This is a genomic window from Flavobacteriales bacterium, from assembly GCA_030584065.1.
GTDB lineage: Bacteria > Bacteroidota > Bacteroidia > Flavobacteriales_F > PHOS-HE28 > PHOS-HE28.
Genome location: CP129489.1, coordinates 3618741 through 3675984 on the forward strand (window position 1 = coordinate 3618741; position 57244 = coordinate 3675984).

Annotated in this window: 47 protein-coding genes, 1 tRNA gene and 1 riboswitch (2 of these 49 only partly in view); of the genes, 22 read left to right on the plus strand and 26 right to left on the minus strand. The window is 65.5% G+C overall.

Annotated features, from left to right (window positions below; translation table 11 throughout):
• The 3 genes in view from QY325_15065 to QY325_15075 are tightly spaced (at most 38 nt apart) and all read right to left on the minus strand, a layout consistent with a single transcriptional unit that may run on beyond the window.
• A protein-coding gene (locus QY325_15065) for an SDR family oxidoreductase (GenBank protein WKZ66076.1) crosses the window boundary here: on the minus strand, positions 1-313 show its 5' end (the start). The gene continues 686 nt to the left of window position 1, outside the view; 313 of the gene's 999 nt are visible here — the first part of the coding sequence; it begins with the start codon at positions 311-313; its stop codon lies off the left edge, out of view.
• A 13-nt stretch (positions 314-326) separates the two neighbouring features.
• Complete coding sequence (locus QY325_15070) at positions 327-1658, minus strand: UDP-glucose/GDP-mannose dehydrogenase family protein (GenBank protein WKZ66077.1); 1332 nt, start codon at positions 1656-1658, stop codon at positions 327-329.
• Positions 1659-1696: 38 nt separating this feature from the next.
• A complete protein-coding gene (locus QY325_15075; protein WKZ66078.1) occupies positions 1697-2812 on the minus strand; it encodes a DegT/DnrJ/EryC1/StrS family aminotransferase in 1116 nt (371 codons plus the stop codon).
• A 142-nt stretch (positions 2813-2954) separates the two neighbouring features.
• On the opposite strand from QY325_15075, the gene QY325_15080 reads away from it, so the two are divergent.
• Together QY325_15080 and QY325_15085 are read left to right on the plus strand one after the other, a co-directional pair.
• Positions 2955-3704 carry a hypothetical protein gene (locus QY325_15080; GenBank protein WKZ66079.1) on the plus strand — a complete coding sequence of 250 codons (750 nt, stop codon included), beginning with the start codon at positions 2955-2957 and terminating at the stop codon, positions 3702-3704.
• Position 3705: 1 nt separating this feature from the next.
• On the plus strand, positions 3706-4995 hold the full coding sequence (locus tag QY325_15085; GenBank protein ID WKZ66080.1) for a glycosyltransferase N-terminal domain-containing protein: 1290 nt from the start codon (positions 3706-3708) through the stop codon (positions 4993-4995).
• Position 4996: 1 nt separating this feature from the next.
• Here QY325_15085 and QY325_15090 read toward each other — a convergent pair whose 3' ends face one another.
• Both QY325_15090 and QY325_15095 read right to left on the minus strand, forming a co-directional pair.
• Positions 4997-6670, minus strand: a complete 1674-nt coding sequence (locus QY325_15090) for a hypothetical protein (protein ID WKZ66081.1) — start codon at positions 6668-6670, stop codon at positions 4997-4999.
• 74 nt (positions 6671-6744) lie between these two features.
• A complete protein-coding gene (locus tag QY325_15095) occupies positions 6745-7107 on the minus strand; it encodes a nucleotide pyrophosphohydrolase (GenBank protein ID WKZ66082.1) in 363 nt (120 codons plus the stop codon).
• 63 nt (positions 7108-7170) lie between these two features.
• On the opposite strand from QY325_15095, the gene QY325_15100 reads away from it, so the two are divergent.
• Together QY325_15100 and QY325_15105 are read left to right on the plus strand one after the other, a co-directional pair.
• Positions 7171-7512: a hypothetical protein gene (locus tag QY325_15100; protein ID WKZ66083.1), complete on the plus strand. Its 342-nt coding sequence runs from the start codon at positions 7171-7173 to the stop codon at positions 7510-7512.
• Positions 7509-9773: a hypothetical protein gene (locus QY325_15105; protein WKZ66084.1), complete on the plus strand. Its 2265-nt coding sequence runs from the start codon at positions 7509-7511 to the stop codon at positions 9771-9773. The genes QY325_15100 and QY325_15105 overlap by 4 nt, the downstream gene beginning before the upstream one ends.
• 3 nt (positions 9774-9776) lie before the next feature.
• Here QY325_15105 and dtd read toward each other — a convergent pair whose 3' ends face one another.
• The 3 genes from dtd to rsgA are packed head-to-tail and all read right to left on the minus strand — an operon-like array spanning position 9777 to position 12042.
• Positions 9777-10229 carry a D-aminoacyl-tRNA deacylase gene (gene dtd / locus QY325_15110; protein WKZ66085.1) on the minus strand — a complete coding sequence of 151 codons (453 nt, stop codon included), beginning with the start codon at positions 10227-10229 and terminating at the stop codon, positions 9777-9779.
• A 1-nt stretch (position 10230) separates the two neighbouring features.
• Complete coding sequence (locus tag QY325_15115; GenBank protein WKZ66086.1) at positions 10231-11076, minus strand: HAD family acid phosphatase; 846 nt, start codon at positions 11074-11076, stop codon at positions 10231-10233.
• A gap of 6 nt (positions 11077-11082) precedes the next feature.
• Positions 11083-12042, minus strand: a complete 960-nt coding sequence (gene rsgA, locus QY325_15120) for a ribosome small subunit-dependent GTPase A (protein WKZ66087.1) — start codon at positions 12040-12042, stop codon at positions 11083-11085.
• A gap of 150 nt (positions 12043-12192) precedes the next feature.
• Positions 12193-12291: riboswitch (TPP riboswitch) on the plus strand.
• A gap of 33 nt (positions 12292-12324) precedes the next feature.
• Here rsgA and QY325_15125 point away from each other — a divergent pair.
• The 3 genes from QY325_15125 (at position 12325) to QY325_15135 (ending at position 16649) form a co-directional block, all read left to right on the plus strand.
• Positions 12325-14706: a TonB-dependent receptor gene (locus QY325_15125; GenBank protein ID WKZ66088.1), complete on the plus strand. Its 2382-nt coding sequence runs from the start codon at positions 12325-12327 to the stop codon at positions 14704-14706.
• A 557-nt stretch (positions 14707-15263) separates the two neighbouring features.
• Positions 15264-15599, plus strand: a complete 336-nt coding sequence (locus QY325_15130; protein ID WKZ66089.1) for a T9SS type A sorting domain-containing protein — start codon at positions 15264-15266, stop codon at positions 15597-15599.
• A 78-nt stretch (positions 15600-15677) separates the two neighbouring features.
• Complete coding sequence (locus tag QY325_15135; GenBank protein WKZ66090.1) at positions 15678-16649, plus strand: T9SS type A sorting domain-containing protein; 972 nt, start codon at positions 15678-15680, stop codon at positions 16647-16649.
• Positions 16650-16651: 2 nt separating this feature from the next.
• On the opposite strand, the gene QY325_15140 is transcribed toward QY325_15135, so the two are convergent.
• Positions 16652-18607, minus strand: a complete 1956-nt coding sequence (locus tag QY325_15140) for an adenylate/guanylate cyclase domain-containing protein (GenBank protein WKZ66091.1) — start codon at positions 18605-18607, stop codon at positions 16652-16654.
• 26 nt (positions 18608-18633) lie between these two features.
• Complete coding sequence (locus tag QY325_15145; protein ID WKZ66092.1) at positions 18634-19374, minus strand: geranylgeranylglyceryl/heptaprenylglyceryl phosphate synthase; 741 nt, start codon at positions 19372-19374, stop codon at positions 18634-18636.
• A gap of 70 nt (positions 19375-19444) precedes the next feature.
• On the opposite strand from QY325_15145, the gene ahcY reads away from it, so the two are divergent.
• Positions 19445-20758 carry an adenosylhomocysteinase gene (gene ahcY / locus QY325_15150; GenBank protein WKZ67994.1) on the plus strand — a complete coding sequence of 438 codons (1314 nt, stop codon included), beginning with the start codon at positions 19445-19447 and terminating at the stop codon, positions 20756-20758.
• A gap of 148 nt (positions 20759-20906) precedes the next feature.
• Here the strand turns inward: ahcY and QY325_15155 are convergent, their stop codons facing one another.
• Complete coding sequence (locus tag QY325_15155; GenBank protein WKZ66093.1) at positions 20907-21344, minus strand: hypothetical protein; 438 nt, start codon at positions 21342-21344, stop codon at positions 20907-20909.
• 74 nt (positions 21345-21418) lie between these two features.
• On the opposite strand from QY325_15155, the gene QY325_15160 reads away from it, so the two are divergent.
• From QY325_15160 to QY325_15185, 6 genes are all read left to right on the plus strand, one after another.
• A complete protein-coding gene (locus tag QY325_15160) occupies positions 21419-21718 on the plus strand; it encodes a hypothetical protein (protein WKZ66094.1) in 300 nt (99 codons plus the stop codon).
• A 250-nt stretch (positions 21719-21968) separates the two neighbouring features.
• Positions 21969-25727, plus strand: a complete 3759-nt coding sequence (locus tag QY325_15165) for a carboxypeptidase-like regulatory domain-containing protein (protein ID WKZ66095.1) — start codon at positions 21969-21971, stop codon at positions 25725-25727.
• 65 nt (positions 25728-25792) lie between these two features.
• Positions 25793-29818, plus strand: a complete 4026-nt coding sequence (locus QY325_15170; GenBank protein ID WKZ66096.1) for a T9SS C-terminal target domain-containing protein — start codon at positions 25793-25795, stop codon at positions 29816-29818.
• A 28-nt stretch (positions 29819-29846) separates the two neighbouring features.
• A complete protein-coding gene (locus tag QY325_15175; GenBank protein WKZ66097.1) occupies positions 29847-30896 on the plus strand; it encodes a PorV/PorQ family protein in 1050 nt (349 codons plus the stop codon).
• A 73-nt stretch (positions 30897-30969) separates the two neighbouring features.
• Positions 30970-31443 (plus strand): transcription elongation factor GreA, encoded by a 474-nt coding sequence (gene greA, locus QY325_15180; protein ID WKZ66098.1) that lies wholly within the window; start codon positions 30970-30972, stop codon positions 31441-31443.
• A gap of 2 nt (positions 31444-31445) precedes the next feature.
• Positions 31446-31835, plus strand: coding sequence for an HIT family protein (locus tag QY325_15185; GenBank protein WKZ66099.1), 390 nt, complete (start codon positions 31446-31448; stop codon positions 31833-31835).
• A gap of 3 nt (positions 31836-31838) precedes the next feature.
• Here QY325_15185 and ruvC read toward each other — a convergent pair whose 3' ends face one another.
• Entirely contained in the window at positions 31839-32435 is a 597-nt protein-coding gene (ruvC, locus tag QY325_15190) for a crossover junction endodeoxyribonuclease RuvC (GenBank protein WKZ66100.1), read from the minus strand.
• Between the two features lie 24 nt (positions 32436-32459).
• Here ruvC and QY325_15195 point away from each other — a divergent pair, with 24 nt between their 5' ends.
• Both QY325_15195 and QY325_15200 read left to right on the plus strand, forming a co-directional pair.
• Complete coding sequence (locus QY325_15195) at positions 32460-33419, plus strand: lysylphosphatidylglycerol synthase domain-containing protein (GenBank protein WKZ66101.1); 960 nt, start codon at positions 32460-32462, stop codon at positions 33417-33419.
• Positions 33416-34549 (plus strand): glycosyltransferase, encoded by a 1134-nt coding sequence (locus tag QY325_15200; GenBank protein ID WKZ66102.1) that lies wholly within the window; start codon positions 33416-33418, stop codon positions 34547-34549. Before QY325_15195 ends, QY325_15200 begins: the two co-directional genes overlap by 4 nt.
• Before the next feature lie 6 nt (positions 34550-34555).
• Here QY325_15200 and QY325_15205 read toward each other — a convergent pair whose 3' ends face one another.
• Positions 34556-34954, minus strand: a complete 399-nt coding sequence (locus tag QY325_15205) for a DUF3127 domain-containing protein (protein ID WKZ66103.1) — start codon at positions 34952-34954, stop codon at positions 34556-34558.
• Between the two features lie 4 nt (positions 34955-34958).
• Complete coding sequence (locus QY325_15210; protein ID WKZ67995.1) at positions 34959-35855, minus strand: flavin reductase family protein; 897 nt, start codon at positions 35853-35855, stop codon at positions 34959-34961.
• A 90-nt stretch (positions 35856-35945) separates the two neighbouring features.
• On the opposite strand from QY325_15210, the gene QY325_15215 reads away from it, so the two are divergent.
• From QY325_15215 to QY325_15235, 5 genes are all read left to right on the plus strand, one after another.
• Positions 35946-36027 (plus strand) — tRNA-Leu (locus QY325_15215).
• Between the two features lie 34 nt (positions 36028-36061).
• Positions 36062-37414: a trigger factor gene (tig, locus tag QY325_15220; GenBank protein ID WKZ66104.1), complete on the plus strand. Its 1353-nt coding sequence runs from the start codon at positions 36062-36064 to the stop codon at positions 37412-37414.
• A 46-nt stretch (positions 37415-37460) separates the two neighbouring features.
• Positions 37461-38126 carry an ATP-dependent Clp endopeptidase proteolytic subunit ClpP gene (clpP, locus tag QY325_15225; GenBank protein WKZ66105.1) on the plus strand — a complete coding sequence of 222 codons (666 nt, stop codon included), beginning with the start codon at positions 37461-37463 and terminating at the stop codon, positions 38124-38126.
• A gap of 155 nt (positions 38127-38281) precedes the next feature.
• Positions 38282-39520, plus strand: a complete 1239-nt coding sequence (clpX, locus tag QY325_15230; GenBank protein ID WKZ66106.1) for an ATP-dependent Clp protease ATP-binding subunit ClpX — start codon at positions 38282-38284, stop codon at positions 39518-39520.
• A 72-nt stretch (positions 39521-39592) separates the two neighbouring features.
• The gene (locus QY325_15235) at positions 39593-40471 is read left to right on the plus strand and encodes a DUF2911 domain-containing protein (GenBank protein ID WKZ66107.1); all 879 of its coding nucleotides are present in this window, start codon (positions 39593-39595) and stop codon (positions 40469-40471) included.
• A 52-nt stretch (positions 40472-40523) separates the two neighbouring features.
• On the opposite strand, the gene QY325_15240 is transcribed toward QY325_15235, so the two are convergent.
• From QY325_15240 to QY325_15295, 12 genes are all read right to left on the minus strand, one after another.
• Positions 40524-41249, minus strand: a complete 726-nt coding sequence (locus QY325_15240; protein ID WKZ66108.1) for an SDR family oxidoreductase — start codon at positions 41247-41249, stop codon at positions 40524-40526.
• A complete protein-coding gene (locus tag QY325_15245) occupies positions 41246-43009 on the minus strand; it encodes a sodium:solute symporter (protein ID WKZ66109.1) in 1764 nt (587 codons plus the stop codon). The genes QY325_15240 and QY325_15245 overlap by 4 nt, the downstream gene beginning before the upstream one ends.
• Before the next feature lie 82 nt (positions 43010-43091).
• Positions 43092-45659: a PIG-L family deacetylase gene (locus tag QY325_15250; protein WKZ66110.1), complete on the minus strand. Its 2568-nt coding sequence runs from the start codon at positions 45657-45659 to the stop codon at positions 43092-43094.
• A 16-nt stretch (positions 45660-45675) separates the two neighbouring features.
• The gene (locus QY325_15255; protein WKZ66111.1) at positions 45676-47292 is read right to left on the minus strand and encodes a hypothetical protein; all 1617 of its coding nucleotides are present in this window, start codon (positions 47290-47292) and stop codon (positions 45676-45678) included.
• Positions 47293-47347: 55 nt separating this feature from the next.
• On the minus strand, positions 47348-48124 hold the full coding sequence (locus tag QY325_15260) for a LytTR family DNA-binding domain-containing protein (protein ID WKZ66112.1): 777 nt from the start codon (positions 48122-48124) through the stop codon (positions 47348-47350).
• An 11-nt stretch (positions 48125-48135) separates the two neighbouring features.
• The gene (locus QY325_15265) at positions 48136-49260 is read right to left on the minus strand and encodes a histidine kinase (GenBank protein WKZ66113.1); all 1125 of its coding nucleotides are present in this window, start codon (positions 49258-49260) and stop codon (positions 48136-48138) included.
• A 158-nt stretch (positions 49261-49418) separates the two neighbouring features.
• Positions 49419-50213, minus strand: coding sequence for a hypothetical protein (locus tag QY325_15270; protein ID WKZ66114.1), 795 nt, complete (start codon positions 50211-50213; stop codon positions 49419-49421).
• 84 nt (positions 50214-50297) lie between these two features.
• Positions 50298-50804, minus strand: coding sequence for a dihydrofolate reductase (locus QY325_15275; protein WKZ66115.1), 507 nt, complete (start codon positions 50802-50804; stop codon positions 50298-50300).
• Entirely contained in the window at positions 50801-51595 is a 795-nt protein-coding gene (locus QY325_15280; GenBank protein ID WKZ66116.1) for a thymidylate synthase, read from the minus strand. Before QY325_15280 ends, QY325_15275 begins: the two co-directional genes overlap by 4 nt.
• Before the next feature lie 399 nt (positions 51596-51994).
• A complete protein-coding gene (locus QY325_15285; GenBank protein WKZ66117.1) occupies positions 51995-52522 on the minus strand; it encodes a hypothetical protein in 528 nt (175 codons plus the stop codon).
• Positions 52523-52777: 255 nt separating this feature from the next.
• On the minus strand, positions 52778-54247 hold the full coding sequence (locus QY325_15290) for a chloride channel protein (GenBank protein WKZ66118.1): 1470 nt from the start codon (positions 54245-54247) through the stop codon (positions 52778-52780).
• Positions 54248-54388: 141 nt separating this feature from the next.
• A complete protein-coding gene (locus QY325_15295; protein WKZ66119.1) occupies positions 54389-56026 on the minus strand; it encodes a hypothetical protein in 1638 nt (545 codons plus the stop codon).
• Between the two features lie 148 nt (positions 56027-56174).
• Between QY325_15295 and QY325_15300 the strand changes: the two genes are divergently transcribed.
• A protein-coding gene (locus tag QY325_15300) for an MBOAT family O-acyltransferase (protein WKZ66120.1) crosses the window boundary here: on the plus strand, positions 56175-57244 show its 5' portion. The gene runs 400 nt beyond the window's last position; only the first 1070 of its 1470 coding nucleotides appear in the window; it begins with the start codon at positions 56175-56177; its stop codon lies off the right edge, out of view.

Below are 57244 nucleotides of genomic sequence, written 5' to 3' on the forward strand. Positions count from 1 at the left end.
GGTTGTGCGTGCCCAGGCTGCCCACCTTCAAGGTCTGGATGGGGATCTTCAGGTAATCGATCGGCGAGGCCGGGCTGGCGAAGTGCAGGATGTACTTGATCGGCCCCGGCACATGCACGAACTTGGTGACATCGTGGTTGTAGAACTCGAACTGCTCCAGCTTGAAGAGGTGCTCGATGTTCTTTAGCCGGCCGGTGATGAGGTTGTCCATGCCGATGACATGGTAGCCCTCCTTGATGAAGCGGTCGCAGAGGTGCGAGCCCAGGAATCCGGCGGCACCGGTGATGAGGACGCGTTCGCGCTTTACGGACATGGGGCGTTGGGGCTTAGGCGTTCACCGGCTTCTTGGCGCCCACGGTCTGCCGGCCCACGCTCTCATAGGTGAATCCGAGCTTGGCCATCTCCTCCAGCTCGTACAGGTTGCGGCCATCGAAGATGGTCTTCTCCTTGAGCAGCTCCCCCACGCGCTTGAAGTCGGGGGTGCGGAAGAGCGCCCATTCCGTGGCGATGATGAGCGCATCGGCTCCCTTGAGCGCCTCATACTCGTCCTTTGCGAAGGCGACCTTGTCCCCGACGAGCTTCTTCACGTTGGCCATGGCTTCGGGGTCGAAGGCGGTGACGCTGGCGCCGGCCTTCAGCAGCTCGTCGATCACATAGAGGGCCGGTGCTTCGCGGATGTCGTCCGTGTCGGGCTTGAAAGCGAGGCCCCAAAGCGCGAAGTGCCTGCCCTTCAGTTCGCCGAAATGCCGCTTGATCTTGGGGATGATGGAGGTCTTCTGCCCCTCGTTCACCTCCATCACGGCATTGATGATCTGGAACTCGTAGCCGGCCTCTTTGCCGCTCTTGGCCAGGGCCTGCACATCCTTGGGGAAGCAGCTGCCGCCGTAGCCGATTCCGGGGAAGAGGAAGCGCTTGCCGATGCGGCTGTCCGTGCCGATGCCGATGCGCACCTTGTCCACATCGGCGCCCACGCGCTCGCAGAAGTTCGCGATCTCGTTCATGAACGTGATCTTGGTGGCCAGGAAGGCGTTGGCGGCGTATTTGGTGAGCTCCGCGCTGCGCTCGTCCATGAAGATGATGGGGTTGCCCTGGCGCACGAAGGGCTTGTAGAGGTCCTCCATCACCTTGCGGGCGCGCTCGCTGCTGGTGCCCACCACCACGCGGTCGGGCTTCAGGAAATCGTCCACCGCGAAGCCCTCGCGCAGGAACTCGGGGTTGCTCACCACATCGAAGAGCTCCTCCTTGGCGTGCTTCGCCAGTGCGGCATGCACCTTCTCCGACGTGCCTACGGGCACGGTGCTCTTGTCCACGATCACCTTGTAGTCGGTGATGATGCGGCCCAGCTCATCGGCGACGCCCAGCACGTACTTCAGGTCGGCGCTGCCGTCCTCGCCCGGGGGCGTGGGCAGGGCCAGGAAGATGATCTGGGCATCCTTGATGGCGCTGGCCAGGTCGGTGGTGAAGTGCAGGCGGCCCTGGCGGATGTTGCGCTCGAAGAGCACATCGAGGTGCGGCTCGTAGATGGGCACCTTGCCATCCTTCATCATCTGCACCTTGTTGGCGTCGATGTCGACGCAGATCACATGGTTGCCGGTCTCGGCGAAGCAGGTGCCGGTCACCAGCCCTACGTACCCTGTTCCTACTACTGCGATGTTCATGGGAAGGTGGGGGCCGGAGCTTCCCGGCCCTTGCTTGTTTACTGGTTGAAGAAGCGCTTCACCGCGCCGGTGATGTGGCTGAGTTGGTCGTTGTCGAGCTCGGTGCTCATGGGCAGGGAGAGCACCTCGTGGGTGATGGATTCGGTCACGGGCAATGATCCTTCGCCGAAGCGGGCCGTCTTGTACGCATTCTGCAGGTGGCAGGGTACAGGGTAGTAGATCATGGCGGGAACGCCCCGGTCCTCCAGGTGCTTCTTGAGGGCGTCGCGCCTTCCGCCCGCCACCTTCAGGGTGTACTGGTGGAAGACATGGGTGCTGCTGGCGCTGCGCTCCGGCAGGGTCAGCCCCGGAATCCCTGCGAAAGCCTCGTCGTAGGCGGAGGCGGCGCGGTTGCGCGCTGCGGCGTAATCATCCAGGTGCCGCAGCTTGATCCGCAGGATGGCGGCCTGAAGGCTGTCCAGCCGGCTGTTCACGCCCACCACCTCGTGGTAGTAGCGCACATCGCTGCCGTGGTTGCACACCCGGCGGAGCTTCTTCGCCAGGTCGTCGTCATTGGTGAACAGGGCGCCGCCGTCGCCGTAGCAGCCCAGGTTCTTGCTGGGGAAGAAGCTGGTGGTGCCGATGTGGCCGATGGTCCCGGCCTTCTTCTTCGAACCGTCGCTGAAGGCGTAGTCGCTGCCCACGGCTTGGCAGTTGTCCTCGATCACGAAGAGGCCGTGTTCCTTGGCGATGGCCATGACCTGCTCCATGTCGGCGCTTTGGCCGAAAAGGTGGACGGGTACGATGGCCCGTGTCTTCGGCGTGACCTTCCGCTTGACGTCGGCGGGGTCGATGTTGAAGGTGCCGGGCAGCACATCCGCGAACACCGGCGTGAGGCCCAGCAAGCCGATCACCTCCACGGTGGCCACGAAGGTGAAGCTGGGGGTGATCACCTCATCGCCTGGCTTCAGCCCCAGCGCCATCATGGCGATCTGCAGGGCGTCGGTGCCATTGGCGCAGCCGATCGCATGCTTCACGCCGAGGTAGGCAGCCAGCTCCTGCTCGAAGCTCTTCACCTCCGGGCCATTGATGAAGGCGGCGCTCTCCAGCACCCGGATCACCGCGGCATCCACTTCGTCCTTGATCCTGTGGTATTGGCCGACGAGGTCGACCATTTGGATGGGCTTCGTAGGCGCGGTGGATTCCATCGATCGGCGGATGAAGGGGTTCGGAGAGCGGCGCCGAAGATAGCCACGCCCCTTGCCGGGTGGCGGCTGCCGGCATTCCGCCGACGGACGCACACGGTACCTTCGCCGCATGCGCGCCCTCATCGCCCTCCTCGCGTTCCTTCCCTGCGCCGCCCAGGCCCAGCGGACGGGCAGCATCCGGGACAGCACCATCGCCTTGGTGGCCGTGCAGCCTAGCTATGCGCACCAATGGCCGGGCGGCGACCTCGAGACCCGATTCGGCCATAACAGCAACATCGGCATCTCGGCCTACCGCAAATTCCGGAGCAATTGGCTGGTAGGCGGGGAGGGGAGCTTCCTCTTCGGCAATCAGGTGCGCGAGCCGGGCATCCTGCGGAACGTGGTGAACAGCGCGGGGCAGATCGTGGACAAGGACGGACTCATGGCCGATGTCTTCCTCTACCAGCGGGGCTGGACGGCCTTCGGGTTCGCCGGGCGCCTGTTCCCGGTCATCGGACCCAATCCCAACAGCGGGCTGGTGGTGAAGGTGGGCGCCGGCTACATGCGTCACAAGGTCAGGGTGCAGACCCAGCGCAACGTGGTGCCGCAGCTCGAGGGCGACTACCTGCAGGGCTATGACCGCCTCACTGCGGGCCCGGCGGTGCTCGGCTACGTGGGCTACCACCATTTCGGCAATCGCCGGCTCATGAACTTCCACATGGGCGCAGAGGTGATGGCGGGCTTCACGGAGCCGCTGCGGGCCTACAACTTCGATACGGAACAGTACAATACCGGCGGTCGTACGGACCTGCTCATGGGGCTCCGGGCGGGCATCACCCTGCCCATCTACCGCCGGGCGGACGATCGCTACCGGTACTGAGATGCCGCTGCTCTACGACTTGGGCCTGGGGCTCTACCATGCAGGCATCCGGCTGGCCGCGCCGTTCCACCCGAAGGCCCGGCGATGGGTGGCCGGCAGGCACGGGCTCTGGGAGCGGCTGCAGGCCAGGCGGAGCGAGCTGAACGGCTGCCTGTGGATGCACTGCGCCAGCGTGGGGGAGTTCGAGCAGGGCCTGCCGGTGCTGGAGGCGCTCAAGGCGGACCGCCCTGACCTGCCGGTACTCGTCACCTTCTTCAGCCCCAGCGGGTATGAGGCGCGCCGGCACCATCCCATCGCCACGCATGTGGAGTACCTGCCGGCCGATGGCGCCGCCAGGGCCCGCCGGATGATCGGCTTGGTGCAGCCGAAGGCCGTGCTGTGGGTGAAGTACGAGTTCTGGTACCACTGGCTGAGCGCATTCCGCCGTGCGCGCGTGCCGGTCTTCCTGGTATCCGGCATTTTCAGGCCGGAGCAGCCGTTCTTCCGGTGGTGGGGGCGCACGCACCGGCGGATGCTCGCCTGCTTCGAGCGGCTATTCGTGCAGGACGAGGCCTCGCGCGACCTCCTCGCTACGATCGGGGTCGGCCAGGTGACCGTGAGCGGCGACACCCGCTACGATCGCGTGGATGCCATCGCCCGCACCGCGGGCGTAGTGCCCATCGGCAAGGCCTTCCAGCGCGCCATGGAAGGCCCCGTGCTCATCGCCGGCAGCACATGGCCCCAGGATGAGCAGGTCATCGCAACGGCTTTGGGCCGCATGAGTCGGCCGCCCCGCCTGCTGCTTGTGCCCCATGAGCTGGATGAGGCCGGGCTGCAGCGCGCCGAGCGCATGATGCCGAAGCCCGTGGTGCGTTGGAGCCATTTGGAGGAGCTGCTCGCGGCTCCCTCCGCTCCGGCCGGGGATGGCCCTCCGGACGAGGATCCCTTGTTCGCGCGCACCCTGCTGGTGGACCGCATGGGGCTGCTGGCCCGCCTTTACCAGCACGGGAGCATCGCCTATGTGGGAGGGGGGTTCGGTGATGGCATTCACAGCACCTTGGAGGCCGCGGCCTGGGGCCTGCCGATCCTCTTCGGCCCCGAGCACCGCAAGTTCGCCGAGGCCAAGGCCCTGCTCGAGGCCGGCGGCGCCCGTGAGGTGCGCGATGCCGAAGGCCTTCAGCACGCGCTGACGGGCCTCATCCAGGACGCGGGAATCCGTGAGGCAGCCGCAGTCGCTTCGCTCGGCGTGGTACGCGAGGGCGTTGGGGCCACGCGTCGCATCGCCGCGGCAGTGGCGCCGTTCCTCGGCTGAATCAGCGCGCCGTTTCCTTGATCAGATCGATCCGCACCGGCTGGTAAGTGCTGCCGTTCAGCGTGCCGGTGCCGAGCAGGTAGTGCTCGTCCTTCCCCGCGGTGAGGATCCGCGCGCCGCAGATCAGGTCCTGCGCTCCGCCGCTGGAGAGGATGGACTTGGTGATGAAGGCGCCCTTGTCATCGAAGGCGGCATAGACCGAGTACGGCACCCCCACGTCCTTGGTCGTCACCGGCTGCTTGGCCTTGCGCAGGGCGGCCATGTTCTCGCTGTCGAGCAGGAAAAGGAAGAGCCGGTCGCCGTGCAGCACGCCGTGCGGTGCGCCCACGATCGGGCTCAGGGAGTCCACCCAGCGCTGGAACACGGTGCTCCATTGCTCGTTGCCATCCTTGTCGAAGCTGCGCGCCTGCACCGGGCCATGGTAGTGGATGAGGAACTCGCGACGGGCACCCTGTTCGCGGCGAACGATGGTGAAGCGCACGGCATTGATGATGAAGAATCCGCCATCGCTGCGATGCAGCACCGCCGCCACATCCGTGCCCCAATCCAGGCGCTCCTCGAACTTCTTGCCGCTCTTGAGCAGGGCCTTCACCTCTTCATCCTCCTCCGCATCGGAGGATTCCGTCACCGAGCGGCCGCCGCCATCGCCGAGCCCTTCGCCCGAGAAGGGCGCCAGCCAGGGCGCACCCCATTCCGAGGAGCCCTTCGGGAGCAGGCACGTGAAATTCCCGGCGGCGCTGCCCCGGGAGTCCGTTGCATATAGCCCGTGGTAGGCGAGGGCGCCGTCGCGGGTTCCCATCAGCAGGCCGCCCGTGGGTCGCTTGCCCTCCTCCAGCGGCAGCTGGGCGGGTGCGATATCCGCCGCATCGAGCCGATAGAGCACAACCTCCGAGGTGCTGCCGTTGAAGGCGTTCTCCTTGGACCGATTGCGCAGGATCACATAGGCCGAGCCGTCCGTGTGGGGCATGGCCGAGACAAGGTCGACGCCCTCGGCACGCGGATCGAGCCGAAGCAGGTGCTGCCACTTCACCGTCATGGTGCGGTCCACCAGCGCGAAGAGGTAGAAGCGCTGCTCATCCTTGTCGCGCAGCTCGGCGCTGTGGAGGAGCATGTGTGAGCTGTCACCGGCCACGATGGCACGGAAGGGCTGCCGGGTGGGGGTGCCGGGCTTGGGCTGGCCGGGCTCCTTGGGCTGCGGCTTGGGTTCATCGAGCTGCACGGGGAAGGTGCAGATCCGGTCGAATGCGGGTGGCTGCCGCGTCAGGTTGGGGTCCACATGCTGCCAGAAGAGGGCCACCTCCTCATCGCGCTGGTTGCGGGCGATGAGCATGGGCTTCCCCCGGAAGACCACCAGGTCCTCCAGCAGCAGCTTCTCGTTCGATGGACCCTTGATTGCCGGCTCCAGGTTGCGCAGGAACACGAGCTTGTCCCGGTCGTAGAGCTCCAGCCGCGCCTCCTGCTTGGTGGTGGGGCGCCGGTCGAACTCGGGATTGCGGAGCAGCATCACGGCGTTGGCATTGCTGGCAATCAGGCTGGTGGGCATGATGCTCGCGTCGCCCATGGGGAATTCGCCCATCCGGGCCTTTACCTTCACCTTCACCTCGGTCTTGGGCTGGGCATGCGTGAGGCCGGGGATGAGGGCGATGAGCAGGAGCATTGTTCGGATGGCGGTCATGAGCGGTCGGTATTGCGGGGCGTGAATGTAGCGGGACGGGCCTTGCCAGCACCGTGCCAAGCCGGTCGTGAGGCTCACCGGAGCTTGGGGTTGCTGCGGTGCCGGTCGGCATCGCGCGCTGTCTTGGCCGCCATGCGGCGGTGCCATGCGGCCTGCAGGTCCGTGCCGGTCTGGTTGGCCAGGCAGATGACCACGAAGAGCACATCGGCGAGTTCCTCGCCGAGGTCCTTGGCCTTGTCGCTCTCCTTCTCGCTCTGCTCGCCATAGCGCCTTGCCATGATCCGCGCCACTTCGCCGACCTCTTCGGTGAGCATGGCCATGTTCGTCAGCGGGTCGAAGTACCGCACGCCGGTTGATCCGATCCAGGAATCCACTTCGGTGCTCAAAAGTTCCAGCGGGGCTGGCGCATTAATCCCGAATTCCTTAGTTTCGATCATCTTTCAGGCTGAGTTATGCACAAAGGTCTGTGTCCTTCGGGGAGAAGCAACTGGGCGCTGGCCTTGCTGACCCTTGTGCTGCTGTGCCTGGCGCCGCGCAAGGCCGTCGGCCAGGATTTGGTGCAGGCGGCCGTTGATGGCCTTTCGGACCCGCAGCAGGCCCGCACGGCGAGTGAAGCGGTGCTCGCGCTGCCGGGGGTGCTGATGGCCCGGTTCGACGTGCCCACGCGCAACATGATGCTGCACGCCACGGAGCAAGCGGTGCTGGACAAGGCCACGCTCAACGCTGCGCTGGCCGGCACCGGGGTGCAGGTGCGGTGCGTCAGTCGCCGGCCGGTGCGGCTCGGGCCCTTCCGGCATGTGGATTCCGGTCGCTGTCCGGAGCAACCCTTCATCGATCGATGACCGCAGCGGCGCAACGGATGAAGGCCACCCGGGTGCCGCAATCGCTGCGGTTGCTGGCGCTCCTGGCGGCCGCTCTCGTCATGGAAGCCGCGGTGGCGTGCATCAACGCCACGCCGTTCGGCACGGCGACAGCGCCGACCAACAACACGCCGCTGACCATCAGCACCTGTACCTTCCAGAGCGAGTACAATACGGTCAACGGCATCGTGGCGGGCGCCACTTACCAGGTGACGAGTTCCTGCGGCGGCTACGTCACGGTGCGCCGCGGCACACCGGGGGGCGTCATCGTGGCACAGGGTAATTCGCCGGTATCCTTCACGGCGCCGGTCGCCGGCACCTACTACCTGCACCTCAATACCAATGCAGCGTGCGGAACGGCATCGGTGTGCTGCACCACCACCATCACCTGCACATCGTGCACCGGGACTACGGGGTGCGTGAATACGGTCGCGTTCGGGACGGTCACCGCGCCGGTGAACCTTACGCCGCTCACCATCAGCACCTGCACCTACCAGAGCGAGTACAATACCATCAATGCCGTGGTGGCGGGCGCGACCTATACGGTCGCAAATTCCTGTGGCGGATACATCACGGTGCGCCAGACCACCTTCAACGGACCGGTGGTGGCCCAGGGCAACGCGCCGCTCACCTTCACGGCACCCGCCAACGGCACCTACTTCGTGCACTACAACACCAGCGCGGCCTGCGGTACGGCCAGCACCTGCTGCACCACCACCATCACCTGCACGTCGTGCACGGTGACCCCGCCTGCTGGAGCTTGCACTGCGGTGAACATCCCCAGCCTACCCGTCACCAATCAAGCGGTGGCGTGCCACGCATCCAACCTCCTGTCCCTGGCCAACATCGCCAACATCTGCGGTTCGGCCAGCACGCTCTACCTCGGCGGCAACGAAGCCCTTTACACGGTCACGCCCACCGTCACGGGCAACTATGCCATCAATTACACCGGGCAGACCTACAGTTCCATCTGGGTCTTCAGCGGCGCCTGCCCCGGTGCCGGAGGATTATGCCAAGGGTCGGTGAGCGGCACGGGAGCCGTACAGAATCTGACGGTGACCATGACGGCCGGTGTGCAGTACTGGATCCTCTTCGACACCTGGCCTTCGCCCCCCAGCCCCTGCCCGGGGACGTTCAGCATCACCACCTCCTCGGTACCGCCGCCGGTGGTGGCCAGCGACTGCAACCAGGCTGTGAACGTTTGCACCAACATCAATTTCCAGATTGACCCCAATGGGTTCGGCACGGTGAACGAGGTGCCGCCGTTGGGGTCGCTGGGCAACCCGGATTATCTAACCGACGGGCTGCCGAGCCCTTGGGGCACGGACAATTGGGGATGCCTCCGGGCCGGAGAGCTCAACAGCACATGGATGATCGTGAACGTCCTCACGGGCGGCAGCCTCGAGTTCACTTTCGGCGGGCTGGGCACGCAGGGCGGCTTCTACGATTGGATCATGTACCCCTACAATGCATCGGCCTGCTCGCAGGTGGCCGGGAACACGTTGGCCCCGGTCCGTTGCAACTGGAACGGCGTTTCGTTCGGAGGCACAGGATTGGCCGCCACGCTCCCGGCTGGCGGCGACGCGACCAACTTCGAGCCGCCGCTCATGGTGGGCAGCTATACGCAATGGCTCATCTGCTTCAGCAACTGGAGTTCGGTGACCACGGCGGTTCCGCTCCAGTTCGGCGGTACCGCCGTGGTGAGCTGTTCGCCATTGCCGGTGGAGCTCCTTTCCTTCGAGGCGGAGCGGCGTACCGGCGGGGTCCAGCTGGAGTGGGTCACAGCGGCGGAGCGGAATGCCTCCCGCTTCGTGGTGGAGCGCTCCTCGGATGCTGAAGCGTGGATGGAAGTGGCAACGGTTGCGGCCCAAGGGGAGTCCCATGTCACGCTCGTGTACAGGACGGAGGACCGTCACGCGCCATACGGTCAGCTTTACTACCGCCTTCGCATGGTCGATTCGGATGGCTCATTCGTGCATTCACCGGTGCGCACCGTTGGAATGGCCGGTGGCCACACGGTGGTGCCGAATCCGGCGACGGAGGGATTCACTGTATGGGATGTGCCGGAAGGTGCGCACGTGGAGCTGCTGGATGCGTTGGGCCGAGAGGTCCCTGTGCACTGGGAGCGCCATGCGGATGGCTCCGTGCATGCATCGTCATTCGATGCGGTTCCGGGCCTCTATTCCGTCCGGGTGGCCGGTTCAGGGGCCGTGGCGGTCACACGCCTGCTGCTGCAGCGCTGAGGCTCACTCGCGCGTGCGGCTGTCGATGATGATGGTCACAGGGCCGTCGTTGACCAGGGAGACCTTCATGTCGGCGCCGAATTCCCCCGTTTTCACCGGCCTTCCCACCAGCTCGGCCAGGCGCTGCTTGGCGCGCAGGTAGAGCGGCATGGCTTCCTCGGGCCTCGCGGCCCGCAGGTAGCTCGGGCGATTCCCCTTCACGGTGCTCGCATGCAGGGTGAATTGGCTCACGAGCAGCACTTCGCCATGCGCCTGCGTTACGTCCCTGTTCATCACGCCGGCCTCGTCCGGGAAGATGCGCAGCCGGGCGATCTTGCCGCAGAGCCACTCCAGGTCGTCCACCGTATCGCCGGCCTGCACACCCAGCAGCACCAGCAATCCAGGCCGTATGCGCCCATGCTCCACGCCGCCGATGGTGACGGCCGCCTCGCTCACTCGTTGCACCACTGCGCGCATGTCAGTAGCCGTTCCGTTCGAACCAGGCCCTCATCCGAGCCAGCTTCTCCGCATCGGTGCCTTTGCCATGTATGGCATCGCGCCAGGTGCCGTACATGGGGTTTGGGAGCAGGATGAAGTATTGGGATAAGCTGTCGGCCAAGGCTGTGAGGTGGCCCTTGCCATCGTCCCTAGACCGGTCCTTGAAGCGCTCATCGAAATCGCGCAACTGATCGCCCACCAGAAGCAGCACCCGGTGGGTGGAGTAAACGCGTGCCCGGCGCTCTGTCTTGTCACTCGTTCCATCCATGAGCAGCAGATGCTTCTCGTCCGCGAAGGGGAAGCCGAGGTCGCCCAGGTTCTTCAGCGTGCTGGCCTTCTCACGGATGTCGCGGTTGGTGATGTAGAACACCTCGCAATCCATGGAGGCCGCGTGGTGCAGGAACCCGAGCGCGCCGGGGGAGGCCTTGGCCGCGGCCCTGTCGGTCCATGCCTTCCAGTCGCTCTGGTCGAAGGTGCGGCCCTCGCGGATGGCATTCACCTGATATGGGCTGTTGTCCAGCACGGTCTCATCGATGTCCACGATCACGGCCAGGGGACGGCGGTCCCACTGCGCGCTGTCGAGCATCTGGCGATCGGCCTCGGCGGCCTGCCAGTTGGCCTCAAGCTTCCGATGGGCATGGTCGTAGGCCTGTTCGTACAGCCAGGCCGCTTCGGCTGAGGCATGCTGCCACAGTACGGCATCGGCGCCCTGCCAGGCCAGGCGTTGCATGGCTTCGGGTTGCCCCTCCTGGGGCAGGCGCGCAGCCCGGCAGCCCAGCAGCAGCAGGATGCCGGTAACGGTTATCAGGATGGGGTGCTTGGCCATGGGGCTTCAATCCAATCGGTAAGGGCTTTCCTCGTCGATGCCGGCGAGCATGTCCAGATAGCTGCGGTACCGGCTTTCGGCGATGCGGCCGTCCTCAACCGCCTCCCGCACGGCGCAGCCCGGCTCGTCCTTGTGCAGGCAATCGTTGAAGCGGCAGCTGCCCTTCAGCTTGAACATCTCGGGGAACTGGTCGCCGATATCCTCGGGGCGCAGGTCCACCAGGCCGAAGCCTTTCACGCCGGGCGTGTCGATGATGAAGGTGTGGCTCCCTATGCCGGCCCCCTGGAGCTCGAACATCTCCGCGAAGGTGGTGGTATGCTGCCCCTTCTCGCTCGCATCGCTGATCTCGGCCGTGTGCAGGTCGAGCGAAGGGTCGATGGCATTGATGAGCGTGCTCTTGCCCACGCCGCTGTGCCCCGCGATGAGGGTCACCTTGCCTGAGAGCAGCTCCGCTACCTGCTGCACGCCGAGCCCCTGCCTGGCCGAGGTGATGAGGGTGGGGTAGCCGGCCCCTTCATAGGTGTCCTGGTACTCGGCCAACAGGTCCAGTTCGCGCTCAGCGGTCAGGTCATCCACCTTGTTGAGGATGATGACCACAGGTACCCGGTAGGCTTCCGCGGTGACCAGGAACCGGTCGATGAATCCGCAGGAGGTGCGCGGCCGAGCCACCGTCACCAGGAGGATCGCCTGGTCGAGGTTGGCGGCGATCACGTGCTTGTAGTGGCTGAGGTTCACGCTGCGCCGCACCAGGTAGTTGCGCCGGTCGTGCAGGTCGGTGATGACCCCCGGATGCTCGGCGTCGGCTTGGGGCTCGAAGGAGACGCGGTCGCCCACGGCCACGGGATTGGTGCTCTTCCAGCCCTTGATGCGCAGGTTGCCGCGCGCCACGCATTCATGCCGCATGCCGTCGTCGCCGCGCACGAGGTAGCGGCTGCCGGTGCTGCGCATCACGAGTCCGGTGGGCATGATGGCAAAGGAATGCGGTTGACGGCGGAATAGGGAATTCCGCCGGGCTGGGCGCCGTCGGGCCGTTGTCCCCCGTCGTGCGCGCGTGCTTTCGGTGCTTGGGACAGGCGCACAGTCCATTCGCATCAACCGCACCACCTACCTTTGCCCCGTCTTGCAACGGGGTGCTCCGCCCAAGGGCGGAAGCTGAGATCATACCCGAAGAACCTGGGCAGGTAATGCTGCCAAGGGAACGGCTTCCATCTGGAGGCGCCTCCGTGCAAGTCTTCAACACGGAGGAACATGCGACCGATCCTTGCACTCTTCGCCGCGGCCCTGCTCAGTATGGGCGCCGCCGCCCAATCACGCCTCACCGGCACCATCACCGGCGGCGATGGCGTCCCGCTCGAGGGCGTGAGCATCGTGGTGGGCCCGGATGCCCGTTTCGGTGCGGCCACCGACCGGCTCGGCCGGTACGCCATCGGGGGACTGCGCGAGGGCCCGTTGCGCGTGCGCCTGTCGCGCATCGGCCATGCGCCGGTGGACACCACCGTGTCGATCGCGGCCGGTGAGAACACCTTCGACCTGCGCCTGCCCGCTGCTCCCGTCCTGCTGTCGGCCGCCGAAGTGACCGCATTGCGGGCGGGCGATCGCGCGCCCTTCGCGAAGACCGTGCTTCAGCGTGAAGACATCGACCGCATCAACACCGGCGTGGACCTGCCCTTCCTGCTGGAGCAGCAGCCCGGCGTGGTGGCCACCAGCGATGGCGGCACCGGCATCGGCTACACCTACATGCGCATACGCGGCACCGATGCCGCGCGCACCAACATCACCCTCAATGGAGTGCCCTTCAACGATGCGGAGAGCCAGGGCGCCTTCCTCGTGAACCTGCCGGACCTGGCCACCAGCGCCGAGGACATCGAGGTGCAGCGCGGCGTGGGCACCAGCACCAATGGCCCGGCCGCCTTTGGTGCCAGCTTGAACGTACGCACCACAGCGGTGAGGCGTGAGCCCTGGGCGCTCGCCAGCGTGAGCGGCGGGTCCTTCAACACGCAGCGCTACAGCGTGAGCGCCGGCACGGGATTGATCGATGGCCGCTTCAGCCTCGATGCGCGCCTCTCGTCCATCACCACCGACGGCTACATCGACCGCGCGACCGCCGACCTGAAGAGCTACTTCCTCCAAGGTGCATGGCTCGGCCGGCAGCGCGCCCTGCGGTTCATAACCTTCCGGGGGAAGGAGGTCACCTACCAGGCCTGGGGAGGCGTGCCGCGCGAGGCCATCGACACCAATCGCACCTTCAATCCCTACACCTACGAGAACGAGGTGGACAACTATGACCAGACGCACTACCAGCTGCTCCTCGACCAGCGGCTGGGTGGGAGTGTGGCGCTGAACCTCACGGTCTTCCGGGTGCTCGGTGCGGGCTATTTCGAGCAGTTCCGCGAAGACGATGACCTGGGCCGCTACGGCATCGCACCGGCCGTCATCAATGGCGACACGGTGATCAGCACCGACCTCATCCGGCGTCGCTGGCTGGACAATGCGCTCACCGGCGCGAATGCCAGCGCCGAGATCAAGCTGGGCGGGCACCGGCTCGTGGTCGGCGGCAGCTACAGCGAATACCGCGGCACGCACTTCGGAGAGGTGGTCTGGGCGCGATGGGCCGGTACGCTCGATATCCGCGACCGCTACTACGACAATGACGCACGGAAGACCGACGCGAACGCCTACGCCAAGCTCACCTATGCCCTGGGCGACCGGCTCGATGCATTCGGTGATGCGCAGGTTCGCATGGTGGAACACCGCCTGGAGATGCTCAACAGCGATTTCGCGCCGCAGCAGCAGTCCATCGCCTTCAGCTTCTTCAACCCAAAGGCGGGGCTCCTCTGGCGCGTGCACGATGGCGGCAAGGCATATGCATCGGTGGCCGTGGCGCACCGTGAGCCCAACCGCGAGGACCTGCAGGAGAGTACGCCCGATCGCCGCCCCCGCGCCGAGCGGCTGGTCGACTACGAACTGGGCTATGAGCGGGGTGCCAGCCGCACGAACGCGGGCATCAACCTCTACTTCATGGACTATGCGGATCAGCTCGTGCTCACCGGCGAGCTCAATGACGTGGGCGCAGCGCTCCGCACCAATGTGGCAAAGAGCTACCGTGCGGGCATCGAGCTGACGGGAGCGGTGCGCATCGGGCAGCGCATAACCTGGCGTGCCAACGCCGCGTTCAGCCGCAACCGCGTGCGCGACTTCACGGAATTCGTGGACGATTGGGACACCGGCGGGCAGGCCGCATTCGCCTATGCCGAGCGTGAGCTCCCGTTCTCGCCGGGTCTCGTGGCGGGCAGCGAACTGGGCTATCGCGCATGGAGCAGCGAGCGCGGCACGGCCGACATCACGTTCGTCACGAAGTACGTGGGCACGCAATACCTCGACCTCAGTACCAGCCCCGACCGCAGGCTCGACCCCTTCCTGGTGAACGACCTGCGGCTGAATGCCACATGGTTGGCCAAGGGCACCAGGGGCATCGACTTCAATCTCACGGTCCGCAACCTCTTCAGCGAGCTCTACGAGAGCAACGGCTGGGCCTACAGCTTCATCAGCGATGGCAGGCGCCAGCAGCTTGTGGGGCTGTTCCCGCAGGCGCCGCTGCATGTGCTGGCGGGCGTGAGCGTGAAGCTCTAGCGGCTACTTTTGGGTTATGGCGCCCCGATGCCTCTTCAGCGCATCGCTCTGTTGTTGGGCCATATGCGCAACAGCGCAGTTCCACGCGCTGCCGCAGGGCTATGCCGTGTGGGTGGGTGCGGGATGGGTAGGCCCCGGCTATGAGCACTACGGCTGGTCATTCACCTATGACCCTTCTGCACCGGACACGGTCATCGGTGGAGTGGCCTACATGAACTGGAATGGCATGCCGGTGCGCGAGAGCGGTACCGGTCAGGTGTATTACCGCCGCCCATGGATGGAGGAAGACCTGCTCTGGTACGACTACGATGTTGCGGTCGGGGATACCGTGCGTTTCGGGGAGGTGATGGGATTCCCTTCGGTCGATGCCGTCCGCGTGGTGAGTGTCGATACGGTTTTTCTTGGTGGGTACGCCGCGCAAACGGATCGGAGTGGCATCCTTGATCGATCCGGGAGATTGGCCCTGCGCCCATTGGATACAAGGCGTGGGAAGCACGCTCGGGCCGTTCAATATGTGCGCGGGTCCGTCGGTCTCAGGCAGCCAGTGGCTCGTGTGCATGAGCGTCGATGGAATCGTGCACTACGGGTTGTGGGAAGGTGAGCCCAATGATTGCATGGTCCACTTGGGTGTGCCGGCAAGGAACGGCCTGCAGCCGGCCTTGCGCCTGCGCCCGAACCCCGGTTCAGGGGAATTGAGCATCGGCCTTGGCAACGCCGTCGGCCTGGTTAGCATTCGCGTGTTCAACATGTCCGGGCAGATGGTGCATTCGTCTTCCGGATGGGCGGGAAGCGCGTTGGACACAACGGGCTGGCCGGCAGGCATCTACCTCGTGGAGGCCCGGGATGATGGCGGTACGGTGCGGCAAGGGCGCTGGGTGAAGCTGGCGGATTGACCTCGGCTGGGCACTAACCAAAGTTCTATTGCGGAGCGCAGGCCGGGCGTCTAGTTTGGCGCCATCAAAGCTCCTCCCATGCTTCGCTCAGTCATCTCGTCATGCGCACTCGCTTCAGTGCTCCTCGCTGCTGCACAGGCGACCTACGACGCACGGATCCTGGACTATACGGGCCTGCGCTTCGCCTGTGAGGGGAGCGCTTCGCCTGTGCTGCGGATCCAGAATGCGGGCTCGGCCACCATGGGCAGCTGCGTGGTGGAGACCTGGAGCAATGGGCTGATGGTGAACACCTTCAATTGGACCCTGGCGGTCCCAGCGCTCCAGGGCGATGTGCGCCAGCCGGTGCTGCCCGTGGTGCCGGACCTCGAGCCGGGCGATGTGCTGGAGTTCCGCATCATCAGCGTGAACGGGATCGCCGATGAGGACCCGAACGGCAATATCATGTCCGTGCCGCTCGATGTTCCAGTGGTGGCCGCCGGCAGCTATGTGATGGGCCTGGTCCTGAGCATGGCTGCCGCCCCTGATTCGCTCACGTGGGCGATCACCAATGGTGCAGCGCAGGTGGTGGCGCAGGGCGGGCCATACACCACCGGCGATGAGGTGGAGCAATGGGTGCAGCTGATGCCCGAGGAATGCTACATGTTGCGGCTGGCGGAGGTGGGCGGTGATCCGGTCGGGGGGGCGCAACTGAGCGTCTTCGTCGACGGCACTCCCGTGACGGTGCTGGATGCGGGCACCGCGGCGGCGCCCGCGCGCTCGGGAATCATCACCGGCCTCGCGATGGCTCAACCGGATCGCGGGCCGAGCGCGCTGCAGGTGTACCCGAACCCCGCTGCGGATGTTCTGCATTTGCGCCTGCCCAACGCCAAGGGCGAGCTGCGGTACCGGCTTATCGATGCCACAGGCCGCGTAGTGCTTGAGCGCGCGGCGGTCCAGGTGGCGGAAGGGCTGAGCATCGACCTGGGCCGGGTGCCGGCCGGCCACTATGCGCTGGAAGCGCAGGCGGGGCAGTCGGCGGCTCAGCGCACGCGCGTGGTGGTGCAGCGCTGAGCTCAGCCCTGCCGGCGCTCGGCGAACCACATCTCCAGCTCTCCCTTGCCCTTGGCGCTCACCCGGCCGCGCGGGAAGAAGGCGAGGTCAGGGGCATGCACGGCCAGGGCGTGGGTGGCGCCGCTGATGTTCACCCGGCCGGCCTCGCCGGACGATTCCATGCGAGCCGCGGTGTTCACGGCATCGCCCCAGATGTCGTACTGGAACTTGCGGGAGCCGACGATGCCGGCCACCACGGCACCGGTGTGCACCCCGGCGCGCATCTCGAAGGCGGGTAGCCCTTGCGCGGTGCGCGCCTCGTGCCGCGCACGCATGAATGCCTGCATGGCCAGGGCTGCGCGGATGACGTCGGCGGCGGCATCGGGGCGCGGCTCCGGCACGCCCCCGGCGGCCATGTAGGCATCGCCGATGGTCTTGATCTTCTCCACGCCGTAGCGTTCCATGATGGCATCGAAGGCCGTGAAGCAGCAGTTGAGCTCCTCCACCAGTTCGGCCGGGGAGAGGCGCTCGCTCACCCCTGTGAATCCCTTGAAGTCCGTGAACAGGATGGTCACCTGGTCGAAGTGCCGGGCCTCCGCATGCCCCTTGGCCTTTAGCTCGGCGGCCACCTCCTCGGGCAGGATGTTGTGCAGGAGGCCATCGCTGCGGTCCTTCTCCCGCTGGATGGCGGCCCGTGACCGCCTGGTGTACCGCAGCCTGTTCCAAAGCCCGCCTGCCAGCAGCAGCACTCCGATGCCGGAGAACAGGAAGATGTTGCGCTGCTCGCGCTCCCGGCCGAGCTGCTGCTGATAGGCCAGCTGGTCCTCGTACCGCTGCCGCACATTGCTCAGGCTATCGGCCAGCATGCGCTCCTGGAAGCTCCTGCTCACCTCCAGCCGGGTCACCTCCTTGCTGTTGTTGATGCGCTGGAGCGAATCATGCACCGTGGTGTATTCCGCGTGCGCCGCGTAGGCTTTCCGGTAGTCCCCCAGGCGCTCATAGGCTTGATGCAGGCAGGAAAGGCATTCGCGGCGCTGCTGCAGCAGATTGCCCTCCAGCGCGATGCGCTCACCTGCCCTGCAAGCCGCCACCGCATCGCGGGCGCGGCCGGCTTTCAGCAGGAGGGTGCCGCGGTTCACATGGGTCCGTGCCAGCGGTTTGGCGGTGCCGATGGCACCGAGGATGCGCTCCGCCGAATCGAGGCTCGCGAAGGCCTCAGGCAGTCGCCCCAATTGCCCGTACGCCCGTCCAAGGTTGTTGAGCACCATGCCCTGCTCAGGCTTCCGGCCCAGCTTGCGGTAGCGCTCCAGGCTTTGGCGGAAGAGGATGATCGCCGTGTCGGGCCTTCCGAGGTCGAGGAGCGTGCTGCCCAGGTTCATCGCCGCCTGGGCCCGGCCTTTGTCGCTGTTCAGCGCGTCGGCCAGTTCGGCGCTGCGCCGGTAGTTCTCCAAGGCCTTGGCGGGTTCCCCGAGCTCCGTGTAGAGGTTGCCGATGTTGTTGTAGGTGCCTTCGAGCCCTTCGCTGTTGCCCAGCTCCGTGTCGATGCGCAGGCTCTTCTGGAGCTGCTCAAGGGCGAGCGGCAGGTCGCCGATGCTCCGGTACACGTTGCTCTGGTTGCGGTAGGTGCTCGATTGCCGCTTGAGGTCGCCCATGGACTTGGCCAGCGCCATGCACTGCGAGAGGTGCTCCAATGCGGCCGCATGGTCGCCGCGCATGCTGCTCCCTACGGCGATGGTGGTATGCGCCTCGTAGATGGAACGGGCGGAGCGGGCACGCGTGGCCAGTTCGAGCTGCTTCCAGGCCAGGGCCACGCCGCTGTCGGGCTGCTCGAAGACGGCTTTCCAGGCCAGCTGCTGGATCGCCTGCAGCCTGGCGCTGTCAGGCCTTCCGGTATCGCTCCACACGCGCCAGAGCGAATCGGCCTGCGCCCGCGCCGAGAGCGCAACCAGGATGAGCAGCAAGGAAAGCGGGCCCCGCATGATGCGTGTATGGTCGGCGTACGGCTTCACCCGTGAACCGCATCGCTCATGGCGAAGATCAGTTCAGGGTCCTGCTCGAAGGCGGTGCCCACCACCAGCAGGTCCGCTCCGGCTTTGCAGAGCGCTCGCGCCGTGGCCGCATCGCGGATGCCGCCGCCCACGATGATGGGCAGCCCGACCGTGGCCCGCACCGCCGCGACCATGGCCGGGGACACGCTCCGGGGCGCGCCGCTGCCGGTGTCGAGGTAGAGGGCCCGGAGCCCCAGAAGCTCTCCGGCCATGGCGGTGGCGGCGGCAATGCCGGCCTTGTCATGGGGGATGGGGGCCGATTGGCTCACATAATGGGCGGTCGTGGTGCGGCCTCCGTCCACCAGCAGGTAGCCCGTTGGAATCGCTTCGATCCCCAGCGCCCGCACCGTGGGGGCCGCCGTGACATGGTGGCCGATGAGCAGCTCCGGGTTCCGGCCGCTGATCAGGCTCAGGAAGAGTACGGCATCGGCATGCGCGCTCAATTGGGAGGGACTGCCGGGGAAGAGCACCACCGGACGGTCGCTCCACTCCTTCACCCGCCGCACGCAGCGGTCGAAGGAGGACGAGGTGAGCAGGCTACCGCCCACCAGGAGCAGGTCGGCGCGCGCCATGCAGGCGTTGTGCACGGTGCGCTCCAGGGCCGCCTCATCCTGCCCGAAATCGGGATCGATGAGCACGGCCAGCAGCTTCCGTCCCGAACCCTTGGCCTCCTCGATGTGTTCCAGCACGCGGCCCATGCCCGCGAACATAGGGAAAGGCCTTGTTCGTCAGGAAGGCCGTAATTTCGCCGACCCTATGAACACCACGATGCCCCAGACCAAGGAACAGTTGAAGTACAAGGTGAAAGACATGGCCCTCGCCGACTGGGGCCGCAAGGAGATCGAGCTGGCGGAGGCAGAGATGCCCGGCCTGATGGCGCTCCGCGAGCAGTACGGCAAGGAGAAGCCGCTGAAGGGCGCCCGTATCGCCGGTTGCCTGCACATGACCATCCAGACCGCCGTGCTCATCGAGACCCTCAAGGAGCTGGGCGCCGAGGTGAGCTGGAGCAGCTGCAACATCTTCAGCACGCAGGACCATGCCGCCGCCGCCATCGCCAAGGCCGGCATTCCCGTGTATGCCTGGAAGGGCATGACCAATGAGGAGTTCGACTGGTGCATCGAGCAGACGCTCTTCGCCTTCCCCGATGGCCAGCCGCTGAACATGATCCTCGACGACGGCGGCGACCTCACCAACATGGTGTTCGACAAGTACCCCGAGCTGATCAAGGGCATCAAGGGCCTCAGCGAGGAGACCACGACCGGCGTGCTGCGCCTGCGCGACCGCGAGAAGGCCGGCACGCTGCCGATGCCCGCGATCAACGTGAACGACAGCGTCACCAAGAGCAAGTTCGACAATAAGTACGGCTGCAAGGAGAGCGCGGTGGATGCCATCCGCCGTGCCACCGACATCATGATGGCCGGCAAGGTGGCCGTGGTGTGCGGCTATGGCGATGTGGGCAAGGGCACTGCCGCGAGCCTCCGGGGAGCCGGGGCCCGCGTGATCGTCACCGAGATCGATCCCATCTGCGCCCTGCAGGCGGCCATGGACGGCTACGAGGTGAAGAAGCTCGCCAATTGCGTCCACCGGGCTGACATCGTGATCACGGCCACGGGCAACTTCAACATCGTCACGGAGGAGCACTTCCGGAAGATGAAGGACAAGGCCATCGTGTGCAACATCGGCCACTTCGACAACGAGATCGACATGGCCTGGCTGAACAAGGCCTACGGCAGCTCCAAGGTGGAGATCAAGCCCCAGGTGGACAAGTACACCATCGAGGGCAAGGACATCATCGTGCTGGCCGAGGGCCGCTTGGTGAACCTGGGCTGCGCCACCGGCCACCCCAGCTTCGTAATGAGCAACAGCTTCACCAACCAGACGCTGGCGCAGATCGAACTGTGGAAGAACCACGCGAACTACGAGAACAAGGTGTACGTGCTGCCCAAGCACCTCGATGAGATGGTGGCCAAGCTGCACCTGTCCAAGATCGGCGTGGAGCTGGAGGAACTCTCCGATGCGCAGGCCAAGTACATCGGCGTGCCGAAGAGCGGTCCTTTCAAGAGCGACGAGTACCGGTACTGATCGGTGCTTCCATCCTGGCGCGAAGCCCGGCCCCAAGGCCGGGCTTCCGTATTTGGCGCTCCCTGCCGCCTGGAGCGTGACATGGCATCCTTCGGGCCGGGCCGCCGTGCGGCATCACCGGACCGCAGAGGCGTGCGCAACGGCCTGCTCAGTTGTAGATGCGCAGCACCGTCCCGTTGAAGGAGGTGTTGTAGGGCTTCAGGGGCAGCGCGGATGGACCCTGCACCACAGCGCCGCTGCTGATGAGGAAGGCTGACCCGCAGCACATGGTGTCGCGGGCGATGACCTCGCTGCTGTCCACCACCACGCGGCAGAGGTCAGATGTCCGGTAGGGGCAATGCCGGTCGAGCGCCATGAACTCCGACTGCCCCACCCGGAAGACGATGATCCCCTGGGATCCCCCGCTCAGGTAAAGCCAGCCGCCCGGGACGGCCAGGTCGGCGTAGGCGGGGTTGTTCACATTGATGGAGATGTCGACCGTAACGGGTGGCACGCCGCCTGAAGAGGGCTTGCGGCAGGAAACGGCCAGGCAGAACGAACCGGCCACGGCCGCAAGGGTCAGCTTCAGCGCGGATGAGCGGGTCATGGTCCGTTGCGTGTCCAATGAAGGAACGAAGGTAGGCAGGAACGCGAGCGGGGCCGAGGCCTTAACCTTGCGCCATGCGCCTCCGACCGCCGTTCTGGGCCCTCGCCGCGATGCTGGCCCTTGCGCCGCACGCGGCCATGGCCCAGGACGAGGGCATCAGCCAGCGCAAGCAGGAGCGCAACCTCGCCAAGAAGGAGCGGGAGGAGAAGAAGGCCAAGGCGAAGGAGGAGAAGGCCGACCGCAAGCATCACCTCTCGCTGCAGGACAAGGCCACGCGCAAGCGCATCAAGCAGCACACGCGCCGTGCGGACCGGCATGGCAGCGGCAGGCACCGCGATGGCTTCCCGGCCCGGCTGTTCCGCCGCAAGCGCTGATCCCTGGATCGTAAACAACGCCCCGTGAATGGCAGCGCTCCTAGCAATTGGTCCAAGGCGGCAAGGGTATCTTTCCCCCATGTTGCCCGAAGCGCTCCCCAAGGCCGTTGCGAAGGATGGCCGTGCACCCGGCAAGACCTCCGGAAACGGCCGTCCGGCGCGGAAAAGCGAAAATTCCGCCGAATCGTTTCCTTTCTATATTAGCGCCCCCTCGTTGCGCAGTTCAGCAGAACGTTAAACCTGACCGTTGATGGTGAGAAGGCTATCCACCGCAGTCGCCCTTTGTTTCATCGCAGCGTTCCCGGCGCTCGCCCAAGTGGGCACCGGCAGCCTCAAGGGCAAGATCTCCGATAAGAAGACCGGCGAACCGCTGCCGTTCGTGAACATCATCGTGGAAGCCCGGGGCAGCCAGGTCACCGGCGGCGCCACCGACTTCGACGGCAACTACTTCATCAAGCCCATCGATCCGGGCACCTACGATGTGGTGGTGAGCTATGTGGGGTACCAGCCCTACAAGCAGACCGGGGTGGTGGTCAACAGCAACATCATCACCTTCCTCAACATCCAGCTCAATGCGGGCATCGAGCTCAAGGAGTTCGAGGTGGTGCAGTATTCCGTGCCCCTCATCAACAAGGACGGTGGCGCTTCCGGCGGCACCGTGACGCGCGAGGACATCGCCCGCATGCCGGGCCGCAGCGCGGCGTCCATCGCCACCACGGTGGCCGGCGCCAGTGATGCGGGCACGGGGGGCGGCATCAGCATCCGGGGCGCGCGCACCGAGGCCACCTATTACTACATCGATGGCGTGAAGGTGCCGGCCGGTGCAGGTACCGGATTGCCCAAAGGGGCCATCGAGGAGGTGCAGGTGATCACCGGCGGTGTGCCCGCCAACTACGGCGATGTGACCGGTGGCTTGATCAACATCACCACTCGTGGTCCGAGCCGGCAGTTCTTCGGCGGCGCGGAATACCTTACTTCCGGCTACAAGGTGGGAAAGGATATCACGGATATCGTCGGTCTGGACAAGTTCGCCTTCAATCAGGTGGAGGCGAGCTTGAGCGGCCCGCTGCTGTTCCGCAAGGACAGCCTGGGCAACAAGTCCAAGCCCCTCATCGGCTTCTTCATCAGCGGCCAGTACACGAACGCGGTGGATCCCAGCCCGAGCTATATCGGTGATGTGCGCCTGCGCGCGGATGTGCGCGACCGGCTGGATGCCAACCCCGGCGTGATCCTGAACACCGGGACCGATGTGGCGCTCGTGCCCGCCAGCGAATTCCTGCGCGCCGGTGATGTGGAGACCATCCGCACGCGCCAGAATGCCGGCCAGACCAGCTTCACAGCCTCCGGTAAGATCGACATCGCCACCACCCAGACGGTGAACCTCACCCTCGGCGGCTCGCTGGACTATTCCAACCGCCAATCCTACAACCGCCGCAATGCGCTGCTCAACGCCGACCGCAACATCAGGACCAAGGAGACGAGCTGGCGCGCGTTCATCAAGTACACCCAGCGTTTCGCCAACCGCACCGCCGAGGAGGAGAAGCGGAGCACCATCAAGAACGCCTTCTACAGCCTGCAGCTCGATTACAGCAGCTACCTGAACAACGTGGAGGATTTCGTGCATGGTGACCGCCTCTTCGACTACGGGTACGTGGGCCGGTTCACCACCTACCGTGCGCCGCAATTCGAACTGCGCGGGGCCCGCTGGGTGCAGACCGGCGCGCGCGACACCTTGGTCACCTTCACCCCAGGCACCCAGAATCCGGCCCTCGCGGACTTCAACAGCTACTACTTCAACGCCCTTCCCCGCGAGCAGTACCCCGTGGCCAATCTCTTCGGGGCTGAAGTGGATGTCCCCGGATACCTCGGCTACTTCCAGGACCGGATCGAGACCCAGCGCCGCGGTGTGCTTTGGAACGGCGACCGCCCCATCGCGCTCTACCAGATGTGGAACAACCCGGGCTTCATCGATGATCCCAACGGAGCCGAGTTCCGCAAGCGCCAGAACGACCAGATCCGCTTCACCGCAATCGGCAGCGCCGATATCGGCCAGCACGCGGTGAGCGTGGGCGTGGAGTACGAGCAGCTCACCCAGCGCCGCTACGACCTGGTGCCCACCGGCCTCTGGACCCGCGCACGCGGCCTCACCAACTTCCACATCGAGAACTTCGTTCCCGATTCGCTGCCGCCCAGCGATATCGTTGAGCTGCCCAACAGCCCCTTCCCATTCCACTTCTACGACCGGCTGGTGGGCGATGACCAGCGCTTCTTCGACCGCAGCCTGCGCCAGCGCCTCGGCCTCGATCCCAACGGCACGGACTACATCGATGTGGATGCCCTCGACCCCAGCGCGCTCGCGCTCGACATGTTCGATGCGGACGAGCTCATCAATGCGGGCAACAACCTGGTCTCCTTCGTGGGCTACGACTACCTGGGCAACCGCCTCACCCGCAAGCCCAGCTTCGATGACTTCTTCACGGAGCTGGATGAGCGCGGCCGTTACACCCGTGCCCAAGCGCCCTTCCAGCCCATCTACATGGCGGGCTATATCATGGACAAGTTCGCCTTCGACGACATCATCTTCAACGTGGGCGTGCGCGTTGACCGCTACGATGCCAACCAGAACGTGCTGAAGGACAAGTACCTGTGGCGTGAGGCCTACAAGGCCGGCGATGCGGTGCCGGTGTCCGCCATCCAGCAGCAGCTCAGCAACCGCCCGAGCAACATCGGGGATGATTTCGTGGTGTACGTGGACGACTACGAGGACCCGAACGCGGTGCGCGGCTACCGCGACGGCGATACGTGGTACAGCGCCACTGGCGTGGAACTCGCGGACGGCAACTCCATCCAGCAGGGCGGTCGCATCCGTCCATACCTCATCGGCGGCGACGACCGCAGCGAGCTGCAGGGCACTTCGCCCATGACCCGCTCGGCCTTCAGGGACTATACGCCGGTGGTGAACATCATGCCCCGCATCGCGTTCTCCTTCCCGATCAGCGATGAGGCCGTGTTCTTCGCGCACTACGACGTGCTGACGCAGCGCCCGAACGCCATCCAGTCGCGCGGCGACCTGGTGAGCTACGCCTACATCGAGCAGAACAACGATGTGCTGAACAACCCCAACCTGAAGCCCACCAAGACCATCGACTACGAACTGGGCTTCCAGCAGGTGCTCGGCAAGGCCTCCTCGCTGAAGATCGCGGCCTTCTACCGCGAGCTGCGCGACCAGATCACGGTGCGCAACGTGGTGAACGCCTGGCCGCGCGACTACCGCACCTATGACAACTTCGACTTCGGCACGGTGAAGGGCTTCACCGCCACCTTCGACCTGCGCAGGACCGGCAACGTATGGATGCGCGCCAGCTATACCCTGCAGTTCGCCGATGGCACCGGCTCCGGGCCCACCACGGGCATCAACCTGATCAACAGCGGCCAGCCGAACCTGCGGACCATTTCGCCGCTCGACTTCGACCAGCGCCACCGCTTCCAGACCACCTTCGACTTCCGCTATGGCCGCGGCAAGGACTATAACGGTCCCATGCTCTTCGGCAAGCCCATCCTGCAGGGCACCGGCGTCAACATGGTGAACATCCTGGGCAGCGGCACGCCGTACAGCCGCAGCTCGCAGGTGGTGAGCGAGGCCACGGGCGCAAGCAACTATCGCCTCGACGGCACCCTGAACGGTGCCCGCCTCCCGTGGCAGTTCACCACGGACATGCAGATCGACCGTGACATCCCGCTGACCTTCGGCGGCAAGGATGGCGACAAGGCGAAGAGCGCCGACCTCAACGTATACCTGCTGATCACCAACGTGTTCAATACCGAGAACATCACCGGTGTGTACCGCTTCACCGGTTCGCCCGTGAACGACGGCTATCTGGCGCAGCTCACGGACCGCTCGCAGACCGATCCCGACGCCTACCGCGACCTCTACACGATCAAGAACAACGAGCCCAACAACTTCGGCGCGCCGCGCACCATCCGGTTGGGCGTTCGCCTGAGCTTCTGATGAACCGATACCGCACGAACATGAAAGGCCTACACAGCGCAACCACCAGAACCTTCGCTCTGAGCATGGCCTTGCCCCTCGCCCTCGTGGCGGCGGCATGGAATCCGCCTTCCACCAGTGGCATGCAGCAGCGTGGCGGCGGGGCCCCGAAGGCGGGGGCCTGCTCACCGGCCACGCAGGTGACGCAGCTCGACTACAACAACGTGCGCGCCGTGATCGAGAACGGCGGCAACGTGTGGACCCGCCGGAGCGGCACGGGCCGTTCGGGGTACGAGGTGCCGAAGACGGATGACTTCAGCGGGGCCAATGCGATCTACGCCGGCGGTCTCTGGATGGGCGGCGAGTCCTCGGCCGGCCAGCTCAAGCTCGCAGCGGTGCTGTACCGTGCCTCGGGCAACGACTTCTGGCCCGGTCCGCTGAACCGCTCCGATGCCAGCGTGACCCCCGATGTCTGCCAGGCCTATGATAAATTCTGGACGACCAGGCGTGCCGAGGCCGAGGCGCACCTGGCCTGGATCAACTGCGTGAACACCCCGGGCTGCGATGTGGCCGAGCTCTTCCCCGAGGGGTACTCGGTCCCGCCCACCTTCCTGCAATGGCCGGCCTTGGGCGATCCGGAGGTGAACCAGGACCTCTACCTCGCGCCCTTCCTCGACTACAATGAGGACGGCAGCTACAACCCCTATGACGGCGACTATCCGGATTACGGGTTCGACCAGACCGTGGAGGCCTGCAAGAACAAGCGCCGTGACGACCCCGTGCCCCTGTTCGGCGATTACAACATCTACTGGATCTTCAACGACAAGGGCGATGCCCATACGGAGACCCAGGGCCAGCCCATCGGCCTCGAAGTGCGCGCACAGGCCTTCGCCTTCAGCGCGAACAACGAGATCAACAACATGACCTTCTACAACTACACGGTCATCAACTGGGCCTCGCAGACCCTGGTGAACACCTACTTCGGCCACTTCGTGGATCCCGATCTGGGCTGCTCGAACGATGACTTCACCGGTTGCGACGTGCGTCGCGGGCTGGGATACGTGTACAACTGGCAGGACGTGGATCAGGCCTGCCTCGGAGCCGTGGGCTACGGCGGGCCGGCACCGCCGCCGCCCGCGATCGGGGTGGACTTCTTCGAAGGCCCGTTCCAGGATTCCGATGGAACCGACAATCCTGGCCCCCAGACCTATCTGGAGAACTTCGACTGCGTGCAGGCGCAACTGCAGGGCGGTATCCCCTACAAGGGCATCGGTATCGGCTATGGCGATGGAATCGTGGACAACGAGCGTTTCGGCATGCGCGCATTCCTCTACTTCAACCGCGAGGCGCCCAACGCCAACATGACCGACCCGAGCATTGCGGGCCACTACTACAACTATCTGCGGAGCATCTGGCGCAACGGTGTGGAGATGACGCACGGCGGCAATGGCTACGATGCTTCGGGCAACGGCATCCGCACGTTCTACATGTTCCCGGGCACCACCGACCCCGTGGGCTGGGGAACCAACTGCGCGCCCCAAGGGGATTGGCACGATGAGGACCGCACGCTGGTGGACCGCCGCTTCGTGCAGAGTGCGGGGCCCTTCACCCTCGAGGCCGGTGCATTCAACAACATCACGGTGGGGGTTGTGTATGCCCGCTCACCCGTCGGCAGTGCCGCATCCAGTCTCGGTCCCCTGCGCGTGGCCGATGACAAGGCGCAGGCCCTCTTCGACAACTGCTTCAAGATCCTCGATGGCCCGGATGCACCTGACCTCACCATCCGCGAACTGGACCGCGAGCTGATCCTCTACATCACCAACCCGGCGGGCAGCAACAACGAGAACGAGGCCTACCAGGAGCTCGACCCCATCATCCCGTTGGACAACGGCCTGGGTGGACCGCCCTACGACCGCTTCTACCGGTTCCAGGGCTACAAGATCTACCAGATGAAGAACGCCGAGGCCAGCGTGGCGGATCTCGACAACGTGGAGCTCGCCCGACTGGTCTACCAGGGCGATGTGCAGGACGGCATCGGCCAGATCATCAACTACCCCTACGACGAGACCATCCAGCAGGTGGTGCCCACCGAGCAGGTGAACGGCGCGGATCAGGGCATCCGCCATGCCATCCGCATCACCACGGACAGGTTCGCCCAAGGCGATCCGACGCTGGTGAACTTCAAGTCGTACTACTACATCGCCATTGCCTACGGCTACAACAACTACGAGGACTACAATGTGAACGAGGGCACCGGCCAGGCCTTCCCTTACGTGGCCGGCCGTAAAGCCGCCTTCGGTTCCATCCGCACCTACGTGGGAATCCCGCACAAGCCCGGTGCCGAGTCCTTCGGAACCCGGCAGAATGCGAACTACGGCGATGCCCTTCAGATCACCCGTCTCGAGGGCCAGGGCAATGGCAATCTCGAGATCGAGCTCGATCAGGCTACGGAGAACGCCATCGTCGCTTCCAGCCCGTGGCGGAAGGATGAGTTGACCTATAAGCGCGGGCTCGCCCCTATCGAAGTGAAGGTGGTGGATCCGCTGAAGGTGCCCAACGCCCAGTTCGAGGTGTGGTTCCAGGATTCGATCACCCCGGGCAACCTGGATGACGCCTATTGGTACCTGAAGAATGCGACCACGGGCGAGACCGCCTTCGCCCAGCGGGCCATCGACATGCCCTATGAGCGCCTCTTCCCGGAGTACGGCATCTCGGTCACCATCGGCCAGGCATACTTCCGCAATACCTACACCAAGCCCCTGGGCCTGGGCTCCATCGAGTTCGCCGACCCCTCCAAGGCCTGGTTGACGGGCATCCCCGATGCCGACGGCCTCTCCGTGTTCAACTGGATCCGCAGCGGCAACTTCGTGGACGGTGAGAACACCCCCGCACAGTATTCCGACCGAACGGGTATTGATGATGAGCAGACCTACGAGAAGCTGCTCGGCGGGACGTGGGCGCCCTGGCCGCTCGTGGGCGGCGCTGACTTCCAGCCTGGACTGAACCCCGATGGGCAGCAGGCCAACACCTTGGCGCAGGTGCGGGAGACGCCCAGCGTACAGGTGGTGATCACCAAGGACAAGAGCAAGTGGACGCGCTCCGCGGTGCTGGAGCAGGAGTCGAATACCACGCTCAGCCAGGGCGGTGCCATCAAGCTGGCCCTGCGTGCCTCCCCGAGCATCGACAAGGACGGCCGCAAGTCGGGCACCCCCGGGTGCAATGAGGATGAGGCCACGCTCGGCGGCACGCAGCCGACCGGCATGGGCTGGTTCCCCGGCTATGCCATCGACCTGGAGACCGGTGAGCGCCTGAATATGGCCTATGGTGAGAACAGCTTCTGGGGCGGGGAGATCGGCCGCGACATGATCTGGAACCCGAACGAGGTGTTCACGCTGCCTGCCCCGCAGGGCGAGATTCCATCCCCCTACTTCGGCGGATGCCACTGGATCTACGTCTTCAAGAACGACCGTCGCCAGTCGGGAGTACAGAACAGGGTGGGCCAGTACGACCAGGGCCAGTACATCTATCAGAACCTGCCCTCGGGCGGTGCGGCGCGCGCCACGGTGCTGCGTGGCATCGGCTGGGTGGGTAGCGCCATCAGCGTGTCCGGTCGTGAGTTCCTTGGCACGGACGTGCGCATCCGCCTCAATGTGGCCAAGCCCTACCGGTCCTACACGGACTACGCAGGCAGCCCGGCGCCGATCACCCCTGCGCTGAACGGCGGACTTCCCCTGTACCGCTTCGGGACGGGCGAGTTCGCCACGGAGACCGGAGTGGCCGATGTGGCCAATGAGTTCCTCGACCGCATCAACGTGGTGCCGAACCCCTACTACGCCTTCAGCGGATACGAGACATCGCGCCTGGACAACCGGGTGAAGTTCATCAACCTCCCGCAGGTCTGCACCATCTCCATCTACACGGTGAACGGCACCTTGGTGCGCCGTTTCCGCAAGGACAACAGCCTCACCTACCTGGACTGGGACCTGAAGAACACGAACAACATCCCCATCGCTGGCGGCGTGTACATCTGTCATGTGGATGTGCCGAACGTCGGCGAGAAGGTGCTCAAGTGGTTCGGTGTGATGCGCCCGCTCGACCTCCAGAACTTCTAGACCCGACCTGACGAACCGAATCACGGACATGAAGCGATCGATATACCACGGACCGGTGCTCGCGTGCGCACTGGTGGCTGCAGCGGCAGGCCCAGCCATGGCAGGCAATCCTGACCGGGCCGGCTCGGCCGGTGCCACGCAGTTGCTGCTCAATCCCTGGGCGCGTTCCTCGGGCTGGAGTATGGCGAATACGGCCAGGGTGAAGGGTGCCGAGGCCATGTTCGGCAACGTGGCGGGCCTATCCGCGGTGAACAAGACCGAGGTGCTCTTCACCAACATGCAGCTGCCCGGCGCCGGCATGTCGCTCAACAGCGTGGGCCTTGGCCAGAAGCTGGGCGCGAGCGGAGTGCTCGGCGTAACGGCTTCCGTGCTCTCCTTCGGCGAGCTGGAAGTGACCACCGTGGACAACCCCGAGGGCGGGCGCGGCGCTTTCCGGCCGAGCCTATCCAACATCGGCGTCGCCTACTCGAAGGGCTTCTCCAACAGCATCTTCGGCGGCCTGCTGCTGCGGGTGGTCTCAGAGTCCACCTCCAACGTGCGGGCCACCGGCGTGTGCTTCGATGCGGGCATCCATTACGTGACCGGTGAGCAGGACAACATCCACTTCGGAATCGCCCTGAAGAACGTGGGACCGGCCATGCAATTCAGCGGCGACGGGCTCGCGGTGCAGGGCCTGCTCACCTCCGGCAGCGATCAGCTCACCCTGCAGCAGCGGTCGGGCAATTTCGAGATTCCCTCGCTCCTGAACATCGGCGCGGCCTACGACTGGCATATCAACGAGATGCACCGCGTGACATTCGCGGGCACCTTCGTGTCCAACTCGTTCACCAGGGACCAGGGCATCATCGGCGTGGAGTACGCCTTCCGCAAGATGCTCCACCTCCGCGGCGGCTACCAGTATGAGACGAAGGATGACGCCGAGGAGCGCACCTCCTGGTTCACCGGGCCGTCCGCAGGCCTCAGCGTCGATTTCCCCTTCGGCGAGGAGAAGAAATCAGCCGTTGCCCTGGACTATGCCTACCGGGCCACGAACCCCTTCGGAGGCTTCCACAGCCTGGGCATCCGCATCAGCCTCTGAACAACCCCGACTGCGATGGAAGAGGACCTCTCGGGGTCCTCTTCCGTTCTTTGCATCACCAGACGCAACGGCCATGAGCAATCCCGCCTATTACACCGAAGAGGGCTTGAAGAAGCTGCTCGACGAGCTGAACCACATGAAGACGGTGGAGCGCCCGCACATCAGCCAGCAGATCGCCGATGCACGCGACAAGGGCGACCTGAGCGAGAACGCCGAGTACCATGCCGCCAAGGAGGAGCAGGGCCTGCTGGAGGCGCGCATCGCCAAGCTCGAAGAGGTCGTGGCGAATGCCCGCGTGATCGACACGAGCCTGGTGGACACCAGCCGGGTTTACATCCACAGCCGCGTGATGGTGCGCCATGTGGACAACCAGAGCCAGCGGGAGTTCATCATCGTGGCGGAGAGCGAGGCTGATGTGCGCGTGGGCAAGATCAGCGTGACCTCGCCGATCGGGAAGGGTTTGCTGGGCAAGGCCAAGGGCGAAGTGGCCGAGGTGGTGACCCCGGCCGGCACCACCCGCTTCGAGATCATCGAGATCAGCCGCTGACCATGGCGAGCATCTTCACGCGCATCATTACCGGTGAGATCCCGTGCCACAAGGTGGGGGAGGATGAACGCTTCCTCGCCTTCCTCGACATCAGCCCGCTGCGCGAGGGGCACACGCTGGTGGTGCCCAAGGTGGAAGTGGACCGGTTCTTCGACCTCCCCGCCGATGCCCTGGCCGGCATCATGCCCTTTGCCCAGGAGGTGGCGGCGCGCATCCAGCGCGCCATACCCTGCGACCGCGTGGGTGTGGCCGTGATCGGGCTGGAAGTGCCCCACGCACACGTGCACCTGATCCCCATCGACCGCATGAGCGACATGGACTTCACGCGTGAGAAGCTGAAGCTGTCGCCTGCGGAGCTGGCCGCCACGGCCGAGCGCATCCGGAACGCCTGACCGCTACTTCACGCGGTCGGGGTTGCTGCGGATGAAGCTGCTCCAATCAGCTTTACCCCGCCTGCCGCCTCCCCGAACGGGCCTGGGCACCATGCCTTGCGCGAAATGATGGCAGAGCGCCACGGCCACGGCATCGGTGGCATCGGTGCTGGGCGGCAGCTCCGCAAGCCCCAGGATGCTGAGCAGCATGGCGGCCACCTGTTCCTTGCTGGCATTGCCGTTGCCGGTGATGCTCTGCTTGATGCGCTTGGGCGCGTATTCCACCACCGCCAGCTCACGCTGCAGCGCAGCAGCGATGGCCACGCCCTGCGCCCGGCCCAGCTTGAGCATGCTCTGCACGTTCTTCCCGAAGAACTGCGCCTCGATGGCCAGCTCATCGGGCCGGTGCCGCTCGATGATGGCCATCGTCTCATTGAAGATGGCGCGGAGCTTCAGCGTATGGTCGTCCGCGGCGGGAAAGCGGATGGCGCCCGCATCAAGCAGCTTGGCCTTACCCTGCTCGATGATCAGCACGCCGAATCCCATCACCGCCGTCCCTGGGTCGATGCCGAGGATGATGCGCTCGGCCGGTGCGGCCGCCGGGGTACCTTTGATCATCATCGCGCCTATGCCGACGAAGGTACCGTGAGCCGACGCACCATCCAGCTGATACGGTGGGGCGTCTTCCTCCTGGCCGGCACGTTCCTCTACCTGCGCCTGGCGGGCGGCACGGGCGGGGCGGACCTGGCCTCCGCGTGGGCCCTGCTCGGTGAGAATGAGGGCGCCTTGGTGATCGGCGGGGTCATGCTCCTCATGCTGGTGAACTGGGGGCTGGAGTCCCGCAAATGGAGGATCCTGGTGCGCCAGGTGGAGGCGCTCTCCGTGGGGCGGGCCTTCGCTGCGACCATCGCGGGCACGAGCATCGGCCTCATCACGCCCAATCGGGTAGGGGAGTTCGTCGGGCGCGTGCTCTTCCTGGCTCCTGAGCACCGGGTCGCCGCCAGCTTCGCGACAGCGGTGGGCAGCATCGCCCAGTTCGTGACCACCGTGGTGCTGGGCCTGGCGGGCCTTATGGCCATGGCGCTGCGGAGCGGCGGTGAGGAGGCTGTGCCGTATGCCTTCGGATGGATCGGATTGTGCGGCCTGGTGGCGGCGGGCACGCTGCTCCTGTATTTCAACCCGGATCTCCTGCGCGCTGTGCTGGCCCGGGTGCCGGTCGTGCGGCGGTGGGAGCGCCATGCCGGGGTACTTGAGCGATTCGGCCCCGTTCTGCTGCTGCGGGTACTGGGCCTGAGCGCGGCGCGCTATGCGGTGTTCACCCTGCAGTTCGCGCTGCTCCTCGGCCTTCTGGCCGGGATCGGCCCGGGCCAGAGCCTGCCTGTGATCCCCGCCGTATTCCTCCTTTCCACGCTCATCCCCACGGTGATGCTGACCGAGTTGGGCGTGCGCGGTTCCGTGGCGGTGGCATTGCTGGCAGCCGGTCCGGCGAGCGACCAAGGCGTCTTCATCGCCAGCCTGGTGCTCTGGGTGGTGAACCTGGCGATCCCTGCCGTGGCCGGCAGCCTGCTGCTGCTCGTGGCGAAGATCCGAACGACCGCGTCATGACCGCATCGATCCTGCTGGCTATCGGCCTGTTCCTCCTTGCTGCGGCCCAAGCGGCCGTCATCGGCAGGTGGCGATCGGCCTTGGCGGAGCGCACGGAGCCCGCGCACGGCGCTGCCGCAACCCTTCCGCGTATCGCCGTGGTAGTGCCCGCACGCGATGAGGAGGCCCGCATTGCCGCCGTGCTTCAGGATCTCCACGCCCAGCGCTACCCGCGGGAGCTCGTTGAGGTGCTGGTGGTGGATGACGCCAGCACGGACCGCACCGCCGCCATCGCCAAGGGCATGCAGCGCACCTGGCCGGCGCTGCAAGTGCTGCCCAGCCACGGGACCGGCAAGAAGGCCGCGATCGCCACCGGCGTGCGTGCGGCGGGCGCCGACCTCATCCTCCTCACCGATGCGGATGTGCGGTTCGGGCCTGACCGCTTGCGGCGGATCGCAGAGGCCATGTCCGCCACGGGCAGTGACATGCTCATCCTGCCGGTCTGGACGGAGGGTGAAGGCCTCATCGGCAGGCTGCAGCAGGAGGAGCAGGCGGCCCTGCTCGGCATGGCCATGGGCAGCGCATGCGCAGGTGCGCCCACACTGGCCTATGGCGCCAACCTCGCCTTCCGGAAAGGGGCTTTCGATGCCGTTGGCGGCTACGCGGGCGACCGCTTCGCGAGCGGTGATGACCTCTTCCTGCTCCGCCGACTCCAACAGCAGGGACGGCCCATCGGTGCGCTGTTCCATCCCGATGCCCTCGTCACCACCCCTGCAGTGTCCGGCCTACGCGCATTCGTCGCGCAGCGGCTCCGGTGGGCCGGCAAGATGAGCGGTGCACCGGCCCCGATGGCGGTGCTCGGCGCACTGGCCCTGCTCTGGCCTTGGGCCCTTGCCGCGCGCACCGCCACGTTCAGCCTGTCGGCCGCCATGGGCCAGCACGGATTGCTGCAGGTGCTGCTCATCGCCGCGTCCTGGCTGCTCTGGCTGATGCCAGTGGTGGGCCTGGTGGGCGAAGCAAGGGCCGCAGCAGGAAGGCCGGGCCATCCGTTCGCAACGGTGCTGGCCTGCGCGGCCTTCGCCATCTACGCTCCGCTGTTGGCCGTGGCCTCTATGTTCGTCCGGCCGGCATGGAAGGGGCGCCGGGTATGAGCCCGCTCAGAACGGCAGGTCGTCCTCGTCGCCACCGGTGATGGGAGGCATATCGGCTGCGGTGGGCGGAGGAGCGGCCTGCCGGGTGCCGCTGCCATACCCGCCAGCTGCGGGCGCTGCGCCGCTTCGGTCGATGCGGTTGCCGCTGAGGCTCAGGAAGTACTTGGTGACGCCGTCGCGCCCGGTCCACTCGCGGCCGTTCACGTAGCAGGTCACCGTCACCTCATCGCCGGGGTTGAACCCGTCGAGGAGGTTCGTGCGGTCCTGGGTGAACTCTACCGGGATGTGCTGCGGGCGCTGGCCGCTGGGCTCGGTGATCACGAGCTCGCGCTTGCTGAATTTGTCGCTGACCTGTTGGGTCTTGCCGACCACCTTCACGGTGCCGGTGATGGTGACTTGTGCCATGGTATTATCGGGAGTTGAATGCCAGTAAGGTCTTCCACGCCTCCTCCACGCGGCCCTGGGCCAGCAGCTGCTGGGCGTGGCTGTGCAAGGCGGCCAAGAGGTCCTGCGGGTGGTCCTGCAGGGCGATGAAGGTATCGCTCAGCTCGGTGAGCTTGTACTCGTTCACGCTGGTCTCGTCGGGGATGCTGCGGGCGGCCCCGAGCATGCCCAGCTCATGGCCGGTGAGGATCGTGCTGAGCCGCGCTTCGGGCGGCAAAGCATCCACGCCCACGCCATAGTTGGTGTTGGGCTGCTCCAGCTCGAAGAGTGCATCGCCGTGCGCGCGGCAGTAGTAGTGCCCGCCCATGCGACCCACCAGGTCGATGCGGCGCTGGTCGATGCGGCCGTCGGCGCCGAGCACCGCGTCGCTGATGTGGATCATGACCACCTCGCAGATTACCAGGTTGCCGGCGCCCCCGCCGGTACCGGTCTCGATCACCTGCTGCACGCGGCACTCGAACTGCACGGGGCTCTCCTTCACCCGGAAGGGCTTGACCAGCTCCGATGCGACCGGCGTGAGCCCGCTCTTCTCGAACTCGTTCACGCCATCGGGGTATTCGCCGCTGGCCACGCTGATCTGCTGCACCATGGCATAGGTCACCACGTTGATCACCACCTCGGGCACGGCCTTCACGTTATGGAAGCTGTGCTTGGTGGTGTTGTCGCGGCCGCGGCGGGCCGGGCTGAAGATCATCAGCGGCGGATTGGCGCCGAAGACGTTGAAGAAGCTGAAGGGGCTCAGGTTGGGCCGGCCCTGCGCATCGATGGTGCTGGCGAGCGCGATGGGCCGTGGGCCGATGGCGCCCACCAGATGCCCATGCAGGGCGCCGATGGAGAGCGCTTTGGGGTCGAAGCGGTGCATGCCCATGGGACGGGCGAAGGTAACCGGGGTGGGGCGATGGGTCGCCGGGAAAGGGCCATTGGCTACCTTCGCGCTCCCTTTCCACAACCCACGGACGTGGCGGAATTGGTAGACGCGCCAGACTTAGGATCTGGTACCGCAAGGTGTGGGGGTTCGAGTCCCCCCGTCCGTACCCGATAACCGCCACGCGAACCGCACACGATCCCATGGATATCCTCAAGGAAGACACTGGAGCGCTCACCGCCACCTTGAAGGTGAAGCTCACCCCCGACGATTACACCCCGGGCCTGGAGAAGGCCCTCAAGGAGCAGCGCAAGCAGGCCGTGCTACCCGGCTTCCGGCCGGGCCAGGTCCCGATGAGCCTGATCCGCAAGCGGGTGGGCAAGGCACTCCTGGTGAACGAGGTGGAGCGCCTCATCGACGAGAGCCTGCGGGGCTACCTCCAGCAGCACGCCATCCGCGTGCTGGGCCAGCCGTTGCCCAAGAACGAGAGCGTTGAGGGCAACGACTGGGACAACCCGGGCACCTTCGAGTTCGCCTACGAGATGGGCCTGGCGCCCTCCTTCGAGGTGGAGCTCGACCGGGTGAAGGTGGAGTTCCCCGTGGTGGACGTGACCGACGAGCTCGTGCAGCGCGAGATCGACGACATGAAGCGCCGGTTCGGGAGGCTGGAGGACGCCCCGGCGAGCGGCGAGGCCGACATGCTCCTGGGCGACATGATCGAGCTGAAGCCCGATGGCACCATCCAGGAGGGCGGCATCATGCATCGCGCCACCATCAGCCTCGAGTTCCTGGAGGACGCCACGGCCAAGGCAGCCCTCACGGGCAGGGCGGTGGGCGATGAGGTGGTGGTGGACCCCCACAAGGTGAGCCGTGATCACGAGGACCTTGCCCGCATGCTGGGGGTCGACCACGAGCGCGTCCACCAGTTGAATGGCAACTTCCTGTTCCGCATCGTGGAGATCAAGCGGATGGTGCCCGCCGAGGTCAACCAGGAGCTCTTCGACCGCGTGTACGGCAAGGATGCGTTGAGCGATGAGGCCGGGTTCCGCGCGCGGGTGAAGGAGGGGCTGGAGGGCATGTTCCGCCGCGACAGCGACCGCATCTACAAGCGCTTGGTGATGAAGGCGCTGCACGAGCAGGCACGCATCGACCTGCCCGATGCCTTCCTCAAGCGCTGGATCAAGGAGACCAGCGAGCAGCCGATGACCCCCGAGCAGGTGGAGGAGGGCTACGCGGGCTATGCCGAAGGCCTGAGGCGCAAGCTCGTGGAGGACCGCGTGATCGAGAAGTACGGCCTGGAGGCGAAGGGCGAGGAGATGGACGCCTTCGCCAAGCGCTACATCGCCGACCAGTTCATGCAGTACGGCATGCCCGCACCCGAGGACGAGCGGCTGCAGCAGATGGCGGCCCGCATGCTCGGCGACCGCGAGCAGCTCCAGCGCATGCGCGATGCCATCGTGCAGCAGAAGCTCACAATCCACTTCAGCACCCTGCTGGAGCCCAAGGAGCATCGGGTGAGCTACGATGAGTTCATAAACTTGGCCCGGACCGCATAAGGCCGGCCCTGCCCCGGTCTTACTTCATCCCCCAAACTCCAAACGGATGTTCCCCAAGGACGAATTCCTCAAGTACGCGGTGAAGCACCGCGGTATCAGCAGCACCGCGCTGGGCGGCTACATCACCAGCTCGATGACCCCTTACATCATCGAAGAGCGCCAGCTGAATGTGGCGCAGATGGACGTCTTCAGCCGCCTGATGATGGACCGCATCATCTTCCTCGGCACCGCCATCAACGACCAGGTGGCCAACATCATCCAGGCGCAGCTGCTCTTCCTGGAGAGCGTGGATGCCAAGAAGGACATCCAGATTTACCTGAACAGCCCGGGCGGCGGGGTGTATGCCGGACTGGGCATCTACGACACCATGCAGTACATCAACCCTGACGTGGCCACGATCTGCACCGGCATGGCCGCCAGCATGGGCGCCGTGCTGCTCTGCGCCGGGGCCAAGGGCAAGCGCAGCGCGTTGAAGCATGCGCGCGTGATGATCCACCAGCCCATGGGCGGCGCCGAGGGCCAGGCCAGCGACATGGAGATTACGGTGAACGAGATCAAGAAGCTGAAGAAGGAGCTGTACGAGATCATCAGCAGCCACAGTGGGCAGCCCTTCGACCGGGTGGAGAAGGACGGCGATCGCGACTATTGGATGATCGCCGAGGAGGCCAAAGCCTACGGCATGATCGATGAGCTCTTGGTCAAGCACAAGTAAGGCCCCCGTGCAGCGCGCCGCCAAGGGCGGCGCTGCCTGCTGAACCTGGACGGCCCCGGCGCAACCCGCCGGGGCCGCGCCGTATCTTGGCGGGCCGTTCCCCCCGTATAAGGGCCTTCCAACCATTGCTCAACCCGGCCTTACGGCACCCATCCATGGAGAAGAAAGAGATCAAGTGCTCGTTCTGCGGCCGCGACAAGCAGGACACCAACGTCCTCATCGCGGGCATCACCGGGCACATCTGCGACGGGTGCATCACCCAGGCGCAGAACATCATCAGCGAGGAGCTGAGCCAGCGGTCGCGCACCGAGATGGAGGGGAGCCTCATCCTGCAGCGGCCAGCGGACATCAAGCGGTTCCTCGATGAGTATGTGATCGGCCAGGACGATGCCAAGAAGGTGCTGAGCGTGGCGGTGTACAACCATTACAAGCGCCTCCTGCAGAAGCCCGCTGCAGGCACCGATGAGGTGGAGATCGAGAAGAGCAATATCATCCTGGTGGGCGAAACGGGCAGTGGCAAGACCCTGCTCGCCAAGACCATCGCCCGCATGCTCAACGTCCCGTTCGCCATCGCCGACGCCACGGTGCTCACCGAGGCCGGCTACGTGGGGGAGGATGTGGAGAGCATCCTCAGCCGGCTGCTCCAGGCCGCCGACTACGACGTGAGCAAGGCCGAGCGGGGCATCGTCTTCATCGACGAGATCGACAAGATCAGCCGAAAGAGCGACACCCCGAGCATCACGCGCGACGTGAGCGGCGAGGGCGTGCAGCAGGCGCTGCTGAAGCTGCTCGAGGGCAGCACCGTGAGCGTGCCCCCGCAGGGCGGCCGCAAGCACCCCGAGCAGAAGCTGATCCAGGTGGACACGCGCAACATCCTGTTCATCTGCGGCGGGGCCTTCGACGGCATCGCCAAGATCATTGCGCGCCGCGTGAAGAGCAGCGCTGTGGGCTACAGCGTGAGCAAGGAGGGCCGCATCAACGATGAGAACCTGCTGCAGTACGTGAGCCCCACCGACCTGCGGACCTACGGGCTCATCCCCGAGCTCATCGGGCGCTTCCCGGTGCTCACCTACCTCGATCCGCTCGACCGGGAGAGCCTGCGCCGCATCCTCACCGAGCCGAAGAACGCGCTGATCAAGCAGTACGTGAAGCTCTTCGACATGGACAAGGTGAAGCTAACCTTCGACAAGAAGGTGCTCGATTTCATCGTGGACAAGGCATTCGAGTACAAGCTCGGCGCCCGGGGCCTGCGCTCCATCTGCGAGGCGATCATGACCGATGCCATGTTCGAGATCCCCGGCGCCGCGGACCGGCCTTCGGAGCTGCGCGTCACCCTCAGCTACGCACGGGAGAAGTTCGAGCGTTCGCGACTGAGCAACCTCAAGGTGGCCTAGTCGCCCTCCGGTCCGCTAACTTCGGGGCCCCTCGCCCGGCACGTCGCCGGGGAGCTTAAACCTCCTGCCCTGATGATGAAGCATGCCATCCTTGCGGCGCTCGTTGCAGCGCCTTTGCTCACCACCGCTCAGAAACTGCCTCAGCCCAGCCCCAAGGGATCCGTGGAGCAGGTCATCGGCCTCACCACAGTCAAGGTCGAGTACAACCGGCCCAGCATGAAGGGCCGCGTCATCTTCGGCGATCTTGTCCCCTACGGAAAGGTGTGGCGGACCGGCGCCAACCTGTGCACCACCATCGAGTTCGATGGGCCGGTGACCCTGCAAGGTGAGCCGGTGAAACCCGGCAAGTATTCGCTCTTCACCATCCCCTCCGAGGACACTTGGGTGGTCATCCTCAACCGCAACACCGAGCTGTGGGGCGCGGAGGACCGCAAGGAGGAGGAGGACGTGCTCCGGGTGAAGGCGCAGCGCCGCAAGAACGGCACCCCCGTGGAGACGCTGACCTTCAGCTTCGATGCCATCGGTCAGGACAAGGCGGAGCTGGGGCTTCGCTGGGAGGCCATGCACATCCCCCTCCTCATCGAGGCCGATGCCACCGAACAGTCCCTGCAGAACATCAAGGAGGCGCTGAGCAAGCCGGATGCGGACTACCGTGCCTATCACGGGAGCGCCCGCTTCTGCCTGGATCGCGGCATCCGCCAGGAGGATGCGCTGGCCTGGGCGCAGCGCAGCGTGACCATGGAGCGGAAGTACTGGAACACCTACACCTTGGCGCTCGCCTATGCCTCCAACGGCAAGATGAAGGAGGCCGTGGAGTCGGCCAACGAGGGCATGAAGCTGGCACAGGAAGCGAAGGATGACACCTACGTGAAGATGTGCAAGGCGCGCATCGACGAGTGGCGCCCGCGGGTGGGCACGGCAGCACCCGCCACCACCAAGCCGACGAAATAGACCGGGTTGCGGATCCGATGGAGCGGGCCCCCGAGCGGGGCCCGCTTCCGTTTCACATCCCCAGGCTCAGCAAGCCGCCGTCCACCACCAGGCAGTGGCCCGTGACGAAGGAGGACTTGTCCATGCAGAGGAAGGCGATGGCCGCCGCGACCTCACCGGGTTCGCCGACGCGCCGCATCGGGGTCCGGGCCAGGATCTTCGCCATGCGCTCGGGCTGCGAGAGCACCGGCTCCGTGAGCGGGGTGCGGATATACCACGGCGCCACAGCGTTGATCCGGATGCCATCTTCGGCCCATTCCACGGCGAGGCTGCGCGTGAGCTGCACGAGCGCGGCTTTGCTAAGCGCATAAGCGGCCCCGCTGCCCACATCCACGTAGGCCGCCACGCTGGCAACATTCACCACCGCGGGCCGTTCGCCATGCTGGAGCAGCGGATGCAGGGTGCGCAAGAGCGCTGCGGGCCCCAACAGGTTGGTGCCGATCACCGCTGCCTGCTCCTCCGGGGCCAGCTGAACCCATGGCTTCCGGATGTTCATGCCGGCGTTGTTCACCAGGATATCCAAGGCGTCCCAGCGTTCGCGAACGGCATCGACGATTCGTGCCCGGCCTTGTGCGTCGGTCACGTCCGCTTCCACACAGTCCGCGTGCCCATCGCTCCTGCGGGCTGCATAAACCACCTCCGCTCCCAGGTCACGCAGTTCCTGCACGGTGGCCGCGCCGATGCCGCGCGTGCCGCCCGTGACCAGCGCGCGCTTGCCTTTCAGGTTCCAGTTTCTCATGGTTGCGAAGATCGCCGACCGAGCAGCGCCTCCAGAACCACCGCCAGCACCACCACGATCGCCGGCGCGATCAGGTTGTACCACAGGAAGGCGATCTGGATCTCGGAGAAGTGGATGGTCAGGATCACCGCCTGCGCCACCAGCGCCGCGATGAACACCGCCGTACCGCCCACCCGCTTCAGGAAGAAGGCCACCAGGAAGATGCCCAGGATGGTGCCGTAGAACAGGGAACCGATGATGTTCACCGCCTGGATGAGGTTCTCGAAGAGCGAGAACAGCGCCGCGAAGGCCAGCGCCAGCAAGCCGAATAGCACCGTGGCCCATTTGGTGGCGCGCACCTGCTCGCCATCCGTGCGTTCCTTCTTCACCACGTCCACCACGCTCGTCGTGGCCAGCGCGCTCAGCTCCGCGCTGGTGCTGCTCATGCCCGCACTGAAGATCATGGCCAGCAGCAGCCCGATGATCCCGATGGGCATGTGGTCCATGATGAAGGTGATGAAGATGTAGTCCTTGTCGTTGGCCTCGGCAGTGGGGAGCGTGGCCTTCACCTCGGCGCGGTAGGCTTCGCGCAGGCGCTTGTCCTCAGCCAGGGCGGTTGACAGTTGTTCGTTGTCCGTGGGCTCGCCGGCGCGGTGGGCGGTCACCCATTCATTGGCGGCAATGCTGATCTCGGCGGCATTGGTGGCATGTTGTGCTTGCACCTCGGTAGGTCGACCCATTGGGTCGACGCTACGGGTGTTTCGATCGGGCGTCGCATTTCCATCATCTGATCGTCTGATCATCTGATCGCCCGCATTGAGCGAAGTCGAAATGTCTGATCGCATCGCCTCCACGTTCGCGCTGTTCCAATGCACGGGCGCCGCATTGAACAGGTAGAACACGAACACCAGCACGCCCGTGAGCAGGATGAAGAACTGCATGGGGACCTTCAGCAGCGCGTTCATCCACAACCCGCGTTGCGCTTGCTGCACGTTCTGTCCGCTGAGGTAGCGCTGCACCTGGCTCTGGTCGGTGCCGAAATAGGCCAGCTGCAGGAAGAAGCCGCCGATGAGGCCGCTCCACAGCGTGTACTTGTTGCTCGGGTCGAAGCTGGTGTCGATCACATCCGTCTTGCCGAGCGCGCTGGCCAGCTGCAGGCTCTCCACGAAGCCGATGTGCTCGCGCAAGTACCACACCACCAGCCCGAAGGCCACGAAGAGCCCACCGAAGATCACGGCCATCTGCTGCTTGTGCGTCACGCCCACGGCCTTGGCGCCGCCGGTGGTGGTGTAGAGGATCACCAGCGTGCCGATGAAGACGCAGGTCCAGCTGAGCGGCCAGTGCAGCACCTTGCTGAGGATGATGCTGGGCGCGTAGATGGTGATGCCGGCCGCCAGTCCGCGCTGGATGAGGAAGAGCCCCGCCGTGAGCAGCCGCGTACGCGCATCGAAGCGCTTGCCGATGAACTCGTAGGCGGTGTACACCTTCCACTTGTAATACAGCGGGATGAACACGCGGTTGATCACCAGCATGGCCAGCGGCAGCCCGAAGTAGAACTGCACGAAGCCGAGCCCGTCGAGGTAGCCCTGACCCGGTGTGCTCAGGAAGGTGATCGCGCTGGCTTGCGTGGCCATGACACTGAGCCCGACTGCCCACCAGCGCTCATCGCCGCCGCCGCGCAGGTAGCTCTCGCTGCCGGTCTCCCGCCGCGTGCGCCACACGCCATAGCCCACGATGAAGCCGAGGGTGCCGAGGAGGATGGTCCAGTCGAGCCAGTGCATGGGTCACGAGGTGAATGGGAGTTGGTGAATGGCGAATGGTGAATGCCAGCTCTGCCGCCATTCACCATTGACCATTCGCCATTCACTTTGCATTTGTACTCCGCGGCGATATCAGATTCGCAAAAAACCGATACGCTCCCGGCACCCCCGCGGGCAACTGCCGGAAGAAGCTGATGCCCGTGTAGATGAAGCGTCCTTTGCCGTGATCGCAGGTGATGAGGCCGCCGGTGAGCGGTTGTTCGCCGGGATCGTTCCACGCGATGAGCGGGGTGTAGTTGGTTCCGAACTCGCCGGCGAAGTAGAGGCCGCGTTCCTGCACCCAGCCCTCAAAGTCGGCAGCGGTGATGGCGTTCGGTGTGGTAAGCAGCGGGTGCTTGGGATCGAGGAAGGTGGGCGGCGCCTCCTCCACGGTCACGCGGTCTCGGGTGATCTTGAAGGGGTGGGGGCCGAGCGTACTGGGATCGATCTGGAAATCCTCCACACCGGAGACGGCGAAGCGCGGTGTGGTGTTGTACTGCACCACCAGCGTACCGCCTTGCTCCACGTATTGGAGCAGCAGCGGGTGCAGCTCCTTCATGCCCTTGGTGGCGTTGTAGGCGCGGATGCCGGTGACGATGGCGTCGTACTTCTTGAGTTCTTCCAGCTTCGCGGTGGAAGGCTCTATGTACTCGACAACCACACCGAGCTGCTCCAGGGCCTGCGGCACCTCATCGCCGGCGCCCTTCACGTAGCCCACGCGTTTGGCGGTGGTAGATGCGTCCTGACGTAAGACCTTGACCTCTGCGGGGGTGTAGTATACTTGGGGCATGATGTGCGGGTAGTCTATTTCGTGCAAGGTGCGATCGGCCCTGCCCTTGGGGCCTACGAATTCGAACCTCGCAATACTCACTTCTTCTTCGTTAGTCCAGTGGTCTTCGTGAAACAGCTTGAATGAGAAGCTCTGCCGATCTCCTCGCTTGGGAATGTTGACAACCTTCAAGTCTTTTGTTGTTGTCCAACTTCCTGGCAAGGCAATGTTCAACTGTCCGAAAAGACTGTCAGTCAGTGCTTCAACCTCTACAACTATCTCGGCTGCAGCGGTTGTCTCTCCACTTCCCCGCGCCATGATGACGTTCGTCTTCGGGATCACCGAGGCCACGGGCGTGACGTACACCGGGCGGATGCGTTCACCGGCCACGCGGTCGACCCATTTGTAGGTGACCATCGGGGCAGAATTGAGAGGGACGCCTTCATAGGATAGACTCAACCGAGGAAAGCGTTGAGCATTCCATGTGGGGTTGCCGATTCGGGCATTATCATTGACCACGTGCAGCCCTCCGTGGGTGTTGTCAAGCCAATACGGGGATGTCACACTGCCTAATCGACAAGTGAGCGACTCCGACCATTGTTGATCGAAAAACGAGGGCACCTCATTCTTCCAACCATCACAATCGAAGCCTACTTCATACACGGCTGCTTTTCCTGGGCTGCGATTGATGACGCTCAGAGTGGTGGCGACGGAGTCACTGACAGAAACGTAAGGGCTAGCCGATAACGCTTCCGTTACGATACCGGTACAGGCTAAAGCAAGCGTGTTCAAGTCATTCAGCTTGTACCCGAATGGGCTATCGTGCACGACGCAATTGTGCATCGATTCATTGATCTTTTCGAGCTTCTGAATCGATCCGTATGGTCGAGCCGGTTGAAATGAACTAATGGTTTCTTGGATCGCATTAGTGATCGCACTCCCTCCTTTCACCCGTCCCCACGTCATGTCGATTCCCTCGAAGATGTCCGTCGTCTTGGGCCGGTCGCCTTTCACGAGCTTCAGGTACTCCAGCATCTCCCCCCGCGTTTCCGCCGCACCGAAGCCCTGGCTCTTGTGCATGCTGCGGCTGCGTCCGGCGATCTCGGTGTAGCTCAGGCCCAGCAGCGGGTCGTAGCCGCCCACGTCCACGGTGAACCAGTCGGGGTCGTTCTTCGCGATCTCGGCCAGGTCCTTCTTCCACCACGTGCTGCCGTTGAAGAAGAGGCGGCGCGGTTGCCACACCTCCAGCCCTTGCTCCAACTGCTCCGGAAAGGCCTTGGGGTCGCCGGCCAGGTCGAAGGCCTCCTCGGCGAGGATGGCGCTGGCCTCGTGGTGGCCGTGCCCCGCACTGCGGTCGGGCGCGAAACGGGTGATGATGATGTCCGGCCGGAACATCCGGATCACGCGGACCACATCGCTCAGCACTTCCTGCTTGCCCCACTTCTCGAAGCTCTCGGCGGCGTTCTTGGAAAAGCCGAAGTCCACCGCGCGGGTGAAGAACTGCTCACCGCCATCGATGCGCCGCGCCTCTAGCAGCTCCTGCGTGCGGATGATGCCCAGCGCATCGCCCAGCTCGGGACCGATGAGGTTCTGTCCGCCATCGCCGCGTGTGAGGCTGAGGTTGCCGGTGCGCACCTTCTTGCCGTTGGCGAGCCAGGCGATCAGGCGGGTGTTCTCGTCATCGGGATGCGCCACGATGTAGAGCACGCTGCCCAGCACGTTGAGCTTCTGCATGCGATGCAGGATCTCGGCGGCATGGGGTTGTGCGGGGGGGCGTTGTGCTGAAAGCTGAAAGTTGAAAGCTGAAACTTGAAAGAGGGCGACCGCGATCAGGCGCAGTGCCCGTGACGAGCTGAGGTGCATGGCCCCGAAGGTATCCCTAGCGCTCGCGCGGCGTGTAGATCACCGGGTCGGCCGCCGGGTCCACAGGCGCGTAGTGCGCCTCCAGCCATTGCACCACGGGCCCTAAGTAGGTGGCCGTGCTATCGCGGTGGAAGACCACCGCCAGCGCAGGCGGGTCCTGCTGCAGCTGGCTGACCATCTGTGCCAGCTCAGCATTCGTGCGGTCCCCGGGCCAGTGGTAGCCCCACTGGGTGGGGTTGCGCCGTTGGCTGAGCACGTAATAGGCGGGCTGGTAGGGGAGCACGAGGACGGCCTCGGTGGGCCCGGTGCGCTCTTGGATGGTCCGTACCGTGGCGTCGATGACATCGGCTTCCGAAGCCCGTTCCAGCAGCCCGGCGCGCTCCGCCCGGAGGGGTTGCAGGTCCCGCTCCAAGGGCGGCAGCAGCATGTGCCACGCCACGATCGCCAGGGCGGCGAAGCAGGCAGCCGACCCCGCGGCGATCAGCGATCGGCCCTTCGCATGGCGCTCGCCCTCTAGCCCCAGGGCGCGCATCGCATAGCCCGGCAACCAGGCCAGGAGCACCAGTGTCGGATGGAGGGTGATCACGAGGTGGGGGAGGTCGGACCGCACCAGCACCTGCGCATACATGAGCATGGACCATGCCGCGAGGAACAGGCCAAGGGCCTCGCCCTCGCCATACCCTTTGCGGCGTGCGCGCCAGACCACGAGACCCAGCGTGGCGGATACCGCCAGCGGCGTGATGCGGAAGACCACGAAGGCCAGCAGGCTCCCGGCGGGCCCTTCCTGGCCGAGGGAGGGCATGGGGATGGCGCTGGTGGCGCTGTAGCGGGTGAGGGGGAAGAGCACCAGCTGGTCCCACATGGCGGGCAGCGCCCCCTGCGTCCAGAAGAAGAGCAGCGCGGGAAGGGCGACCGCTGTAGTGCCGAGAAGCCAGTTGCCCAGCCGGAACCTCGGCCCGGGCGCCAGCTTTGAGGCGGGGACGAAGCGGAGGGCGATGGCGAGCGCGGCGATGGAGAGGGCCATGTAGAAGCCTTGGTCATGGCGCACCAGCATGCTCAGCGCGGCTACGGCGCCGGAGGCGAAGGCCAGGACGCCATGCACGGCGCGCAGGCTGCGGACGGCCAGCCACACGCTCAGCAGGCTCAGCATCAGCCCCTGCCAGATCGCCAGCGGTGCGAAATGCATGTGCGGCAGGCCCACGAGCACGGCTACCGCCGCGGCCCCGAACGCCCATGGCGCCCCAGCGAAGCGGCGCGCGATGGCATAGGTGAGCAGCACCATGGCCGCGTGGATGAGCACCCCGGCGACCCTGAGCTTGAGGAAAGAGAGCCCCGCGACGGCGCTCCAGCCCGCCATGAGCATCGCGGAGAGCGGCCCCTGCAGGGAGTAGAAGTCGCGGTGGGGCAGCTGGCCGTGCAGCACACGCTCGGCGCAATGCGCCATGAAGCCTTCATCACCCAGGTCGAGGGTCTGGCGCACGATCGGAAGGGCCACGACCGCCACGAGCGCCAGGAGAACGAGCGGCGCCCAGCGGGCCAGGCGCGGTGGCTGCGATCCGCCGGTCGGACGGGCTCCGCCCAGCCCTTCTGCGGGGAGCGATGCTGTACGGGACTTCGGGCGTGCGGTTTCCACGGCGAAAAGGACCGTGAAACTAGGGAAACGAGCCGTACGGCGGAAGCCCCCCAGGTCAGACCGCCTGGTCCTGCAGGGCCCGGGCGATCGGTTCCTTGTAGCTGCGGCCGCTCACGATGCGGTCGCCCGTCTCCATGGAGAAGATGAACTCGTTGTTCCCGCTGTACCGGGCGGCGCGGACGTGGGCCCGGTTCACGATGTAGCTGCGGTGGATCCGCAGGAAGCGCTGCGGGTCGAGCTCGGTCTCCACCGCGTTCATGGTCATCCGGTACAGGTAGTGCCGGTCCTTCAGCTGCAGGTTGATGTAGTTGCCCTCGGCCCGCAGGAAATGGATGTCGGCCACGCTCACCTTGTGCTCCCGCCCCTTGTCGCGGATGGTGAAGACCTCGGTGAACTCGCTGCGCGCGTGCATGTGCTCGCGCACCAGGTCCATGAGCTTGCCGGTCAGCTTGTCGCTCATGCGCATGTCGATGTGCCGCTTGGCCTTCTCCAGGGAGGCGAAGAAGCGGTCGTCGTCATAGGGCTTCAGCAGGTAGTCCACGGCGTTCACGTCGAAGGCCTTGAGTGCGTAGCGGTCGTGGGCGGTGACGAAGACCACGAAGGGCATGCGGTCGCCGGCGATGCGGTCCACGGTCTCCAGCCCGTTGAGCGAGGGCATCTGCACGTCGAGGAAGAGCAGGTCGGGCCGGTGCTTCTGCACGGCTTCCACGGCCTCCTGGCCGTTGCGGCATTCGCCGATCAGCTCCACCTCGGTGTCCTGCGCCAGGAGCTTGGCCAGGCGGGCGCGGGCGGCGGGCTCGTCATCGACGATGAGGGTGCGGATGTGCTTCATGGGAGTTACGCTTAGGTTGACGTGTCGTGTTCGTAGGGGATCAGGACAGTGGCCGAGAACCCCCGGCCGTTGGGGGAGGTGATGGTGAGCGAACCGCCGTCGCCGTAGAGGAGCTTGATGCGCTCGCTCACGTTGCGCAGGCCGATGCCGCCGTTGGCCATCGCGTTATGGACATCCTTGCAGCCCTTTCCGTTGTCTCGCACCTCCAGGGCCAGCCGCCCGTCCAACCGTTCAGCCCTGATCCGCACCTCCACGCGCTCTTCCGTCGCATCGGGGCCGTGCTTGATGGCATTCTCCACCAGCGGCTGCAGCACCAGGCTGGGCACCTGCGCGCCCAGCAGCGGCTGCGGCACATCGTAGGTCACGCGCAGGCGGTCGCGGAAGCGGATGCTCTCGATGTCGAGGTAGTTGCGTATGTAATCGACCTCCTGCTCCAGGGGAACCCGGTCACGCCGTGACTGGTCGAGCGTCACGCGCAGCAGCTGCCCCAGCCGGCTCAGCACCTTGCGCGCATCGCCCACGTGCTCGTCCATCAGTGCGCTCACCGTGTTCAGCGTGTTGAAGAGGAAATGCGGCTGCAGCTGCTTCTTCAGCGCGTTGAGCTGCGTCACCTGCAGTTCATTGCGCAGGCGCAGCAGCTGCTCGTGCTCCTCGCGGCGCAGGCGGGCTCCGTCAAGCGCCACCAGCACGCCCATCAGCACCCAGTACTCCATGGTGCGCGTGAAGGTGGCCGGCAGCAGGGCGTGGTAGGCCCAGTCGCGGTACTTGGGGTCGGTGAAGTCGAATTCGCCGCGCGTCTGCAGGATGGCGTAGTAGATGGAGGAGGTGACCACCTCGTGGAAGCCCGCGATCAGCAGGCCCAGGCCGAGGTGGATGAGCAGCACCCGCCAGAGCGGGCGCTCCGTGAAGGGCCACCGCTGGAAGATGGAGTAGACCAGCGGGCAGAGCAGCGCCCAGAAGAAGAAGTTGAGGTAGGGCACGGGGGCCTCGCGCCACCAGCGGAACTCGCCCATGTCCTTCAGGTCCCGGTACACGTAATGGTGCATGTAGGCCTGGAAGAGGAAGAGCGTGGCCAGCACCACGGCGGTGAGGAGCACCGTGCGGTAGCGGATGGGCACGCGGCGGAAGTAGGACATGGCGGAGCTGTCGCACGAAGCTAGACCCGCCACCAAGGGCATTGGGATGAACAGTGATGAGCGGCAAGGGGCGGGATGAGCGGTTCGGCACGCTGACGCCGCCCGGAATGACGAAGGGCCACCGGTTGCCCGATGGCCCTCTGCGGAAAGCGCCTCGTTCAGCCGATGGTGACCGTGAAGGTCTGGCCGTTCACCGTCACGGTGAAGGTGCCGTCGCAGCTGCCATTGCCGTAATCCACCACGCGCACGGGCCGGTTGGCGGGCGTGATGGATACGGTGCCCGCCGTGATGAAGGGGCAGTTGAGGGCCACGCGCAGCGCCTGCGTGATGGCGGTGGCGTAGGCCACGCCGTTGCGGTTCACGCCGCTGCCTCCACCGGTGATCAGGTACACATCATCCGCCAGGGCCGGAGTGTCGGAGCCCTGGATCCAGGTGCGGGTGCGTTGCGCCTGGTGGGTGGAGGTCCAGCTGCCGTCGCCGGCGGTGAGCGCGCCGTTCACCGTCACGCTGAAGTGCAGGTGGTCGTTGGCGTCCAGCCCGAGGTTGGTCACCGTCTTGGTGCCGGTGACCAGGTTGTTGTTCACGTAGTAGTCCTGCGGGGTGATGGTGATCACCGTGCCCGCATCGCGGTAGCGGCCGGTGTAGCTCACCAGGATCCGGCCGCGGCGCAGGCGCCCGTTGGCGGCGGTGCAGTTCACATCCCCGAAATCCAGCGTGATGGTGCGCGGCGTGGCGGTGGTATCGAAGGTCACCACGGGGTCGCATTGGTCGCGCAGGCCGTTGTCCTCCACGGCCTTGTCCACCTGGGCCAGCATGTCGCTGAATGCGTCCTCGGCGCGCGCGTTGTCGCTGGCCGAGGTGAAGTCGATGTCGGGGGCGTCCTCCTTGTCCTTGCGGCAGGCGGTGGCGAGGAGGGCGAGGGCGGGGATGAGGTAGAGGATGCGGGTGCTCATGGGGTGGCGCCGTGGCCGGGCGCGGGCATCGGGGTCGTGGCGTTGGGGGTGACGGCCTTTGGACGCAAGCACCGTGCCCGGGGTTTAGATCCGGTCCATCACAACGAAGGTGAAGGCATGCGCATGGCGGGCGTCCGCCGGGTGGTGCGCGCGGCTGCGCTCCACCCAGTGGCGCGGGTCCACCTCGGGGAAGTGCGTATCGCCCGGCACCTGGGCATGCACCTGCGTGAGGTAGAGCCGCTGCACCAGGCCCTGCGCGAAGGCCGCGCGGTAGATCTCGCCGCCGCCGATCAGGAAGGCCTCCGTTTCGCCGGCCGCGCGCGCCCGCTCCAGCGCCGCCGCGATGCTGGGCACCACCACGGCGCCGGGCGCATCGTAGGCGGCGTTGCGGCTCACCACCAGGTTCACGCGGCCCTTCAGCGGGCGGTACTTCACGGGAATGCTCTCGTAGTTCTTGCGGCCCGTGATCACGTGGTGGCCCTTGGTCACGCGCTGGAACCAGGCCATGTCGTCCGGCAGGCTCCACGGCAGGTCGCCCTGGTGGCCGATGATGCCGTTCTCCGCAACGGCGGCGATGGCGCTGACGATCATACCGCCACTTCGGCCTTGATGTGCGGATGCGGGTCGTAGCCCTTCAGCGCGAAGTGCTCGTAGCGGAAGGCGAAGAGGTCGGTCACCGTGGGGTCGATCTCCATCCTCGGCAGCGGGCGCGGCTCGCGGGTGAGCTGCAGGCGGGCCTGCTCCAGGTGGTTGTTGTAGAGGTGCACGTCGCCGAAGGTGTGCACGAACTCGCCCGGCTGCAGGCCGCAGACCTGGGCCATCATCATCGTGAGCAAGGCGTAGCTGGCGATGTTGAAGGGCACGCCCAGGAAGGTGTCGGCGCTGCGCTGGTAGAGCTGGCAGCTGAGCTTGCCTTCCGCGACGTAGAACTGGAACATGGTGTGGCAGGGCGGCAGGGCCATGCGGTCCACATCGGCGGGGTTCCACGCGGTCACGATCAGGCGGCGGCTGTCCGGGTTCTTCTTGATCATCTCCACCACGTTGGCGATCTGGTCGATCACGCGGCCATCGGGAGTGTGCCAGCTGCGCCATTGGTAGCCGTACACCGGACCGAGGTCGCCGTTGGCATCGGCCCACTCGTCCCAGATGCGCACGCCGTTGTCCTGGAGGTACTTGATGTTGGTGTCGCCCGCCAGGAACCAGAGCAGCTCGTGGATGATGCTCTTCACGTGCAGCTTCTTGGTGGTCACCAAGGGGAAGCCTTCGCTGAGGTCGAAGCGCATCTGGTGGCCGAAGCAACTGATGGTGCCCGTGCCGGTGCGGTCGTGCTTCTGCACGCCTTCGTCCAGGATGCGGCGGAGGAGGTCGTGGTACTGGCGCATGGGTGCGGCGAAGGTACCGCAGCCCCATGGCCATGGGCCGCAGGACTTGCTAACGGCTGTGGATAGCGAGGCGCTGTTCTCCCTCACTCCACCAACATCCGCTCGTTTGGCAAAGGAATGCTATTGAAAGACCATGAAACTGCTATTGAATGACGACCCTCACAACGAAGCAGCCTGCAGCTGATTCCAACACGATACTGTAGAAACCTTGCAATGCGGAGACATCGAGTTGCTTGATCGGTCCATCCGTTTTAGAACTACTCAGGGTCTCCGACTCGGGCCCCTGCACGACCTAGCCGAACATGCCAGAAGTTCTGGTCGGAACCATCATTTGCACATCGATGTAAACAATCAGACGAACGGAGTTAACCACCCAGACCCTTGTCAGCGGCACGCCGTCTATTTACCCCCCTCTTGTGGTAAGGAAAGGAAGATGCCAATCCGCAACGACCACTCAAAAACGCTCTGGAGATCTATAGGGCCGCTGACCAGATCGGCTTGGTCCTCTCTCAAGGGTATACAGTAAGATTCTGCCAAAGAAAGGAATGGTTCAACGCCATTGAGGATGCGATACCGCAGATTGACCATAGGCCCGAGTGAGAGTCCGCGCAGATCGAACACTTGGAAGGACGACAAGTAGTGCTCGGTGTTCTGACGGTCATAGTAGCCCATTTCCACCCCCAGGTCCACATGCAGCCTAGGTCGAAGGTCCAAGGGCTTCAGGATCGCCAAGGATAGACTCCTTTCCAACACTTGGTGCCTGGTCGAGGAGAGTTCATCATCCTCAGCCCAGAGATAGGATGCTCGCAGATCAAGGTAGAGAACCTGCTCTGACATTCCGAAGCGGAAGCCTCCGCCCACACCATCGAGTGCCTTGTCCACGAAGGGCACCGGTCCTTTCAGTTCATACGCGGCGAACAGCTGCACGTCTTGGGCGGAACTCTGAGAGGTCAGTATAGCAACGCACAGGACCTGTATCACGCGCCGTATCAGCGAGCTTTTCCATCTCTGCATCATCTCCGGATCACAACTGAGCAACACAGCAGGCGGACGTGCCACCTGTACATTGGTTCGGTCCTCCAAGTGCATCTGGGCTAGGCATGCATCGGCTAACAGAACGGAACACCTCGGTGTGAAGTACTTCCGCGTTCGTTCACCTTCAGCCTACCATGCCACACTTCTTCAGAATCCCGCCCCCGCCTCCGGCGCACTACTGTTCGGGTCGGCCGCACCACGCACCCCGTTCCGCTGTGGTTTCTCGGGCGGTGGCGGCCAGTCGGGCAGGGCCTTCAGCAGCCGCTCCTTCATGCGCTCGTAGTAGCTCTTGCGGTCCACCACATAGGCGATCATGTAGCCCACCACGCTGGCGTACATGAGCTGGAAGATGGCGCTGTGGCGGTCGGTCATCTCCAGCACGAGGATGGCGCTGGTGAAGGGCGAGCGGGTGACGCCGCTGAGGAAGGCGGTCATGCCCGCGAGCACCAGCAGGTTGAATTGGCCGCGGTTGTCGGCGAGTCCGAGGGCCTCGGTGAGCCATCCGCCGATGGCGGCGCCGCTGGCCAGCGAGGGCGCGAAGATGCCGCCGGCGCCCCCCGCGGTGAAGCTGAAGAGGGAGCCGAGCACGCGTGCGCCCACATGCCGGGCGCCGGTCTGCGGGTCGTCGGCGAAGAGGTGGTCCTCCAGCAGGTGATGCCCGCTGCCGATGGCCGATGCGCCCAGCGCGTGCACCACGGTGGCGAACAGCAGGGCGCAAACCAGTGCGAAGAGGCCATTGGCCAGGGCGCCGTGCAGCCCGCGCCGGAACTTGTCGAAGGCGAGCACCGCGCGGCAGAAGAGCGCACCGGTGATGCCCGCGATGGCGGAGAGCAGCAGGATCTTGTACATGAAGCTCACGGTGGCGGGCGCCAGCTTGGGGTAGCCCAGCATGAGGTAGGGCCCCAGCAGCCATTGGGCGGTCATGCCGCTGAGTATCACCGCGGTGAGCACGGCGGTGCGGAACTGCGCCATGTGCGTCTTGGTGAGCTCCTCCACGGCGAAGACGATGCCGCCCAGGGGGGTGTTGAAGGCGGCGCTGAGGCCCGCAGCGCCCCCGGTGATCATCATGATGCGGCGGCTCACCTTGGGCCAGAAGGGCGGCAGCAGCCGGTGCACGGTGCGGTAGATGCTGCCGGCGATCTGCAGCGTTGGCCCTTCGCGCCCCACGGCGCCGCCGCCCGCCACCATGGCCAGGCTGCTGGCCACCTTCACCAGCAGGATGCGCAGGTTGAGGAAGCGCCCGCTGCGGTCGCGCTTCTTGTCGGTGGCCACCTCCACGGCGGCCATCAGCTGGGGGATTCCGCTGCCGCCCGCCAGCGGCGCGAAGCGGTACACCAGCCACCAGGCCAGCAGGAAGGTGACCGGGGCGGAGAGGAAGATGAGCCGGCGGTCGATGGCGAGCAGGTCGGCATTGAGTTCGCCCATGGCGTTGAAGAGCCAGGCGTAGCCCACGGCGATGAGGGCGGTGAGCACGGCCGAGATCTGGTAGGGCAGGGCCAGCAGGATGAACTCCTTGGCCCGGGTCTTCACGAGCCACTGCCGCACGCGCTCCAGCAGGGCAGAGGCGGCGGCCAGGGTGCGCTCGGAGAAGGGGCGTGGGCGCTCGCGCTGGGCCATGGCGGCGAAGCTAGCCGGTGCTGCGCCGCGGAGGGCCGGGGCGTGGGCGGGTTGCCAACAGCGCGGCGCGGAAAGGGGGCCGGCCAGGAATGCAAGTCGGCCCGCTGCAATCGGCCGGGGCCCGGCTGAAGGCCGGCCGCGTTAACGTTCCTCGCCGAGCCGGGCCAGGTCGATGACGGTGAAGCGGTACTGCGTGCCCCGGTCGTAGCTCTTCACAAGCGCGCGCGAACCGCCCCATTCCAGGAGCGTGCCTTGCGGGCAGGGCACGAATCCGTCTTCCATCATCAGGGCCGTGCCTTCGCGCTCCACGGCACCGGTGCGCGCATCGAGGAAGGCGGCCTTGAGCACCTGGGGCTCGGCGGGCCGCAGGTCCTTCTGCCCGGCCGCTTCGCCACCGGCGCGCAGGATGGCCTCATAGCCCTTGGGCGTGTGCCCGTGCAGCAGCAGCAGGCGCCCTTCCATGGGCACGGCCACGCAGCCGTCGTAGGCCTGGCCGGCGGTGGTCATCAGGGCACGGTCAATGGTGCGCTGCCAGCCGATGCTGTCGTTGGGCTGGACCTGGCTCACGCGCACGGCTCCCCCGAGGCGGCGCATGGCCACCGCATCGCCCATGGGCAGCATGAAGTCGTGCTGCAGGAAGGTCTCCACCACCAGCAGCCCGCCATCGGGCCCGGGCAGCAGGTCCACCACTTCGTCGGCCACCTTGGCGGTGCGCGCCGGCGGCTTGCGCGGGTCGGCCGTGGGGTCGCCGAAGGCCATGAGGCGCGCCTTGCGGATGCTCGGGAGGCGCTGCGCGGTGATGGGGGCGGGCTTCAGCTTGGGGTCGGCGGGGTCGAAGGTGATCGCCAGGCCGGGTTGGCCGGTGAGCGCACCATAGCGCAGCGCCAGCGCGAGCCGCCCATCGCTGCGGGGCAGCAGGCGCGCACTGGCTACGAAGTCCTTTTCCAGCAGGATGTCGCTCACGGCCTTGCCGTCCTCGGTGAGGGTGGTGAGGTGAAGCTCGTGGCAGTTCTTGTCGCCGAGCTGCTCCTCGCTCTTGCACTGGTACACGTAGGTGAGCAGGCGCACGGTGCCGTCGTCCTCCACGGCGATCTGGTGGATGCTGCTCTTGGCGTCCTCGTAGGGCAGCTCGGCGGCCGCCTGCCAGAGCACGGTGAGCTCGCGGTCGAGCCAGGCCAGCGCGATGCGCTTGCCGCCCTTGGTGCTGTGCGTGAAGTGGTTGAGCAGGTAGTGCTGCCCGTCGGGGGCGGGAATGAGGCGCTCGCGCTGGGCATAGGCCAGGCCGCGGGTGAAGAGGATGGGGTCGGGGAGCGGCCGCGCCGCCATGGTATTCGCCGGGTCGTTGGCGTAGGGGATGTCGCATGCAGCCAGCCGCCGGAATCCGGTGAGCGACAGCGCGCTTCCGGCGCTGACCTCGGCGATGCCGAATTCGCTGCCCTTCTTGGTGGCGCTCACCAGCAGCACGCGCATGCGCGCACCGTCCATCACGGGCGTGACGGCGGTCCATTTGAGGCCATCGAGCAGCACGTCCTTCAGGGTGAGCTCCTCGGCGGGCTGCAGCAGCGCATCCAGGCGAATGGCCTTCGGGGTGATGCCCTCCTCCACGTAGAGCAGGTGGCGCCCATCGGCCGCGAAGGCGCCATCCACCACGGTGAGCAGGTCGCCCGTGGCGCCCTTCATGCTGCGTGCGAAGGGCTTGCCGTGCTGCACCACCGTGGGCTGGGCGCTAAGGGCGATGGAGCAGAGGACCAGCGCGGCAGTGTGCGGGAGGCGTCGCATGCGGAGGGTGTTGGCGGGCTGAAAGTAGCGCCCATGGCGATCCTCGCGCCGTTGCCTGTGAACACCGGCCTGTGCACCATCGCGCCGGTCGCAAGGGGCGGCGCCCCCGGTGCCCCGGTAGCTTCGCCGCACCCCGCACGCAGGAAGCATGCTCTTCAACTCGCTCGACTTCCTGGTCTTCTTCCCGGTCGTCACGGGGCTGTTCTTCCTGCTGCCGCCCAATCGCCGGTGGGTCCTGCTGCTGATCGCCAGCTACTGGTTCTACATGAGCTGGCGGCCCGAGTATGCGCTGCTCATCGCCTTCAGCACGCTGGTCGACTACTTCTGCTCCTACCGCATGTCGGAGCTGCCGGACAAGCGGGCACGGCGCCCCTACCTCTGGCTGAGCATGACCACCAACCTGGGCCTGCTCATCTTCTACAAGTACCTGGGCTTCTTCGTGGCCTCGGCGGGGTCCGTGGCGCAGGCGGTGGGCATCGACTGGCAGGCCCCGGTGCTCGACATCCTGCTCCCCGTGGGCATCAGCTTCTACACCTTCCAGACCATGAGCTACACGATCGACGTGTACCAGGGGGTGGTGAAGCCGGAGCGCCATGCGGGGATCTTCGCGGTGTTCGTGGCCTTCTTCCCGCAGCTCGTGGCGGGCCCCATCGAGCGCGCGGGCTCGCTGCTGCCGCAGTTCCGCCAGGTGCAGGTGTTCGATGCGGCGCGGGTGGCCACCGGGCTGCGCCTGATGGCCTGGGGCATGTTCAAGAAGGTGGTGATCGCAGACCGCGTGGCCGTGGCCGTCAACCATGTGTACGGCTCGCCGCACGATTTCCCCGGTCCCGTCCTGGCCCTCGCCACGGTGCTGTTCGCGATCCAGATCTACTGCGACTTCAGCGGCTACAGCGACATCGCCATCGGCACGGCGCGGGTGCTCGGCTTCTCGCTCATGCTCAACTTCCGGCAGCCCTACCATGCAGCCAGCATCAGCGAGTTCTGGAAGCGCTGGCACATCAGCCTCAGCACCTGGTTCCGCGATTACCTCTACATCCCATTGGGCGGCAACCGCACGGTGAAGTGGCGCTGGTACTACAACCTCTTCATCACCTTCCTGGTGAGCGGCCTCTGGCACGGCGCCAACTGGACCTTCGTGGCCTGGGGTGCGCTGCATGGCGCCTACCTGGTGCTGGCCATCGTCTTCGCCCCGCTGCGCGACCGGTTGGCTGCGGCGTC

What these genes read in the sequence shown, in the direction of transcription:
- QY325_15070 (WKZ66077.1), bottom strand. Translation starts at nt 1,658, where the DNA reads ATGAACATCGCAGTAGTAGGAACAGGGTACGTAGGGCTGGTGACCGGC.
- QY325_15075 (WKZ66078.1), bottom strand. Translation starts at nt 2,812, where the DNA reads ATGGTCGACCTCGTCGGCCAATACCACAGGATCAAGGACGAAGTGGAT.
- QY325_15080 (WKZ66079.1), top strand. Translation starts at nt 2,955, where the DNA reads ATGCGCGCCCTCATCGCCCTCCTCGCGTTCCTTCCCTGCGCCGCCCAG.
- QY325_15085 (WKZ66080.1), top strand. Translation starts at nt 3,706, where the DNA reads ATGCCGCTGCTCTACGACTTGGGCCTGGGGCTCTACCATGCAGGCATC.
- QY325_15090 (WKZ66081.1), bottom strand. Translation starts at nt 6,670, where the DNA reads ATGACCGCCATCCGAACAATGCTCCTGCTCATCGCCCTCATCCCCGGC.
- QY325_15095 (WKZ66082.1), bottom strand. Translation starts at nt 7,107, where the DNA reads ATGATCGAAACTAAGGAATTCGGGATTAATGCGCCAGCCCCGCTGGAA.
- QY325_15105 (WKZ66084.1), top strand. Translation starts at nt 7,509, where the DNA reads ATGACCGCAGCGGCGCAACGGATGAAGGCCACCCGGGTGCCGCAATCG.
- dtd (WKZ66085.1), bottom strand. Translation starts at nt 10,229, where the DNA reads ATGCGCGCAGTGGTGCAACGAGTGAGCGAGGCGGCCGTCACCATCGGC.
- QY325_15115 (WKZ66086.1), bottom strand. Translation starts at nt 11,076, where the DNA reads ATGGCCAAGCACCCCATCCTGATAACCGTTACCGGCATCCTGCTGCTG.
- rsgA (WKZ66087.1), bottom strand. Translation starts at nt 12,042, where the DNA reads ATGCCCACCGGACTCGTGATGCGCAGCACCGGCAGCCGCTACCTCGTG.
- QY325_15125 (WKZ66088.1), top strand. Translation starts at nt 12,325, where the DNA reads ATGCGACCGATCCTTGCACTCTTCGCCGCGGCCCTGCTCAGTATGGGC.
- QY325_15130 (WKZ66089.1), top strand. Translation starts at nt 15,264, where the DNA reads ATGAGCGTCGATGGAATCGTGCACTACGGGTTGTGGGAAGGTGAGCCC.
- QY325_15135 (WKZ66090.1), top strand. Translation starts at nt 15,678, where the DNA reads ATGCTTCGCTCAGTCATCTCGTCATGCGCACTCGCTTCAGTGCTCCTC.
- QY325_15140 (WKZ66091.1), bottom strand. Translation starts at nt 18,607, where the DNA reads ATGCGGGGCCCGCTTTCCTTGCTGCTCATCCTGGTTGCGCTCTCGGCG.
- QY325_15145 (WKZ66092.1), bottom strand. Translation starts at nt 19,374, where the DNA reads ATGGGCCGCGTGCTGGAACACATCGAGGAGGCCAAGGGTTCGGGACGG.
- ahcY (WKZ67994.1), top strand. Translation starts at nt 19,445, where the DNA reads ATGCCCCAGACCAAGGAACAGTTGAAGTACAAGGTGAAAGACATGGCC.
- QY325_15155 (WKZ66093.1), bottom strand. Translation starts at nt 21,344, where the DNA reads ATGACCCGCTCATCCGCGCTGAAGCTGACCCTTGCGGCCGTGGCCGGT.
- QY325_15160 (WKZ66094.1), top strand. Translation starts at nt 21,419, where the DNA reads ATGCGCCTCCGACCGCCGTTCTGGGCCCTCGCCGCGATGCTGGCCCTT.
- QY325_15165 (WKZ66095.1), top strand. Translation starts at nt 21,969, where the DNA reads ATGGTGAGAAGGCTATCCACCGCAGTCGCCCTTTGTTTCATCGCAGCG.
- QY325_15170 (WKZ66096.1), top strand. Translation starts at nt 25,793, where the DNA reads ATGGCCTTGCCCCTCGCCCTCGTGGCGGCGGCATGGAATCCGCCTTCC.
- QY325_15175 (WKZ66097.1), top strand. Translation starts at nt 29,847, where the DNA reads ATGAAGCGATCGATATACCACGGACCGGTGCTCGCGTGCGCACTGGTG.
- greA (WKZ66098.1), top strand. Translation starts at nt 30,970, where the DNA reads ATGAGCAATCCCGCCTATTACACCGAAGAGGGCTTGAAGAAGCTGCTC.
- QY325_15185 (WKZ66099.1), top strand. Translation starts at nt 31,446, where the DNA reads ATGGCGAGCATCTTCACGCGCATCATTACCGGTGAGATCCCGTGCCAC.
- ruvC (WKZ66100.1), bottom strand. Translation starts at nt 32,435, where the DNA reads ATGATGATCAAAGGTACCCCGGCGGCCGCACCGGCCGAGCGCATCATC.
- QY325_15200 (WKZ66102.1), top strand. Translation starts at nt 33,416, where the DNA reads ATGACCGCATCGATCCTGCTGGCTATCGGCCTGTTCCTCCTTGCTGCG.
- QY325_15205 (WKZ66103.1), bottom strand. Translation starts at nt 34,954, where the DNA reads ATGGCACAAGTCACCATCACCGGCACCGTGAAGGTGGTCGGCAAGACC.
- QY325_15210 (WKZ67995.1), bottom strand. Translation starts at nt 35,855, where the DNA reads ATGCACCGCTTCGACCCCAAAGCGCTCTCCATCGGCGCCCTGCATGGG.
- tig (WKZ66104.1), top strand. Translation starts at nt 36,062, where the DNA reads ATGGATATCCTCAAGGAAGACACTGGAGCGCTCACCGCCACCTTGAAG.
- clpP (WKZ66105.1), top strand. Translation starts at nt 37,461, where the DNA reads ATGTTCCCCAAGGACGAATTCCTCAAGTACGCGGTGAAGCACCGCGGT.
- clpX (WKZ66106.1), top strand. Translation starts at nt 38,282, where the DNA reads ATGGAGAAGAAAGAGATCAAGTGCTCGTTCTGCGGCCGCGACAAGCAG.
- QY325_15235 (WKZ66107.1), top strand. Translation starts at nt 39,593, where the DNA reads ATGATGAAGCATGCCATCCTTGCGGCGCTCGTTGCAGCGCCTTTGCTC.
- QY325_15240 (WKZ66108.1), bottom strand. Translation starts at nt 41,249, where the DNA reads ATGAGAAACTGGAACCTGAAAGGCAAGCGCGCGCTGGTCACGGGCGGC.
- QY325_15245 (WKZ66109.1), bottom strand. Translation starts at nt 43,009, where the DNA reads ATGCACTGGCTCGACTGGACCATCCTCCTCGGCACCCTCGGCTTCATC.
- QY325_15250 (WKZ66110.1), bottom strand. Translation starts at nt 45,659, where the DNA reads ATGCACCTCAGCTCGTCACGGGCACTGCGCCTGATCGCGGTCGCCCTC.
- QY325_15260 (WKZ66112.1), bottom strand. Translation starts at nt 48,124, where the DNA reads ATGAAGCACATCCGCACCCTCATCGTCGATGACGAGCCCGCCGCCCGC.
- QY325_15265 (WKZ66113.1), bottom strand. Translation starts at nt 49,260, where the DNA reads ATGTCCTACTTCCGCCGCGTGCCCATCCGCTACCGCACGGTGCTCCTC.
- QY325_15270 (WKZ66114.1), bottom strand. Translation starts at nt 50,213, where the DNA reads ATGAGCACCCGCATCCTCTACCTCATCCCCGCCCTCGCCCTCCTCGCC.
- QY325_15275 (WKZ66115.1), bottom strand. Translation starts at nt 50,804, where the DNA reads ATGATCGTCAGCGCCATCGCCGCCGTTGCGGAGAACGGCATCATCGGC.
- QY325_15280 (WKZ66116.1), bottom strand. Translation starts at nt 51,595, where the DNA reads ATGCGCCAGTACCACGACCTCCTCCGCCGCATCCTGGACGAAGGCGTG.
- QY325_15290 (WKZ66118.1), bottom strand. Translation starts at nt 54,247, where the DNA reads ATGGCCCAGCGCGAGCGCCCACGCCCCTTCTCCGAGCGCACCCTGGCC.
- QY325_15295 (WKZ66119.1), bottom strand. Translation starts at nt 56,026, where the DNA reads ATGCGACGCCTCCCGCACACTGCCGCGCTGGTCCTCTGCTCCATCGCC.